37 protein-coding genes (1 of these 37 running past the window's edge) are annotated in these 57,671 nt (G+C 42.7%); 18 read left to right on the top strand and 19 right to left on the bottom strand.

Features of this window, described 5'->3' with window-relative positions; all coding sequences use genetic code 11:
• Window positions 1–867: 867 nt before the first annotated feature.
• The 4 genes from J2W55_RS00005 (at window position 868) to J2W55_RS00020 (ending at window position 5,070) form a co-directional block, all read left to right on the top strand.
• Window positions 868–1,146: a hypothetical protein gene (locus J2W55_RS00005; protein WP_310090514.1), complete on the top strand. Its 279-nt coding sequence runs from the start codon at window positions 868–870 to the stop codon at window positions 1,144–1,146.
• 302 nt (window positions 1,147–1,448) lie between these two features.
• On the top strand, window positions 1,449–3,176 hold the full coding sequence (locus J2W55_RS00010; RefSeq protein ID WP_310090517.1) for a glycoside hydrolase family 13 protein: 1,728 nt from the start codon (window positions 1,449–1,451) through the stop codon (window positions 3,174–3,176).
• A 145-nt stretch (window positions 3,177–3,321) separates the two neighbouring features.
• On the top strand, window positions 3,322–4,173 hold the full coding sequence (locus J2W55_RS00015) for a helix-turn-helix domain-containing protein (RefSeq protein ID WP_310090519.1): 852 nt from the start codon (window positions 3,322–3,324) through the stop codon (window positions 4,171–4,173).
• Between the two features lie 63 nt (window positions 4,174–4,236).
• Window positions 4,237–5,070 (top strand): NAD-dependent epimerase/dehydratase family protein, encoded by an 834-nt coding sequence (locus tag J2W55_RS00020; RefSeq protein ID WP_310090521.1) that lies wholly within the window; start codon window positions 4,237–4,239, stop codon window positions 5,068–5,070.
• 148 nt (window positions 5,071–5,218) lie between these two features.
• Here the strand turns inward: J2W55_RS00020 and J2W55_RS00025 are convergent, their stop codons facing one another.
• Window positions 5,219–6,019, bottom strand: a complete 801-nt coding sequence (locus tag J2W55_RS00025; protein WP_310090523.1) for a helix-turn-helix domain-containing protein — start codon at window positions 6,017–6,019, stop codon at window positions 5,219–5,221.
• Window positions 6,020–6,027: 8 nt separating this feature from the next.
• Window positions 6,028–7,065 carry an SDR family oxidoreductase gene (locus J2W55_RS00030; RefSeq protein ID WP_310090525.1) on the bottom strand — a complete coding sequence of 346 codons (1,038 nt, stop codon included), beginning with the start codon at window positions 7,063–7,065 and terminating at the stop codon, window positions 6,028–6,030.
• Between the two features lie 273 nt (window positions 7,066–7,338).
• Between J2W55_RS00030 and J2W55_RS00035 the strand changes: the two genes are divergently transcribed.
• From J2W55_RS00035 to J2W55_RS00050, 4 genes are all read left to right on the top strand, one after another.
• On the top strand, window positions 7,339–8,583 hold the full coding sequence (locus tag J2W55_RS00035; RefSeq protein ID WP_310090527.1) for an amidohydrolase family protein: 1,245 nt from the start codon (window positions 7,339–7,341) through the stop codon (window positions 8,581–8,583).
• A 332-nt stretch (window positions 8,584–8,915) separates the two neighbouring features.
• A complete protein-coding gene (locus J2W55_RS00040) occupies window positions 8,916–9,791 on the top strand; it encodes an SDR family oxidoreductase (protein ID WP_310090529.1) in 876 nt (291 codons plus the stop codon).
• A gap of 1 nt (window position 9,792) precedes the next feature.
• Window positions 9,793–10,719, top strand: coding sequence for an NAD(P)H-binding protein (locus tag J2W55_RS00045; protein WP_310090531.1), 927 nt, complete (start codon window positions 9,793–9,795; stop codon window positions 10,717–10,719).
• 12 nt (window positions 10,720–10,731) lie between these two features.
• On the top strand, window positions 10,732–11,655 hold the full coding sequence (locus tag J2W55_RS00050; protein ID WP_310090533.1) for a helix-turn-helix domain-containing protein: 924 nt from the start codon (window positions 10,732–10,734) through the stop codon (window positions 11,653–11,655).
• A 7-nt stretch (window positions 11,656–11,662) separates the two neighbouring features.
• Here the strand turns inward: J2W55_RS00050 and J2W55_RS00055 are convergent, their stop codons facing one another.
• On the bottom strand, window positions 11,663–12,028 hold the full coding sequence (locus tag J2W55_RS00055) for a SnoaL-like domain-containing protein (protein WP_310090535.1): 366 nt from the start codon (window positions 12,026–12,028) through the stop codon (window positions 11,663–11,665).
• Between the two features lie 98 nt (window positions 12,029–12,126).
• Here J2W55_RS00055 and J2W55_RS00060 point away from each other — a divergent pair, with 98 nt between their 5' ends.
• Window positions 12,127–13,041, top strand: coding sequence for an AraC family transcriptional regulator (locus J2W55_RS00060; RefSeq protein WP_310090537.1), 915 nt, complete (start codon window positions 12,127–12,129; stop codon window positions 13,039–13,041).
• Between the two features lie 47 nt (window positions 13,042–13,088).
• Here J2W55_RS00060 and J2W55_RS00065 read toward each other — a convergent pair whose 3' ends face one another.
• From J2W55_RS00065 to J2W55_RS00105, 9 genes are all read right to left on the bottom strand, one after another.
• Window positions 13,089–13,883 (bottom strand): SDR family NAD(P)-dependent oxidoreductase, encoded by a 795-nt coding sequence (locus tag J2W55_RS00065; RefSeq protein ID WP_310090540.1) that lies wholly within the window; start codon window positions 13,881–13,883, stop codon window positions 13,089–13,091.
• 331 nt (window positions 13,884–14,214) lie between these two features.
• The gene (locus J2W55_RS00070) at window positions 14,215–15,858 is read right to left on the bottom strand and encodes a trypsin-like peptidase domain-containing protein (RefSeq protein ID WP_310090542.1); all 1,644 of its coding nucleotides are present in this window, start codon (window positions 15,856–15,858) and stop codon (window positions 14,215–14,217) included.
• Window positions 15,785–16,912 carry a redoxin domain-containing protein gene (locus tag J2W55_RS00075; protein ID WP_310090544.1) on the bottom strand — a complete coding sequence of 376 codons (1,128 nt, stop codon included), beginning with the start codon at window positions 16,910–16,912 and terminating at the stop codon, window positions 15,785–15,787. The genes J2W55_RS00070 and J2W55_RS00075 overlap by 74 nt, the downstream gene beginning before the upstream one ends.
• 326 nt (window positions 16,913–17,238) lie before the next feature.
• Window positions 17,239–18,675 carry a PKD-like family lipoprotein gene (locus J2W55_RS00080; protein WP_310090546.1) on the bottom strand — a complete coding sequence of 479 codons (1,437 nt, stop codon included), beginning with the start codon at window positions 18,673–18,675 and terminating at the stop codon, window positions 17,239–17,241.
• Window positions 18,676–18,686: 11 nt separating this feature from the next.
• A complete protein-coding gene (locus J2W55_RS00085; protein ID WP_310090548.1) occupies window positions 18,687–19,541 on the bottom strand; it encodes a DUF4843 domain-containing protein in 855 nt (284 codons plus the stop codon).
• 19 nt (window positions 19,542–19,560) lie between these two features.
• The gene (locus J2W55_RS00090; RefSeq protein ID WP_310090549.1) at window positions 19,561–21,054 is read right to left on the bottom strand and encodes a RagB/SusD family nutrient uptake outer membrane protein; all 1,494 of its coding nucleotides are present in this window, start codon (window positions 21,052–21,054) and stop codon (window positions 19,561–19,563) included.
• Between the two features lie 9 nt (window positions 21,055–21,063).
• Entirely contained in the window at window positions 21,064–24,429 is a 3,366-nt protein-coding gene (locus J2W55_RS00095; RefSeq protein WP_310090551.1) for a SusC/RagA family TonB-linked outer membrane protein, read from the bottom strand.
• A 290-nt stretch (window positions 24,430–24,719) separates the two neighbouring features.
• Window positions 24,720–25,886, bottom strand: a complete 1,167-nt coding sequence (locus tag J2W55_RS00100; RefSeq protein WP_310090553.1) for a FecR family protein — start codon at window positions 25,884–25,886, stop codon at window positions 24,720–24,722.
• A 175-nt stretch (window positions 25,887–26,061) separates the two neighbouring features.
• Window positions 26,062–26,643, bottom strand: a complete 582-nt coding sequence (locus J2W55_RS00105; RefSeq protein ID WP_310090555.1) for an RNA polymerase sigma factor — start codon at window positions 26,641–26,643, stop codon at window positions 26,062–26,064.
• A 332-nt stretch (window positions 26,644–26,975) separates the two neighbouring features.
• Between J2W55_RS00105 and J2W55_RS00110 the strand changes: the two genes are divergently transcribed.
• Window positions 26,976–29,375 carry an ABC transporter permease gene (locus J2W55_RS00110; protein WP_310090556.1) on the top strand — a complete coding sequence of 800 codons (2,400 nt, stop codon included), beginning with the start codon at window positions 26,976–26,978 and terminating at the stop codon, window positions 29,373–29,375.
• An 83-nt stretch (window positions 29,376–29,458) separates the two neighbouring features.
• Here J2W55_RS00110 and J2W55_RS00115 read toward each other — a convergent pair whose 3' ends face one another.
• The 7 genes from J2W55_RS00115 to J2W55_RS00145 all read right to left on the bottom strand — a co-directional run bounded on the left by J2W55_RS00115 (window position 29,459) and on the right by J2W55_RS00145 (window position 45,924).
• Window positions 29,459–31,378 carry a RagB/SusD family nutrient uptake outer membrane protein gene (locus tag J2W55_RS00115; protein WP_310090558.1) on the bottom strand — a complete coding sequence of 640 codons (1,920 nt, stop codon included), beginning with the start codon at window positions 31,376–31,378 and terminating at the stop codon, window positions 29,459–29,461.
• A 10-nt stretch (window positions 31,379–31,388) separates the two neighbouring features.
• Entirely contained in the window at window positions 31,389–34,388 is a 3,000-nt protein-coding gene (locus J2W55_RS00120; RefSeq protein ID WP_310090561.1) for a SusC/RagA family TonB-linked outer membrane protein, read from the bottom strand.
• Window positions 34,389–35,158: 770 nt separating this feature from the next.
• Complete coding sequence (locus J2W55_RS00125; RefSeq protein WP_310090563.1) at window positions 35,159–39,340, bottom strand: hybrid sensor histidine kinase/response regulator transcription factor; 4,182 nt, start codon at window positions 39,338–39,340, stop codon at window positions 35,159–35,161.
• Window positions 39,341–39,761: 421 nt separating this feature from the next.
• A complete protein-coding gene (locus tag J2W55_RS00130; protein WP_310090565.1) occupies window positions 39,762–43,427 on the bottom strand; it encodes an ABC transporter permease in 3,666 nt (1,221 codons plus the stop codon).
• Window positions 43,428–43,747: 320 nt separating this feature from the next.
• A complete protein-coding gene (locus J2W55_RS00135) occupies window positions 43,748–44,317 on the bottom strand; it encodes a dihydrofolate reductase family protein (RefSeq protein ID WP_310090567.1) in 570 nt (189 codons plus the stop codon).
• A gap of 138 nt (window positions 44,318–44,455) precedes the next feature.
• Window positions 44,456–45,328, bottom strand: a complete 873-nt coding sequence (locus J2W55_RS00140; RefSeq protein WP_310090569.1) for an alpha/beta fold hydrolase — start codon at window positions 45,326–45,328, stop codon at window positions 44,456–44,458.
• Window positions 45,329–45,636: 308 nt separating this feature from the next.
• On the bottom strand, window positions 45,637–45,924 hold the full coding sequence (locus J2W55_RS00145) for a hypothetical protein (protein ID WP_310090571.1): 288 nt from the start codon (window positions 45,922–45,924) through the stop codon (window positions 45,637–45,639).
• Between the two features lie 568 nt (window positions 45,925–46,492).
• Here J2W55_RS00145 and J2W55_RS00150 point away from each other — a divergent pair.
• From J2W55_RS00150 to J2W55_RS00185, 8 genes are all read left to right on the top strand, one after another.
• On the top strand, window positions 46,493–48,007 hold the full coding sequence (locus J2W55_RS00150) for a PAS domain S-box protein (protein ID WP_310090572.1): 1,515 nt from the start codon (window positions 46,493–46,495) through the stop codon (window positions 48,005–48,007).
• A 475-nt stretch (window positions 48,008–48,482) separates the two neighbouring features.
• Window positions 48,483–49,535, top strand: coding sequence for a response regulator (locus J2W55_RS00155; RefSeq protein WP_310090574.1), 1,053 nt, complete (start codon window positions 48,483–48,485; stop codon window positions 49,533–49,535).
• A 312-nt stretch (window positions 49,536–49,847) separates the two neighbouring features.
• Window positions 49,848–51,686: a glutamine--fructose-6-phosphate transaminase (isomerizing) gene (gene glmS / locus J2W55_RS00160; RefSeq protein WP_310090576.1), complete on the top strand. Its 1,839-nt coding sequence runs from the start codon at window positions 49,848–49,850 to the stop codon at window positions 51,684–51,686.
• A 670-nt stretch (window positions 51,687–52,356) separates the two neighbouring features.
• Complete coding sequence (locus tag J2W55_RS00165) at window positions 52,357–53,019, top strand: polysaccharide biosynthesis/export family protein (RefSeq protein WP_310090578.1); 663 nt, start codon at window positions 52,357–52,359, stop codon at window positions 53,017–53,019.
• Between the two features lie 36 nt (window positions 53,020–53,055).
• Window positions 53,056–55,368 carry a GumC family protein gene (locus J2W55_RS00170; protein WP_310090580.1) on the top strand — a complete coding sequence of 771 codons (2,313 nt, stop codon included), beginning with the start codon at window positions 53,056–53,058 and terminating at the stop codon, window positions 55,366–55,368.
• A gap of 343 nt (window positions 55,369–55,711) precedes the next feature.
• Window positions 55,712–56,248: a UpxY family transcription antiterminator gene (locus J2W55_RS00175; protein ID WP_310090582.1), complete on the top strand. Its 537-nt coding sequence runs from the start codon at window positions 55,712–55,714 to the stop codon at window positions 56,246–56,248.
• The gene (locus tag J2W55_RS00180; protein ID WP_310090584.1) at window positions 56,235–57,524 is read left to right on the top strand and encodes a nucleotide sugar dehydrogenase; all 1,290 of its coding nucleotides are present in this window, start codon (window positions 56,235–56,237) and stop codon (window positions 57,522–57,524) included. Before J2W55_RS00175 ends, J2W55_RS00180 begins: the two co-directional genes overlap by 14 nt.
• 10 nt (window positions 57,525–57,534) lie before the next feature.
• On the top strand, window positions 57,535–57,671 hold the 5' portion of the coding sequence (locus J2W55_RS00185; protein WP_310090587.1) for a lipopolysaccharide biosynthesis protein. Its footprint extends 1,303 nt past the window's final position; the window shows 137 of its 1,440 coding nt (coding positions 1–137); it begins with the start codon at window positions 57,535–57,537; its stop codon lies off the right edge, out of view.

Genomic DNA, 57,671 nt, shown 5'->3' on the forward strand with positions numbered 1-57,671 from the left:
GTGCCCAATATGAGTTTGATGGCCATGCTTACCAGTTGCAAACTATACAAGGTGTGATGGGAAAAACCGGTAATGGCAGCTTATACCGTATCAGGCCAAAAGGGCAACGTATTGTATTAGCACTAACAGATTATTAAAAATAAACCAACCCACTGCCGCAACTGTAAGTGACCTGAAATTTAGATATGCGGTTGCAAACGATTCAGTGGATGTCGCTCCATACGGCTTGAGGAAGCTATTATCGCAAATGAATAAAGAATCTGATTAATCAATAGTTACTGTACCAATCAAAATATAATCAAATTCATCTAAATCTTCTTTAACACAAATTTTTCTCCTTTTATCTCTTTTGATAATTTAACTATGATCTTTGTCCCAGCACGATCATAAATAATCGTTCCAAATAAATGCAGTGCGACCATTCGAACGGTTTGTGGACAATTATTCTGACGATTCTTCCTTTTAAAAAACTCATTTTAGGACTTCGAAATATATATTGGGATTAACTGTAAAATAAAAAAGCCGAAGATTATCTCTCCGGCTTGGGATTCCAAAATCCTTACATAGCGGAGAGGGAGGGATTCGAACCGAAGTGCTTTTTCTGCCTCACTATTCTTAATACTTGGTTTTTGTAAAACAGGTCTCGTGCGACAACCTCTTAAATCGATCTAAATTTCACAAATTGATACGCAAATATATTTGTTTTTTACTTACCTCATAGATTGGTTACTGCAAAGCACTCATAATCTTTGGCCCTTGGTTCGAGCCCAGGTAGGAGCAAAGCCCCGCAGGTCCGCGGGGCTTTTTTATGCTCAAAGTTTCATAGATTCGTTTTTCAAGTAGAAAATCAAAGTCTAAATAAAACATATGGAATGGAGCTTTGAAATTGTAAGAGTCCATCGTTATCACAATCGTGGCGACTTTATTTTTGCTCGCTTAATGGAAGGAGATCCGGATTTTCAAGTAATGGAAGGTGCAGTTCTTGCTGGAATACCCATTTATCCCTATGTCGAAATGCCAAGGAAACTTGACGAGAATGGCAATCCTCGTTTGGATATATTTGTATTTAGGCCGCTAAGTTTAGAGTGGCTTCCGGCTGATTATTTTGTGGAGGGTCAGCAAGTAAAGTTAGTTTCACAAGATTAGCTCAATCAAATTCGCTTAAAAACTTTTAAATTTTCAAAAAGTTGGTTCGAAATCTTTCCAGTCTGGGATCAAAGCCCCCATATGTACATGCCCGTTTTTATTTTAAAAAATGCCGGTTTTTATGCTGTAGAATGACATTTTTAGTTATGATAACGATTTCCTTGTTATTATAATCTCTCTTTATAGAGGAAGACTTAGACACATTATTGGCTGTTGGATAAATAATTCTAAATTAGAATAGTATTTATAAAAAAGATCAAATTTCCAAATTGAGCTAAAAAATTAACTAACGGTCTTCTCTAATGAAAGGAACGATTTTCGTTTTCAGGACATTTATAAGTTTGCTTATTTTCATAAGCATAGAAGCTTACGCTCAAAACGACAAAAACAATAATACTCAGGCGTGGTGGAAGGAGGCCGTAGTTTACCAGATCTATCCTCGTAGTTTTAAAGATAGCGACGGAGACGGTATAGGTGATCTGAAAGGAATAATTTCGAAGCTTGGCTATATAAAAAGCCTGGGTATCGATGCGGTGTGGCTTAACCCCATTTATAGCTCACCAAATGACGATAACGGCTATGACGTGAGCGACTACCGTACTATTATGAAAGATTTTGGTAGCATGGCGGATTTTGACGCCCTGCTCAAAGGCATGCATGAGCACGGGATTAAGCTGGTGATGGACCTGGTTGTGAATCACAGTAGTGATGAGCACGAGTGGTTTAAGCAAAGCAGGAGCTCGCGTACCAGTCCTTATCGTGAATATTACCATTGGTGGAATGCAGAAAATGGCAAGCCGCCATACCGCTACAGCCTATTTGATGTAAACCACGATGCATGGCGATATGACTCATTAACCAATGCTTATTACCTGCATTATTTTTCGCGTAAGCAACCCGATCTAAATTGGGAGAACCCAAAACTCAGGCATGAAGTTTATGATATTATGAAATTTTGGGCTGATAAAGGAATTGATGGCTTTAGGCTCGATGCCTTTCAGTTCGCGGCAAAGGATACTACTTTTCCGGCATTTCGGCAGGGATTCGAAAAAAACTTTACGCAATATTACGGGATGCAGGGAAATTTGCATGGGTACCTTCAGGAAATGAACAAGGAAGTATTAAGCAAATATAATGTGATGAGCGTAGCAGAAGGAGCCGGAAATAACTTTGAGGATGCCCACAACCTGGTTGACGCAGATAGGAATGAGCTAAATATGGCCTACGCATTTGACGGGGTAGATATTGCCAAACGTGAAGGATATAGCCTGCTGCATTTTAAAAATGTGTTCAGCAAATGGGATAGCTCCTTTGCCGCAAAAGGGTGGTTATCCATTTTCCTGGCAAATCACGACCAGGCGAGATTAGTGAGCAGGTTTGGCAATGATAGCCCCGAATTTAGAGAAGTCTCTTCTAAAATGCTCACTACTTTTATCATGACTATGCGGGGAACTCCGTATTATTATAATGGCGACGAGCTGGGAATGACTAATGCCGGTTTTACTAAAATTGAAGATTACCGCGATGTACAAACACTCAACGAGTATCGGCGTCAAAAAAAACTGGGTGCTAACATGCAAGAATATTTAAAGCAAATAAGCTTTGAAAGCCGGGATAATGGCCGAACTCCTTTTCAATGGAATGGTACTTTGAACGCTGGTTTTACAACAGGTACGCCATGGATTGGTGTTAATGCGAACTATAAATCCATTAACGCTGTCGCCCAGGTTAAAGACCCGAGCAGCCCGTTAAATTATTTTCGAAAAATTGTAAAGCTGCGTAAAGAAAACAAAGTTTTAGTTTACGGAAAATATACCCTGCTTGATAACAAAAACCCCGATACTTATTCATATACAAGGGAATTGAATGGCAAAAGGCTGTTGATATTATTAAATTTCAAAAGTGTAGCCGCATCAGCAAACACGGAGATAGATCTTAATAAAGCCAGAATATTAATAGGTAATTATGATCACCCTTCAAAAAACGGGAAGCTACGACCATATGAAGCGATAGTATACGAATTACAATAATAGAATGCACCAAATGTCAGGATGTATTCATTCTGAAAAGTAGCCAAAGCAACTGTTGTTGTAACCGCTGTTGAGGATCGTCCGGTCTCGCTTTGGGTATCCTGTTAGCAATTGATGAAAGGTTTGATTTTGTTAACTTTGTTAGATGGAAACAGGGATCCCCGGATTGAGTTGGGATGAATCAAAACTCAAAGGCTTTAAGGTGCATGAACTATCCCCCTCGGTTGATGTTCCGGCCAGAACAGGCCGTCGCGATTTTTATAAAATGGGCCTGGTGAACGGCGATATGACGATTGACTATGGCGGCCAAATCGTAGAGATCAAAGGCACCGTGCTCTTCTTTATCAATCCAAAAGTAGCCCATTCCATTGTTCGGCGCGTCAACCGCACCAGCGGCTACGGCTGCATATTTACCGAGGGCTTTATTAATAAGCGGGAGTTGCAGGACTCCCCGCTATTCAGTGTGGGGGATAACCCCGTTATTCCCCTGAAGGAAGATGAAGCATTTTTCATAGGTAGTATCTTCAAAAAAATGCTAAAAGCCTACGATGGCGAGTACCCTCATAAAGCCGACCTGATCAAAAGCTGCATCGCATTAATAATTCACGAAGCACTGGAGATACAACCCTCGCAGCAGACTAAACCATTCATCAATGGCACGAGCCGCATCGCTCACCAGTTTATCGACTTGTTGGAAAGGCAATTTCCGATTGAACGCAGCAGTGATCCGCTCAAACTGCGCAATCCGCAGGACTTTGCTGCAAGTTTGGCTGTCCATGTGAATTATCTGAATCGCGCGGTTAAGGAGGTAACGGGCAAACCAACGTCGGCACATATAGCCGCCCGTATCACTGCCGAAGCCAAAGCGCTCCTGAAGCATACGGATTGGAGCGTTGCCGATATCGCCTACGCACTGGGGTTCAACTATCCGGCTTATTTTAATAACTACTTTAAGCGGATCACCGGAACTACACCCAATTCCTTTCGAAAAGTTTGAAAATCATAATTATTGGTTTGATTGTAAAGTCTCCGGATCCATAAATACGCCGAACTTTGGTTTATGAAAGTTTTAGTTACAGGAGCAACAGGAAAGGTAGGGAGCAGGTTTGTTCCCCGCCTCATAGCCAAAGGATACGACGTTACCCTACTGGTAAGGGATGCGTCTAAAGCATTACCGGGCGCCAAAGTAGTGGTGGGCGACCTTTATGACCCAAGTACGTTAACGTCTGCCGTGACAGGTATGGATGCGGTTATCCATTTAGCCGCCCTATTCCGAACCTTTACCGACAATGAAGGCATTGTCAAAACCAATCATGCCGGCACGGTGGCTTTGGCCCAGGCCGCCATGGCAGCAGGCGTTAAACGATTTGTATTTGTTAGTACGAGCAACGTCTACAGTTCAGGTTACGGACATCCGGCAAAAGAGGATGATATCGTCGATATTAATGACCCCAGGGCTTATTCGTCGAGCAAGGTCGCAGCTGAGCAAGCCTTGCTGAAAATGGACCTTGACGTGCGCATACTTCGTTTGGGTTTTGTGTATGGTGATCATGACCCGCATATTGAGGAGATCATGCCTATATTGAAAAACTGGGGACGTCACTCAGGTTCGAGAATGCACATGGTACATCACCTGGATGTTGCGCAAGGGCTGTTTTTACTATTACAGCAAGATGGTATTAACGGACAAATATTTAATATCGTGGACGATGCACCCATTACCCTTTATGAATTGGCAGAGTCGGTGGGAAAAGCAAAGGCGATATTTGATCATGCAGAGGGGCCGCTCAACGATCCGTTCGAAGGAATCATAAATTCGCAGAAGATCAGAAAAATCGGTTTCAGGCCATTGGTGCCCAGCTTTTTTGTAGCAAGAGATTTAGATATTTTGTGAGTTGACGCCGCTCGCGGTAAAGGGGTAAGGGAGCAGAAAACTCAGTTTTTCTGCTCCCTTAATGTTAACTTGAAGTTGTGATCAGAGGGATTTGTAAATAAAGCCGCGATTTTTAATACTTCACTTGCGAACTAATAAAATTAAGCCATCAAATAGATGAAGGATCAAGTCCGCGGACTTCGGTTGGCGAATAGCCGTACTGTTTTTTAAAAGCAAACGAAAAATGCGACAGATCCTCAAAGCCTGTATCCAGGTAAACTTCTGAGGGTTTTCGTTTGTGTTCCGTTAATTGGTAGCGGGCCAGTTCCAGGCGCTTCCTGGTTAGCCATCGGCCGGGCGAACTCCCGAAAGCCTGTTTAAAATCTTTCTTGAATGTGGTTAAACTCCGCCCGGTCAGGTAACCGAATTTCTCCAGCGGCAGGTTAAACTGAAAGTTCTGCTCCATAAAAGCCACAAGATCGAGCTTGCCCGGCGCTTCAAAATGTCCGAGCAGGCTGTCGGTTGCTGGATCTATGGCGCGCAAAATGCGGATAGCTTCTTCCACTTTGAAAGCCGCGATATCGGCAGGTAGTGCATCGGCGAGTTTGAAATAGGGCTCCAGGGAGTTGAACAGGCTTTCAAGCAGCGGGTGATCTTCAAAGATCAGCGGCTCATGCTTCAACTGTGATGATGGCTTGATGTCCTGGTAGTGTTGTTTAAGGCGATCTTGCCGAAAGATGACCGAGATAGCTACACAAGGTATCCCGTTGAGCGGCAGTTTGCTCATCCGTGCCAGCTGGTCACGTGGGAATAAAATGGTATCGCCGGCAAAGAAACGAAAGCTGCGGTCGGCGGCAGCTATTCGCACCTCGCCGGAGATCACCCGCACCAGCGCCGGCTGCGGCAGCATCAGCTCCCGGCTGTAATGAGCTTCCTTTTTACAGGATACGAAAACCTCAGCAACCTCCATGACGCAATTTACAACAAATTCAAACGGATTAAACTCTCTGCCGCCGCCAGGATGGCCTCTTGTGGCGAACGCGGTGACCAGCCCAACCGGTTAATTGCTTTAGCACTGGTGAGGTTCATCGGAATTCCCAGTAAAGGGATCATGCTTTTGACCATGGGGTCTTTCAAAGCCGCTATTCGCAGCGCAATGTTGGGCAACTGCTTAACCTTCACTTTATCAGCTGCCTCACCCAGGTTTTCTTTCAATATACGGGCCACCTCTACCAGCCAAATGCTTTCGCCGCCGGAGGCGATAAAACGCTCACCCCGGGCTTTAGGATCAACCATGGCCCGCAGGTGCAGATCGGCCACATCGCGCACATCAACAAAACAAGCATTTATTTTCGGACAACCAGGCATTTTGCCGCTCAGCAGGTTTCTGACCAGGTAGATGGAATGCGAATAGTCTGGCCCCAATACCGGGCCCATCACCGCTGCCGGATTAACGACGGAAAGTTCCAGGCTACCGCCTTCCCTGGTCATAAATTCCCAGGCGGCTTTCTCTGCCAGTGTTTTGGATTTCTGGTAAGCCGGTGCATGGGTAGTATCCGTCCAGAAGGTTTCGTCATAAGGCGCGGTTTGTTTAGGGTGTCCATAAACGACGGCGCCGATGGCAGACGTGAGTACTACACGCGACACGCCGGCATCCCGTGCTGCCCGCAATACCCGTAGCACACCTTCACGGGCGGGGATGATCATTTCATCTTCGTGCTTGAAATCTAACTTGGGTGTTGGCGATGCAACATGCAACACATAGGTACAGCCTTTTACCGCTTCTTCCCAATGCGCATCGCCTGACAGATCAGCCTGAATAAAGGTCAATCGGTCGCCTGCTTCCAAACTGGCTTCGCGGAGCATGGCTCTGACAACCGCCCCCCGGTTTAAATCACGAAGAGTCGCTCTTACCCGGTATCCGGCTTTTAATAGTTGTAATATGCAGTGCACGGCAATGAAACCCGCGCCGCCAGTTACCAGCACTAATTTTTCTGTATTTGAATTGGTGTTCATATTTGTTCTTATTGATGAGCCAAAATTCCGGATAAATCCGGCGGGGCGTTTTGTTCAAAAGGCGTAATTTGCTTTGTTTAAAAGGCGGAAGTTTCGTTAATGGTTCGCTATTTGGCTAAACATTTCATCTGCTGTTATTAAATGGATATTGAGAAAGAGCAGCATATATGACCGAAAAGATTACTTAAACTAAATCTGTTAAATAGTTAACTTGTATTATGTCTGACATCTAAGCACAAATGCATGAAAACTAATTATAGTTATATTTTACTTTTGGTCTTATTTCCATGTTTCTCTTACGCACAATTTAAGCCACGCCTTTTAGTACTTAATGACGCTACCCTAATTGATGCCGGGCATCCGGTGCCGGCGATGCACCAAACTGTTGTGATTCAGGACGGGCGCATTACTAAAGTTTTTCCTAAAGGAACTATCGCCTTCCCTGATTCAGCTGTTGTTATCAATTTAAAGGGGAAGTACTTACTACCAGGTTTGATAGATAGCCATGTGCATATGGCTACAGACCCAAGCGGTGTTGATAACCGTTCGCATACGTTACAAATATTGCAGCAAATGCTTTACAGCGGTGTAACAACAGTTCGTGATATGGCAGGCGATGCAAGAGTGCTCGCTGAACTCGCCCGCGATGCGAACGAAGACCAAATTACAGCACCCGCAATCTATTATTCCGCACTGATGGCAGGTACCGAATTCTTTAGCGATCCGAGGACACAGGCATCTACCAAAGGCGGCACGGCCGGTAACATGCCATATATGAAAGCAATAACGGATACAACCAATATCCAGCTGGCGATTGCTCAGGCCAAAGGAAGTGGCGCGTCTGGTATCAAGCTTTATGCGAATCTTTCCGTCGTTTTAACCAATAAAATTTTAGATGAAGCAAAAAAGCAAAATATGCCGGTTTGGTCACATGCCTGGCTGCAGGGAGCCAGGCCTTCGGACCTTGTTAAAGCCGGCTGCATTTCCATTTCACACGCCCCGCTACTGATCTATGAAAAAGTTGATAAAGTGCCTGCGTTTTGGAAGAAGGGTCGTCATGATGCCGCCTTTTGGGATAAAGCAATGCCTGAACTTGATGAATTGTTCAGCCAGATGAAACAACATCACACCGTATTCGATGCAACGCTGCTGACTTATAAAAAATGGGCGATCAGTGATACCTCCATGCAATGGGACTATGAGATCGCCAAAAGAATTACCATCCGCGCATATAAGGCAGGTGTTACGATTTGTGCCGGTACCGACGACGACCAGGAACAATTTGTACAGGACGAAATGCGTTTGCTGATTACCGATGCAGGACTTTCGCCTTTCGATGCAATCGTAGCAGCAACAAAAAACAGCGCGGCTTCCTTACATCTGGAGGCTACTAAAGGAAGTATAAGCCCGGGTATGGATGCCGATCTATTGATTCTTTGGCGTGACCCCATTCAGGATATAGGCAACCTCAAAACTATAAACATGGTCATTAAAAATGGTAGGATATATCAGCCATAATACCAGTTATTACATCACGTCATTTAATCTTTGATATTCTTTAAATTTCATAATGTTTGGTATAACCCCACACGGAGATCGTCGGGATGTTATTTCAAAAATATCCTTCTTAGCAAGCGCCATATCGTTGTAACTTCCGGTGGAGAGCCGTTCGTCTGAGTAAGGTAGCTGAAACCATTATCGTAAACATCCTGTAACCGACCAGGTGCTACTTTCATCCGATGATTCAGAATGTTAACACGCTTTTGCGGTTTTGGCTAAATCAAACGCAGATTTGGATAAATCCTGACAGCCAAAGCCCCTCATCTTTGTAGAAACAAAGAACATCAACTATGCGCGTATTTGTCACCGGAGCCACAGGCTTCATTGGTACTGCCATTGTGCAGGAATTAATAAATGCCGGCCACCAGGTACTGGGGTTGGCCCGTTCGGAGGCATCTGCCCAAAAACTGATCGCAGCCGGTGCAGAAGTTCACCGCGGTGATTTGGAAGATTTCGAAAGCCTGCGCAGCGGCGCTGCTCAAGCCGACGGTGTTATCCACGCTGGTTTTATCCATGACTTTACCCGCTTTGCGGAAGTTTGCAAGGTGGATAAAATTGCCATTGAAACCATCGGCAAAGTACTGGCCGGTTCTGATCGGCCTTTTATTGTTACCTCGGGCACAGCATTGGTTAGCCCGGGAGAGCTGGCCACCGAAGATATTAAGCCACCAGTTAACTCGGCATGGCCGCGGGCATCGGAGCAAACAGGAGATTCGGTAAGTGCCGCGTCTGTACGTTTGTCGCCTTCCGTGCATGGGGATGACGACAAGCATGGCTTTGTGCCGATACTGGTCAATATTGCAAAAGAAAAAGGTTTTTCGGCTTATATTGGTGAAGGGCTGAATCGCTGGAACGCGGTGCATCGTTTGGATGCAGCCCATTTATTCCGACTGGCTTTGGAAAATGCTATACCGGGTGCTCGCTATCACGCTTCTGCCGAAGAAGCAATTACAGTCAAATCCATTGCCGAAACTATTGGCAAACAACTTGATCTCCCGGTAAAATCAGTTACATCTGAAGCAGCGGCGGAGCATTTTGGCTGGTTTGCTCATATGGCTGCTATTGACTGTCCGTCTTCGAGCAAGTGGACACAGGAAACGTTGAACTGGCACCCAACGCATCCGGGCCTACTTACAGATATTGAAAACGGTGTTTACACCCAATAAAATGAAGATCATTGTAACGGGTTCTTTAGGGAACATCAGCCAGCCGCTCACAGTAACATTGGTAGCTCAAGGGCATCAGGTAACGGTGATCAGCAGTGATGCTAAAAAACAGACGGCTATTGAAGCTTTGGGAGCGGCGGCAGCTATTGGGTCGATAGCCGATGTTGGTTTTCTAACAAACACTTTCAGAGGCGCTGACGCGGTTTACGCGATGATCCCGCTGAGTTTTACAGAGCAGGACCTGGGAGCCTATATGCACCGGATGGCTCAAAACTATGCAGAGGCATTAAAGGAAGCCGGTACTAACCGGATTGTTGTGATGAGCGGCTGGGTAGCGGACCTGGTTAAAGACGAAAACGTAGAGCATGTTTTCGATAACTTGGATGCCTCGATTACCATTATGCGGCCCGGTTCGTTTTATACCAACTTTTACCAGTCTATTGACCTGATCAAGGGCAGGGGCTTCATCGGTAAATTTCTGACCTTGCGTTACTCCGGCCTGTGGGCCTTGTTGACCGGCAAGACCGGATTGCTAATGGGGAACTATGGCGGAGAGGACCGGATAGTTTTCGTATCTCCAAAGGATATCGCGGATGCGGTTGCTGAAGAATTACTTTTACAACCCCAAGAGAAAACTATCCGTTACGTAGGCAGCGAGGAAATGACCTGTAACGAAGCGGCAAAGATTATCGGTACTGCCATAGGCAAGCCCTGGTTAAAATGGGTGCTGCTTTCTGACAAGGAAATGCTGCAGGGGTTGAAGATGGCCAAAGTACCGGAAAAATTGGCGGAGACATTAGTAGAAATGCAGGCGGCGATGCACAGCGGCAAAGCGCTGGAGAACTTTCATCAAAGTAAACCCAAAATGGGCAAGGTTAAATTGTCTGATTTCGCTAAGGAGTTCGCAGCAACCTATCATCAAAAATAAGCACCTTGTAATATGAATAACCACCAGCTATTCCGTTTCCATACGATCACCGAATATCACCGCGCAGCGGGCCTGCCGAAACCGGCGCATCCGCTGATCAGTGTGGTGCATATGGAAGACCTGAACAGGCCCCTTGCAGAAAGCTCATTCAGTTTGACCTATGATTTTTATTCGATCTCACTGAAGCGGATGAAAAACGCCAAATTTAAATACGGGCAGCAGCCATGCGATTTTGATGAAGGTGTGCTTTTCTTTATGTCGCCTGGCCAGGTCTTTGGTATGGATATAGAAAAGAGTACTCAAATGCACCGGCCGGAAGGTTGGGTTATTCTGATCCACCCCGACTTTTTGTGGAACACCGCGCTGGCTAAAACCATCAAACAATATGAGTTTTTCAGCTACTCGGTTTATGAGGCGTTGTACCTGTCTGATAGGGAAGAAACCATGCTGACGACTATCGCGCAAAATATTGAGCAGGAATATCACGCGAATATAGACCGGTTTACCCAAAACGTGATCATTGCCCAACTGGAACTCTTGCTGACTTATTCTGAAAGGTTTTACCAGCGCCAATTCATCACCCGCAAGATCGCCAGCCATGAATTGCTGACACGCCTGGAAGATTATCTTTCCGACTACTTCGGCAGTGGATCTTTAGCTAAACACGGCCTGCCCAGCGTGGCCCATATTGCCGAAACCTTAAATATCTCACCTGGTTACCTCAGCGGCCTGCTCAAATCCCTTACCGGACAAAACACCCAGCAGCATTTGCACAATAAGCTGATCGAACTGGCCAAGGAAAAACTATCGACTACGAACCTTACCGTTAGCGAGATTGCTTATGAACTTGGATTTGAGCACCTGCAATCGTTCAGTAAGCTTTTCAAGACCAAGACCAGCCTCTCGCCAATGGAATTCAGGCATTCTTTCAATTAAGCAGCGATCAATAAAAAAAGGTTTCGGATATGATCTTATCGTCCTTTACGCCAAAAACCGCAATTTCTGCTAACTGTACCCGTTGTCCATTTTTTAAGGTCATGTCCCGGCCCATGGCCACGCTAAAATAATCGCCGCCAACTATTGGTTCGCTGCTAAAAAAGCTGTGTACTTCTGCTATTAGTTCCTGCCTGGCTTTTGACTTTGCTAAAACCGCTTCAATACCTTTGGTTATGGTGGGTACGCCCATTGCCAAAGCATGTTCGGGTTCGGTGCAAACAATGTCGGCGCTATAAAGCTGCGCGTAAATTTCGGGCACTTGTCTTTTTTGGAAAAGTTCGTTGTAGCGATTGGCTAATTCCTGAGTTGTCATATCTTTTTGATTTTATTTATAGAACAAAGATATTCTGCCTGTTAATACTAAAAGCATCTAAAGGTGCCATATATTTGCTCAATCGTATCAATTAAAACATGGATGCATTAAGTACTATATTGGAGGCAGTTGGATTGAGGAGCGTTGTTTACAGTAAATTTCCGCTTGCAACTCCATGGGGATTGGATATTGTTAGAGACGAAAATTCGCAATTCTGGCGGTTGGTAAGCGGCAGTTGTACGGTTGGTTCGCCCGATGGCCGTATTATAGAAATGGCGGAAGGCGACCTTGTATTTGTACCTCATGGCAGTGCCCACTGGATAGCAGACAGCGCTACGAGCTTACGCATGCCTTCGCCCGAATTTGTTAAGGCCCGGAGAGAAGGTACCCCCGTTTTTAATAATGGCGATAACAAAACTATTCTTATAGCGGGCCATTTTGAATTTGATTACCAGTCGTTGCACCCTTTTTTAAAGGATTTGCCGCCGGTTATCCATATCAGGCAATATGTAACAGAAAACCAGTTATTGCTAAAGCAGGTTACGCAATTAATGCTGGAAGAATTGAATAACGAAAGACCGGGAAGCAGCGTAATGCTGAAATGCTTGTCGGAAATTATGTTTGTCAATATCATCAGGGCCTATTTAGAACAGGCTACGCCTGACAGTGGTTTTCTTTCCGCATTAAATGATCCGAGGATCAGCAAGGCGTTAAAACTGATGCAGGACTCGCCCCAAAACGACTGGACGCTGGAATCCCTTGCATCAGAGGCGGGCATGTCACGCTCTGTATTCTTTAATCAATTTAAAAAATTAGTGCACGAAACACCGATAAGCTATCTTACTAACTGGCGCATCAGGCATGCCCAGAAGTTATTAATGACGGCTAACAGCAATATATCCGAAATTGCAGCAAGCGTTGGTTATCAGTCGGAGGCGGCTTTTAACCGAATCTTTAAATCAAAAACAGGGCAAACTCCCGCGGTATACAGAAGAAACAAGTTTTTGAAATAATTCTAAGCTATTGCTTTTTCATCAATAGTTAATCATATGTCTGTCGCTTATACCGCAGTTTTAACCACACCTCCATCTGCCCTTAATGCCGCTCCATTGGTTGCCGATGATAATGGGCTGGCAATATACGCCACGAGGTTGGCCACTTCTTCAGGCTCGGTAAAGCGTTGGATGAGGGATGTAGGGCGTATTTCGGCGAAAAATTGCTTTTTCACCTGTTCTTCAGTGGTATTGCCATTTTTGGCCATTGCTTCAATAAAACCGCCTACGCCTTCAGATAGCGTTGGGCCGGGTAATACGGTGTTCACAGTAACGTTTGTGCCTTTGGTTAGCTCGGCTAATCCACGTGATACGGCCAGTTGGGCGGTTTTAGTAGTGCCATACTGGATCATCTCGGCAGGTATCTGTAAGGCAGATTCACTCGAGATAAAAATAATACGACCCCAGTTTTGATCCAGCATTTTTGGAAAGTATGCCCGCGATAAACGCACACCGCTCAATACATTCACTTCAAAAAAGCGCATCCAGTCTTCATCAGTTATCGCCGCGAATTCCTTCGGCTCAAATATGGCTACATTATTTACAAGTATGTCTATTTGCGGCAACTGTTTAATGAGCGCGTCTATCTCATCGGCCTTGCTGAAGTCGGCGGTTATACCGGTTACTTTTTGGCTGTTTGTTTCAGCTTTTATCTCGGCAATAGCTTTGTCTACGCGTTGTTGGGTACGTCCATTTACAATCACTTCCGCACCTTCAGCCGCCAGTTTTTTGGCGATGGCGAGGCCTATACCCGCGGTCGAACCGCTTATTAATGCTTTCTTGCTAGTCAGTTGTAAGTCCATAGGATTAAGATGTATTGACAACAAAGCTAACGGGCTTTAGTTTAAGAATAGTCAGGCGGCGGTAAAAAGGGGAGATGGTAACTTACATCATCAAATTAATTCAATATGGAAAAGCCCCTGAATTATGTAACAGATACTCCCGTGTATTGATTATCAGCTGGTATAGGTTGGTCAACGTCAACACGCCAAAATAAAGGCGCCAAAGGAATTGGCGCCTTTATTTATTCCTGCTCATTTAATAACGCTCGCTTCACTTCTTTCGAAGATACCGGCAAGGACTTAAACTGTTGCTGGCGCTCAGCCACCTGCGAAGTTCACATCAAGCTGCGAGTCAATACGCACCGCCCATGCGAACGGGCCTGCCGGATCTTTTTGGGATGGGCTCGTGCAAACTATCTGTTATAAATTGCCGGATCGTTTCTGCACCGATCAATACTGAATTAGCCCGGCTGAAGCGGGCAATATTAATGCCGGCAAAATGGTTCTGTGCGTCAAAAACGGGCCCTCCACATTCCTCTGGACGCAAGATGATATCAGTGCTGTAGACCGCCTGGAATCCATCGCGACGCTGACTTCTGCCGCCGATAAAGTGGTCGGCCGGATGATCATGAAGCATTTGGGGAGGATAAATGAGTACTATATTTTTAAGTAACGTTTGAGAACCTCTTTGCAGTTTGAGTAGGAGTGTATCTCCCGGCCAATGACTGGACAATGAGTCATTCAAGCCAGGAATTATGTCTCCAATCCGGATATCCTGCTGCGCCGCCGGAGAGCCGGGACGAACAAAATAAATTCTTTCCGGAATGCTGCCATGAACTGGCGTAGCACCCAGAAAAGCTGCACTGGTAGTTTTGTGCAGTTCAAGCGGGCCGCCACTAAGTATTCCTGTCACTATTGAATCTATTACGGGGGCAAACAACACATCACCGGGATGAGGATAATTAACTCGTTTAATTTTTAAGCCCTTAAGTCTTTGTGACGGGCGAATTAATACGAGGTCATGTGCCTTATCACGCGCTATGATGACACCCTGCTTACCGTAAATAAAAACCGAATCGCCAACCATAGAGCTTTTCGAAACCACCACCGATTGGATTACAGTAGCAAGCACTGTTTGTGTTTGACCGTTTATCCGGCTTGTTAGCCTGACACAGGTCCCGGTGTAGTTTCCGGCTTTTGGCCAGGTAAAACTGGTAGTTTCCTGCTGCCTCTGCACGGTATCCGCCATTTCTGGCCAGCTTCGATAAACAACGGGCTTTTGAAGTGCAGACCAATATTTTTGATACAAATTAACCGGCACATCATAATTCGCTGATTCAGATTTTTCGATCGCGCTATGCAACCCTATGAGCTCACCGTTTAAATTAAAGAGAGGACCACCGGAGTCACCTGGTTCCATCAAGGCTGTTGAGTGGATAAATCCGCGGTTGTTTAACGGCTCTATAATCTTGCCCAAACGAATAGTTGGCTGTACCTGGTCGAGACTTTCAGGATAAGCAATACTTATACATGGGTCTCCCAAATGAATGTCAGCCAAACTTATCACAACTCCGGACCGGGCTTTACCTTTCAGAATCTTCATGAGCGCCACATCGGGCCGTGTCCTGTCTTCTAACAGTTCAATTTTTCCAAGTGCCTGTGCAATAGCTTCCTCGCCATCAGGAAAAAAAATCTTATAAGTACTGCCTGGCGTAACAACATGAGCTGCTGTGAGAATAAAGTTATCTTCTACCACTACGCCACTAAACTGCGCACTGGTGCGTTGCTGCTGTAAAGTATCGAAACCCCACATACGAACACAAGCAGGCATGGCCTTAGCTATGATTGGTTTAAGATCCTGCGCTGTTGCAAAATGCGTAGGTATGAAACAGCACAGGATCAGTAGAGTACATCTGTACATTTTAATTTTTAAAAAGTTCCGCCAGTTTCTTATTGAGGTCTTCCCCACGCAGATTTGTGTTAATAAGTTTGCCATCGCGGTCTACCAGGAATGTTGCGGGTATAGCCGAAACACCATAAAGACGGGCAACGCTATTGTTGTTACCATTCAAGTCGCTAACCTGCGGCCATGTCATACCTTCCTGTTGCAATGCCTTCAGCCATTTGTCGCGGCTGCTGTCAAGCGATATTGACAGTATCTCGAACCCTTTATCTTTGTACATTTTATACTGACTTAGCAGATTTGGGATTTCCTGGCGGCAAGGCGAACACCAGCTGGCCCAGAAATCGACCAGAACGATTTTACCTTTATAATCGGCTAATGATAACTGTTTGCCAGCGGGGTTAACTTGTGTAAAAACAGGGGCCGGACCACCGATTTTTAAACGGTAATGTGCATCAATAAATTCTTTGATGGTTTTACCGTTATCAGTTGCCTGGATCGCCGGGCTGAAAGTTTTGAACACCTGCTCGGCTACTGTGACCGTTTTATCATTAGATGCAGTGCCGAACAGAGCTACCGGTGCGAAGAAAGAATCGGGATGCGTTTTGGCAAACTCAAGATTTTTGTGTTGGAAATCGGCAACCATTTTATAATGGTGACGGGCCACCTGGTTAGTGAATGCTGTATCATTCGCCAACTCGGGCGCTGCCGCAATTTCAGCATTAGAAATACGATCGATATCCCAGGGCATCGGTCCCACCGCTTTTACGTAAGCCGAATATTCATCATATGTTTTAGAACCGCTCATCTGCGCGTTTGCCAAAGAGTCTTTAGAAGCTATATTAAGCGTTTCATTTGAAAAATTAAAGTAAAGGACATCGCCACCATGGGTGGCAATTTCCCGGCCGGCACCTTTGTGATCAAGTGCAAGCCGTACTGAACTGTATGGATTCATCCGGCCTGTGAAATGAAAAACGCCGTTAGCCAACGTGGTCGAATCTTCATGTCCCTTGCCGTCCGTCATAAAGCTCAAATAAACTTTCTGACCGTTGAGATTACCAATATGCCCATTAATAGTAAATTGGTTAGTTTGGCCGACGGCGTTCAACGCAGCCATGCTTAAAATTAAGTTTAATAGTTTTTTCATTTCTTTTATATTAGTAGTGCATCAGGTCAACAGGTACGTTATACTTTTTTAAGATCGAAAGTGCAATCCTGTTAATTTTATTTATTTATTGAATTTCTTTTTGGGTATCCGTTTAAGTCGCCGGCAGCCGGATTGTTGGGTGCCATTTTACCGTCAGCATAAGTATGATAGCAAACGAGATACATTGAATTCTTAAGGCCCTCATTATCACTATCAGCGGGTTCGGTTTTATAGCAGGCGATGGTTAATGTCATGGCGGAGCCAACAACACAAGAGCTTTTATGCTGTTGGTTAATCTTTTCATATGGTTTTGATAGGTTAGTTTTTTATCTGATCACTATATCTATTGGTTCGCCAGGTATGCCGCTTATTGTTTTGGTGATGTTACCGGTTTTAGAAACACTTATATCAAGTGTATAAACTGCCCCGCTTGCACCAACAGTAAGGGTGTTATCATCCAAACTAATCTTGATCATTGATATCTTTTTACCGCCAAAGTCCGCGTCAAGCTGCCTTATATCCTCATTGATAGGGTTATAGCGGTAAATTCTCCCTTTTGATGAAAAGTAGAACACATTTAAGCTGTTCACCACCCATTTGGTATCGTCATCAATTAACGCGCTGCCTTTAAACGTGCGTTTGCCCAGGCTTTTAAACATCCTGTCATCGCCAATAGGGTAACTAAAGCTTAGTTCGGTTATGGTGCTTGTTGCGGTTTTAAAGAAAGCGTAAGAAAGGCCTCCTTCTGTAGGTTTCATGAACAATAAATTATCGTACCCCACATTTTTAGGATCAAAACCGGTGCTCGCCGGATCAGTTTGGTAATTGGTGCCTGAATAAGTACCATCGGCGCCAAAGGTGATAAACGCTTTTCCCTTAAGGTTGTAACCAATAAAAAACGAACTGCCATGAGTAAAGTATTTCGACATGGTATAATCACCGCTTTGTTCGTTGGCAAATTTGCCGTAGTCGTCAGCAAACGGAGCTGTTGATGATACACCTACATACAACTTACCATTGATAACTCCTGTTGGCACTGTTCCCATTTGTAAAGGCCCTAAAAATGGTTCCAGGTAACCTGTATTGATGACAGCCGGAGGCGAGAAGAACTGCGATGCAAAATCCTTGCGCTTTAATAATGTGCTGGCGTCAAGCACCACCCCACTTTTATTAGGGTCGTTGCTTAATACCCAATATTCCTCCTTGGTGTTGGGTTGGTATTGCAGTGGTTTTGAATAGTACAGCTCAACCGGATTTATTGGCAAATCATCATTATTAAGCGATTTGTAGATATTGACCAACACCGTTTTATCGGGCTTCACAAATGATAATTTAGTAACCCCATTATCGTTACTCAGCACCAAAGTACCCGCAGAAAACTGGGTTGTGCCTGTAATTTTGAAAGGGAATGTATAAAATAAGCCGTTCCGCTTATCGGTAATGGTAAGTTTGCAGTCACGGCTGCCGGGGCCTAAATTATAGACCATTTTCAAAGGGTAGCCTTTATAAACTGCCTCACGCAGTTCTTCCTGCACGGTAATATGCCATTCAAAATCAAGGTCCTTAAACGGATCAGCGCCAGCCAAAGTAACCTTTGGGTTTATAGTGAGGGTATCGCCCAGCAGGGCTGCAAACGTGGCGTTATTAATACCGGAAACTACCGGCTCTGAAGGTGGCGAGTATACATAATTGCCCAGGTCTTTTTTACACGAAGTATAAAATACCGTTATGAGCGCCAATATAGCTATCGATTTAAATTTCATGACCTAAGTGTTTAATTGATAATAACCTGTTGTCCATTTTCATCAACAAAAAAGTACTTGCCTGCCTGTACGTAATACTTGAGGTAAAACTTCTTACCGGGCGAAGAAGAATTATAGAAATCAAAATCCTTACTGCCGTCAGCCCGCCTGGTAAGTACATAACCTTTTTCGGGGTATCTTGCTACCCAGGCAAATGGGTCATTAATAAAGGTCCTTACGTTATCAATGTAATACAGTGCACGCGGGATCTGGAGAAAAGCATTCGGTTTTGACATGTCAACCAGATCGGTAGTGCCAGAAGAGATCAGGAACAACTGGTGTTTTATCCTGCTATAGGTACCCAGGTTACCCATCCAGTAGATCCACCAGGCCGGTTGTTCCAGGCGCGACGAGTAACGGATAGACCTTTCCCGTAATGCCTCCGGGAGCGATGAGTTAAAATCCTGCCCGCCCGAAACAAGAATGGTAAGCATTACCGATTTATTTGCAAGTTCCGGGTCGCTGTTTTTGATGATTACCGGCACCTTTACCGTGCCCGAATCAGCAGGCATAGTGTATGATGGCTTAAGGGCTTCATAATGCAACCCTGCTTTGGCGCTGGTAGCCATATCAACTACAGTTACCGCAAACTTCCTCTCAGTTTTTGATCTTTGCCCCGAAATAATTACCGGCACCCAAATGGTATCCTGAGCCAGGGTTGGGTTATAAGCAAAAGAATAAGTTAATACAGATGTATCCTGGTTGCCGTCTTTATCCTTATAGTTCAGGTAAATATTATCTCTGGAGCCATACGTAAGTAATTGGTCTTTTTTGCAGCCAAAAAGAACTGCAATGACCACTAAAACATAAAATGTATTTCTTTTCATTGTTATAAATGGTATGAGATCAATTATTATAAGCTGTTTCGTCGTTGGGGACCGGGAACACATAAATACTGTTTGATGCCGGATAGATCTGGCCACTGGCTGCCACTATATCAAGGTTTAACCGTTTATACATATAAAATATCTGGCTCTCACCGTAAAACTCTTTACGGGCTTCTTTAACCAGCTCATTCATAAAGGCAGATTTACCTAATGTGCCCGGCAATAAGTCGATAATACCTCTGTGGGTACGTACAGTATTTAAATACTCGGTGGCTTTTGTGGGATTGCTATCATAACTTGCTTCTGCAGCTATATAATATGCTTCTGTTAAACGGAAAGCCGGCGCCATAAGCGGATGCAGGTTTACCTGTGGCGAGCTGTTAACCAAATATTTAACCAGGTAGCTGCGGTTTGGGGTTACATCGGTAGCGGTAAAAAACCATTGCCTGTAGCGCCAATCCTCTGCACCAACGGTGCTTTTTTCATAGATGTTATCTAACTGCAACGGTGTTGGCTGATACTGTGCAGTGTTGGCCGCGCTGAACAGTTTCACGAGTGCATCGTCGTCGTTAGCCTGGGGCGCGTACCAGCCAAATACCAACTCGTTGTAAAATATCCTGTCTTTTTGCTCAACCTTATTATTAAAAGCGTCATCCTTTTGTGTCCAGGGAAATTTATTGGCGCTTATTATATCATTAGCGTTTGACAGCGCGTTCTGATAATCATTTTTGTATAGGTAAACCCTTGCGAGTTCGCCGCATACCGCGTAATAATTCAGCCTGTGCCTGCGATTTTGCAAAAACAAAGTATTGCTTGTAGTTTCTGTTTGCTTCAATCCTGTGTAGCCATTGGGATAGATTTTATTAGGATATCCAACAATATAACCTGCCGAAGTAATGGGGTCTGTGTTGCTTAGCAACGTGCGGGCATTACGCAAATCAATGAGAGCATAGTTAATTACATCCTCTACTGATGAAAAAGGTGTGCTTTTAATACTTACAGTAGTTACATAAGGTATGCCTTTAGCCTTTGGGTTATTTTTATACGAAGCGCCAAACATGCGCAAAAGATCAAAATGCAAGTATGCGCGCAGGGCAAGTGCCTCGCCTTTAATAATAGCGTAGTTATTACCCGAAAACACGGCCTTTTGCTTATCTATTACCTGCAGTATCTCATTGCAGTTTCCGATAGCATTGTACACCGACGACCAGATCTGGCTGTTTTTATCTTTCAAGATATCTTGCTTGTATTGAAATGACGCGATCTTCTGAAAATCGGTATTAGAGAACGAATAGTTTTGCGCCATGATATCAAGGTTGCTGAACGTAAGGTTTCCTGCATACAGGTCTACCTTTGTGCACCTGGAATAAACGCCATTTAAAGCCTCTTCAAAACCATCTTCGCTGCTAAACAGCTGCTCTTTATCCACATCAGATTCTGGCTTTACATCCAAAAACTTTTTACATGATGTAAACATCAGCAACGGAATTATAAAAATTAAATATCTCTTCATGGTTATGTGTTAAAATGAACCCAATAATGAAAATGTTAAGCTGCGGGCAAAGGGATAGTTGATACCCCGTTCTGCCTGAATAGTTGAAGCCCTGAAAATATCGTTTGCAGTGGCTGCCAGCCTCAGATTTTGAAGTCCCAAACGGCGAATGGCATTTGGCTTAAAATCATATGACAGGTAAAGCGACTGCAGTTCGATCAGGTTATCTTTTTGTATAAACCGGGATGATACGTAGGTATCGGTGAGGTCGGTAATGTTTTTGAAAAACGTGTGGTCGCCCGGTTGTTTCCACCTTTGCTCCAATACCCGGCTATCAACATTAAAGCGCGGATCGGCATTTTCAACCCTGTCAATAAGAGTTTGATTATAGGCCTGGCCTCCAAAACGGTAGTGGAAGCTAAAGCTCAGCATAAACCTTTTATATGATACCGTACTGCCAAAAAAGCCTTCGGCTTTTGGGGTAGTATTACCTACAGCCTGTACGTCTTTAACATCCCACTCATAGGTTAGGGTTCCATCTTTTTTCACCAGGATCTCTTTACCGTTCTCAGGATCAATACCCAATGATTTTACTGCATAAATGGTATTCAATGATTTTCCTTCAACGTACCGGGTTAACGGGGTTGAAAAAGCATCTTTGGTTTTATCAGTTTGGAAGTTATCTATTTTGCTGTTAAATGCCTTCAACGCGTCAGATATGCTGACTATTTTGTTAACGTTATGAGCAAGGTTACCGGTCAGGTTTATGTTCCAGTCGTCGGTATGGAAAACCTGTGCTACGAGGTAAAGCTCATAACCTTTGTTTGACATATCACCAAGGTTGTCTTTATAGGTATTGAAGCCAGTTGATGGCGCGAGGTTAATATCGGTGATTAATCCCTTGGTAAGTTTGTAGTAGTATCTTGGCGAGATAACAATCCTGTCTTTAAACAAACCGATGTCCATCCCCACATCAGATGTACGGGTTTTTTGCCACTCCAGGTTGCTGTTACCATAGCCTAATATAGTAGCGCCAATACCTGTGGAATACCAGTGTTGTGTATCATACAGGTAGATTGAACGTGATTGGTACGCCGGGAAGCTGATAGAACCAAGGGTAGCAATACTTCCCTTAAGACGCAACTGGCTTATTACATTTGAACCCCGAAAAAAGCTTTCCTTATGAATGTTCCAACCGATACCTAACGAGCCGAAAGGAGCATAACGCCTGTCGGCGCCAAAGGCCGACGAACCATCAACCCTTACCGATGCATCTAACAGATATTTGTTTTGGAACGCGTAGTTACCTGAAAAGAAAGCGCCGGCTGTTCTTGACCTTGTTACATCACCATAAGGGCCTGAGTTTTCTTTATAAATACGGGCAAAGCCTATGTTGGAGAACCTGTCGTTTGAAAAACCCTGTGCCGAAAACGATTTAATATCGGTCTTTGAAGCCAATATATTGGCACCTAAAACAAGGTTAAAGTAATGGTCACCAAGTTGCTTGTTGTAACTGATGGTTAAGTTTCCGTCAAGATTGAGGCTGCCGTTTGTGCCGTAATCATAAGTACCTTTGTTGTTTGCCTTATCCGGAGCAAAATTGTAAAAAACATTGCTTAATGGTGATACGTATTTATCAGATGTTGCATTGGTTTTGTTTACACTCATTAATGCCCTCAAACGCAAACTTTTTGATAATTTATAATCGACCGAAAACGACTCAAGGATCTCGGTATATGCCAATTTATTAAAGCTGCTCAGGTTGGCCTCGTACAACGGGTTAAAAACATTTTCGGTAATGTATTGATCATTGCCGATACCACCGGTGTTTATGCGCCAGTTAGCCAGTTCCTGTACCAATCTGCCTGTGCTGTCCCTTAAAGGGAAATATGGGTTGGCATTTACATAGGTCGAAAAATCGCCATAAGGAGAGTTGGCCTGGTTAACCTGCGTAATTGTCAAATCATTCCTGATGATAAGCTTTGAGCTTGGATTATAGGTAAAATTTACGCCTCCGCTATAACGGGTATTATCCGGGCCTTTCATAACCCCAGGTTGAGTCTGGTAACGCAAATCGATACCGTATCTGAATGACTGATCGCCACCCTGGGCGTACACCGAATGCTTTTGCTGATAAGCGTTTCTTAAAGGTTGTGACAACCAATAGGTATTAACGCCGCTCGCTACATTTTTTAAACGAGTGAACAACTGTGCATCAAGGTCATCCTGTTTAGTATCACCGCTGGTAGATGTTTGGGTATCATATAAACCAACCAGTTGTTCATAAGCTATCTTTTGTTTTGCGTTAAGCACGTGATAGTCGGATAGATCGGGGCCGTTAAAAGTAAGCTCATAATTGTATGATAACTGCAACTTTCCGGCAACCGGAGCCTTGGTAGTAATAACCATTACGCCGTTGGCCGCCCTTGAACCATAAACGGCTGTAGCAGCACCATCTTTTAATAATGTAACCGATTCGATGCGGTTAATATCAAGGTCAACCACCTTTTGAAGTGTTACTTCAAAGCCATCAAGGATAAAGGCCGGCAGGTTATAATTGCTTGACAGGTTGTTACGGTCAAGTATATTATCACTGATGGAAGGGATAGCTGTGGCGCCCCTTACGTTTATCTTTGGCAGCTTGTTTGGATCCGAACCGATAAAGTTATTGTCAAGCACTTTAAATGACGGATCAAACGAGGCTATGCTTTTGAGCAAATTTTGCGGGTTATTACGCTTTAAATCGGCGCCGCTTACGGTAATGGCATTACCTGTATAATTATCCTTTTTGATAATCTGGTAACCGGTTACCACAATGTCTTTAATGTTATTAATATCAGGCAAAAGCTTCACTACAATCGATTGGCTTGTTACCACCTTAATTTCCGCCGATTTGTAGCCCATAAAAGAGAATATTAACGTTTGCCCTGCATCTGCCTGTACATTAAACTCGCCTTTATCATTGGTTTGGCCTATTACCCCCTTGCCTCCTTTAATTGCAATATTTACACCCGGTAAGGTGGTTTTACTCACCGAATCTAAAACACGGCCACTTACAGGAACCTTGTTCATGGTGGCAAACGTTGCCGGCCGCGGTTCGGGTATTTTATTTTGAATTACAATGGTTTTAGATACGATCGTAAAACTCAGATCAAAGTCTTTAAGACACGCGTTTAGCACATCAACAAGCTGCATGTCATGAAAATCGGCATCAACTGTTTTGTCTTTTATATTCACTTTTTCGCTGTAAAAAAACAAATAGCCGGTTTGTTGCTTTATTTCCTTAAAAACCGATTCGAGGCTTTTATTTTTTCCGGATATGGTTACCGTTTGAGAATAACTTGCAGCGGATAAGTGCAACGCGCCAACAAGCAACAGTATAGTGGTGAGTTTCAATACTAATAAGAATTTGCACTTTACCCTCCGTATTATGCATCCGGCGTTGTAAAGAAAAGTTAATTTCATATTTTTGAATAAGATTGGGTTAATAACCATGCAGCCCAGGGCTTCGACATCTTGTGCTGCTGACCTATTTTAAACCGGAAGCGGTGAGAGGCTTCCGGTTAATTTTTGGCCTGTTAATATGAGGTGTGTCTGAGATTTAGCGTAGTTGTTTATCCATTAAGTTTTGTTTTAGTGATTAGCATTTAGTTTGTTTAGTTGTAAGTATAAAGTTTAGGGTTAAATTATTTACCATAGGATACTTTCACTGTTTTGCCCTGCACCGCAAACCTCATGTTGTTAAGCTCCAGAATCCTGAAAACGTCGGTCAGATTACTACTCCTTGAAATTTCACCAAAAAATTTCTCCGTCGGCATATCACCTTCATAAACCACATCAATATTATACCAGCGGCTTACCTGGCGCATAACCCCGCGGATATCCTCATTTGCAAATGAGAATACGCCGTTTTTCCAGGCTACTTCTTTGTCAAGGTTTACCTGTTGTTTAGTAATATCACCATTACCTGCGCGGTTTATTACAGCCTGCTCACCCGGAACAATAAGTATTGAGTTTGTTGCCGATGTTACCTTTACCGAACCTTCCAGCAGTGTGGTTTTAACCAATGCTTCATCTGCATAGGCGTTTATATTAAAATGCGTACCCAGCACCTCAATAGTTTGCAACGCCGATTTTACCCTGAATGGCATTGCTTTATTTTTTGTTACTTCAAAATAGCCTTCGCCGCTGAGTGTTACTTGGCGTTCTATTCCTTTAAATACGGTTGGATAAGTTATTGATGAAGCCGCGTTGAGCCACACGTTGGTACCATCGGGCAGGATGATCTTATACTGACCTCCTTTCGGTGTAGTAACCGTGTTTTGAACGGCTTGCTCCCGCATTGTTGCATCGGCCTGGTAAACGATCTGCCCATCTGCTGTTTTGGTAATCTTTACCCCGGCCTGTTTAGCTATTTGTCCGTTGGTAGCATCATCAAGCGATATGGTTGTCCCATTGGCTAAAGTGAGCGTTGCCTTGTTAGTTCCGGGCACTATACCTTTATAAGTATTTGCCGCAGAATTGTTTGCCTTATGAGTGTCACGAACAAAAAAATAAGTACCAACCGAAAGAAACAACAGAATTGAGGCTGCTACGGCATACCTGATCCAGCCAGATCCTGAAGGTATTGTAACCGGCTTTTTTGTGTATTGTGCTATCCTCTCGTCAACGTTTGCTTTAATAGCATCTTTAAGGTGTAAATAGTCGGCCTCGTTCTCATCGGTAATGAGATCATCGTTTAAATCAAACAGATTATAATACGACTCCAGGAATTTAATTTCTTCCTGAGTAGCATTACCCAACCTGTATTTTGTTAGTATTTGTATGAAATATTGTTTGTTCGGCTCGTCCATTTACATCCTTATATATACATGAGTCGGCAAAATGAAAATAGCCCATGTTAATTAAAAATATTTTTAATGTTTTATTTAAAATAATGCACGTTTAAAGTCAAATTGATAAAATATCAATAATTAATCGTTAATATTGATAAAAATAACGCATTCTTATTAAAGAAAAAACGTTTTATCAACCTCTTTGATAAAAATAAAGCAATACATGGAGTAAGAAAAGTGATTTACGAAGTGTAGCAAGCGCCTTCCCCATCTGGTTACGAACTGTTTTTGGCGAAACCTGCAACTGATCGGCAATTTGCTGGCTTGAGAGGCCTTCATTAAAGCGTAAATTGAATATAAGGCGTTGTTGAGGCGGTAAAGTATCTACAAGCTCATTAAAAGCTTTCAAAAATTCATCATGAAGTACATTGGCATCTGCACGCCCCAAAGGGCTTTCAATTTCCTGGGCAGTTTCGGGCAGCGCTGCATAGCGCGATTCCTTTTCCATGTATTTGAAAACACCGTTACGAGCTGCAACCAGCAGGTATGCCGGTAAGTTTTCAATGGGCGATTTTGACCCACGTACCCATAACTGCACAAATACATCCTGGGCAATATCCTGCGCACGCTCAATATCATTTAGCCTTTTGTAAGCGGCGTTGTAAACCTGTTTCCAGTATTTATTATATAAAGTATCAAAAGCGGGCTTATCGCCCTGGCTCAAAAGCAATAACAGCTTAGCATCATCAGCTATATATAAATTTTCGGGGGCCATGTGTTTTTAAGTATTCCCTTTAATATATCACGTTAATTACGCAAACATCATGGTGGATTAATGTTCAGTTTAAATATGCTAACCCAAATATATAATTTTATCGGTTAAGCTGGCAGCATCGTTGCGCTTTGGCTTGATAAACATCAACCCCAATTGCAAAATCGAACATGGACTGTATCGAAAGCGAACATCTTTTCAAGCTGTTTTTTTATAAGGTGCTAATTTTCAGGCAATTTTAAAAAAGGCATAAGCATTGCAAATTAATCAGTGTGCATAACGTTTCGTGATATACCCTGTTTTAATCAACGCTAACGCGTTACTAATTAAATTTGATGATTCGGAATTACTTAAAAATCGCCTGGCGCAATGTTGTTGCCAATAAACTTTTTACTTCACTAAATATTCTGGGCCTTGCAACGGGGATCTGTGTTTGTATTACACTGTTTGCCGGCGTTACCTATGAACTGAGTTTTGACCGTAGTTATCAGAACGCCGGAAACATTTACCGGGTAAATATGAAAACTACAGGCCAATTTAACTATCAGGTTTGGGCTCAGCTACCCAATTCCGTTGGCCCCGCCATTGTTCAAAGTATCCCTCAGGTTAAAAGCATGACCCGGCTTGTTAAGCATGATTTTGGAGCTAAGGTTTCGCTTAAAACCGATGATAAAAATTTTATTGAGAAAGGTTTGTACCTCGCAGATTCAACGGTATTTAACATTTTCAATATGAAGTTTGTTGAGGGCAATGCGCGTACTGCTTTTTCGCAGCCCAAGTCCATTGTGCTTTCACAATCTGCTAAAAAAAGGCTTTATGGTAGCGAGCCCGCTTTTGGCAAACTTATTTATGTTAATAACCGGGACACCTTGCATGTAGCAGGTGTTTATGCTGATTTGCCGGCTAACAGTACAATAGATTGCGACATGATATATAATATCATGGATTCGTGGATGGGCCAGACTGTTTATTGGAGTAACGCAAGCTATGAAACTTATTGCCTGGTGCAACCCGGAGCAAACGTTGAACGGGTGCAAGCAGCAGCTACTGCACTTATTGATAAAAATGTGACTAAAGGGAACAAATATTTTACTCAATTTATATTTCAGCCATTAACTGACATTCATCTTTACTCGGCTGGTATACGGGAAGGATATTCGGGAAAGATTGGCAATATCAGCACGGTGAAAACATTGGTATTTTTATCGCTGCTGGTATTAATAATCGCCTGTATCAACTACATGAACCTCGCGACGGCGCGTTCTCAGAAACGTGCGAAAAGTGTGGGAGTTAATAAGGTTTTAGGGGCAAACAGTAACCATTTGCTGGCACTTTTTTATACCGAAACCGCCTTGATTTCATGGATATCAATATTGATTGGTTATTGCCTTGTTTTTGTTGTAAGGCCAATATTTCAAAATGTTACCGGTATTGAGCTGACCACTTCAGCATTGTTTGCACCCCCCATTTTATTCGGGCTGATTTCAATCTGGATTTTAGTAACGTTGATAGCCGGTAGTTACCCCGCGTTTTCCTTGTCCCGAATATCGCCGTTAGTATTAATGAACAAGCTAAAATTAAAATATTCTTTGGCTGATTTTATTCGTAAAACGCTGGTGGTATTTCAATTTGCATCTTCAGTTGTCTTAATCATCTCGGTAATAATCATAATTCAGCAAATGCAATACGTCAGAAATCGCGATCTGGGGTTCAATCCAAATGGCGTGGTGACGGTGAATATCAAAGCGGCTCAAAATGAGCAACAGGTAGCTGCGTTAATGGACGACATCCGGAGCGTGCCGGGTGTTGAAAGTTTTTCCGCCGTTCAGTCCATTCCCGGCGACGTGGAAAGTGGTAGAAGCGTTAAGAAGTTTGCTAATGACAAAGATGGCATGCCGGTAAAAACCTGTCATACCGATGGTTCAATTATAAAGACAATGCAGTTAAAATTGCTTGCAGGCACTTCGCTTCCTCCAAGAATAGCAAAAGGAGATAGCACTTGTTATGTATTGATCAATGAGGCTGTTTTGAAATATCTTGGCTTCAAATCACCTCAGGACGCGGTAGGTAAATACATTGCCACCGAGATGGTCAACAAATCGATAATAAGTGGTGTGGTTAAGGATTTTAATTATCAATCGTTAAAAAGTGAGATCGGTGGATATGTATATTATGAAATGAATGGAGCACCGGAATCTTTAAGAACATTGTTGATCCGATATAACACCAAAGATCTGTCGCATTTTATGCAGCAGTTACAGGCCCGGTTTAATGAGAACATGCCCAGCTCGAGCTTTGATTACGAATTCCTGGATAGCCATATTCAAAGCCTATATACATCCGAACAGCATGCTGTTAAAACCGCTACCGTATTTTCACTGCTGGCCATATTCGTAGCCTGCCTCGGATTATTTGGGCTGGCCGCATTCATTGCAGAGCAGCGGACAAAAGAAATTGGTATTCGTAAGGTGCTTGGCGCAAGCGTTTCGGGAATTACAAGTTTATTATCGCAGGACTTTTTAAAATTAGTATTGGTAGCCATACTCATCGCTTCACCGGTAGCCGGGTACCTTATGAATAAATGGTTGATGGCATTTAGTTATCGCATTGATATCAACGCATGGGCATTTGTGCTTGCAGGTACGATAGCGGTGGCTTTGGCATTGCTGACCATAGGTTCACACGCCATCAATGCTGCTACCGCCAATCCGGTTAAAAGTTTGAGAAGTGAATAATAAAAGATGTTGCTTGAGTTTTTAAGCCAAAAAAAGCCGTCTCAAGTATAGTGAGGCGGCTTTTTTTAGGAATAGGTTAAATTTTAATAGCCCGGATTCTGGTAAGCGGCTTTATCTGCCGGGCTCATGACCATCGCATCAATCTGGCCCTGGGGAATGGGGCGCAAATACAAATGGGCATCTATTGTTCTTGTTACTTTCGTTGGTGTGTGATCGCCGAAATTGGTTCCCGATATGGTATACGAACCGGCAAGTTCCGCCCATTTTTGGGTTCGTACCAGATCAAACCATCGTCCGCCTTCGGCGTACAATTCGCGCGAGCGCTCTGCCAGTACATAATTGATATCGATAACGGCAGGGGTGGCGTCGGTCATAGCCTGGCTGTCGTCTTCAACCTTGGCAACGTTGCCATTATTACTAAATCTCCATTTTCCGGCCCTGGCGCGAAGAACGTTTATTAATTCACGTGCCGATTTACCTCCTTTAGTAGTAGCGCCTTTTACTGCTGCTTCGGCCGCGATGAGGTAAAGCTCCGAAAATTTGGCAACCGGATATGGCCTCGTGCTTCCCGCGTTCGGCTGGCCGAGGCCGCCGGCATTATCGGTGCGGTAAGGTCCGAGTTTCCAAAGGCCGGGATAAATGATCCTGCTGATATCGCCTGGGTTTACTACAAAATCCGCTCTTCCCGGTAATACGCCGGCTCCTACGTTGCCATTTGCTTTTGCATATACTACGTTAGGGTCATCGTTATTAAGAAAGCTCAGGACAGCGTCGCCCGGAGCAATGGGCAATCCGTTCGCATTAACCAGTGTTTTCGTTGTTATACCTGCTTTCGGCCAGTTTCCGCGATACACAGTTGTAAATGTACCATCGTACCTGGAATCGTTCACTTTATCGGCAAACGTGTTTTTAAGCACCTCGATCGTCGGCGCCATACGCACCCACGGACGGCCAAGGTGCTGTTCGGCCTCACGCTGAACAGAGTTGGTACCGGAGCTCTGGATATTTGGATAGTTCCAGGTCATCATCCAGCCGGCGAAGTTGTCAGGCGCGCCACCGCTGCCGTAGGTTAGGCTGCTGCCGTTATATTTTTCACTGGTTTGCGTGTGGTCAGCATATAATATGATCTCGTTGTTGCGGTCATTTGATCCGAGATTGACATCATAAAAAGTTGGCTGTAAACCAAATGCTCCGGGGTTTTCAATAGCGGTTGTTGATATATCATAAGCGCTTTGAAAATACCATTGGGCGTTGTGCCCGTCCGGATCGGTCCTGTTAGCGGCAGGGTAGGTAGGGATGTTGCCCGGATTCTGAAGCCACCATGCATAAGTAAGGTATGCTTTTGATAAATAGAACCGTGCTGTTGTTTTTGTGAGTCCACCGGTTACACGACCAACATCCGGCAGTTCGTTGATGGCCTGGAGTAAATCGGGGAATATCGCTTTGGTATAAACTTCAGGTACCGTGTTACGTTTCGATGTCCTGATGGGTGAGGTGTTGAACTTTAAAACACCGGCTCCAAGATCAAGCGGTACCCCGCCATAGGTTTGCACCAGCAGGAAATAATCAAATGCGCGAAAGAAACGAGCCTCGGCAATCAAAGCATTTGACAGGCCGGCGGCAGTGGCATTTTCAATCACACCACTTGCGGTGTTGATATTGGGGAATGCCTCGCTCCAGATAACGCTCGTAGGATAGCTGGTGGACTGGATGATACCGACGCCGGAACAGTCCATATCCTTAAAATTACCGTCAGCACTTTGTCCCCAGGTAGCTTCATCGGTACCTGTAACACCCGAGTTGTAATAATAAGCTTGTCCGTATATGTTACGGAGGTGCGCGTACATCGCTGTCAGGCCGCCGTTAACACCGTCCGTGGTTTTAAAATAATCGGGGGTGAAGCTGCTGCGGGGCTGTTCATCCAGAACTTTTTTGCATCCTGCCAGGGAGATCACTAAACATAGTGAGCAGCTGATGATGCTTTTTATTGTTAAAGTTTTCATATTTTTCTTCTTAAAAGGTCATACTCATTCCAAAAACATAGTTGCGGGTCGAAGGCGAGTTGGTGCCGATGGTCAGGAACCTTCTTTGTGCCTGGGAAAGCGGCACGGCTGCATTTTCGTTACCATAAGAGTTTGTCTCCGGATCCATGCCGGACAGCTTGTGATATGGAGAGAAGAATACAAACGGGTTCTGAACAGTGAAATAGGTCCGCAATTTCATGTTGGCATGCTTTGACAACAGCTTGCTGAAGTCGTACCCGAGGCTCATGCTACGGATTTTCAGGTATGAGGCGTCAAAATATCCGAGTGTGCTACCGTATTTAGGATTGTCACCGCTGGTAATACCTCCTGGTTTTGGAAACTGAGCGCCCGTATTTTCCGGTGTCCAATAGTCAACTTTCACGTTATTGCTACGGCCTGTCAGTAAATCCAGGTAACCACCTGAGCCATATAAGCTACTGATCAGCACGCCGCCGTTTTTATAGGCACCGACGATATTCAGATCGAATCCTTTGTAGGCAATCCGGGTATTGAAACCTCCCTGGAACTTAGGGTCCACGTCGATAATTTGCCTGTCATCCGGTCCGATAGCCCTTGTGGGCTGACCGTTCGCGTTGTAAGGCCCAGTATAAAGTACCTTGATCATGCCAACATTACCGCCCGGTTCCAGGATATTCAGGTTAGGGTCGCCTGTCTGCCAGATACCAATCTTTTTGTAATCAAAAATAGAGTTGATGTTGTGGCCTACAAACCATGAGTTGCCCTCATCCCTGGTTTGGCCTGAGGCTAATGCCACCAGCTTGTTACGGTTGCCATAGATGTTGATGCCAAAATCCCATGTCAAACCATCCTTGTTAATGATATTGGCAGTCAAGCTTAACTCAAGGCCTTTGTTCTGGGTTCTTCCAATATTGGCTACGTAACTGCCTACACCAGACGTTGGAGGTAATCCTACGCTCAGTAAAATATCTTTGGTCTGCGTTGTATAATATTCGAGTGTACCGGATAAACGGTGTTTGAACAATGAGAAATCCAAACCGTAATTCCAGGTTTCAGAATATTCCCAACCCAGGGCAGCATTTGGCAACTGGCTTACATAATAGCCGTTTTGATAGTTGGAGTCTCCAAAGTTATAGTAACGTGTAGTTAAAGCGCCCAGGGTTTGGTACGCGTTTACCGCCTGATTAGAGGTTTGGCCATAACCTAAACGTAATTTCAGGTTGTCTACAAAAGTCACGCCTTTCATAAACGATTCATTCATCATATTCCATCCAACTGATACCGCCGGGTAGGTATGCCATTTATGCCCTGGCGCTAAAACGGAAGAGGCGTCTGAACGAACGGTAGCTGAAATCAGATATCGGTCATCGTAAGAATACATAACACGGCCCATGTACGACATTAAACCGGTCAGGTAATAATTACCATCGTTTATTTTGATCTCGCCGGTAGACTGACCTAAGTTATAGAATTGAAAAGCACTGGCGGGGATGCCCCTTGCTGACATAGACGAGCTGTTGAACCGGGTTTGCTCAGAAGAATACAATGCAACTACATTTATATTGTGCTTTTGAGCGAAGGTGCGATCGTAGGTTAACAGGTTTTCAAGCGCCCAGTGATATTGCGCAGAATTACTTACACCAGCGGTTGAAGGGGTGTTAGCGGTCGAGCTATTTACGCCTGTACCGGTGTAATTACCATTGTTGCTTTGTATATAATCTAAGCCGAGGTTGACCCGGTATTTCAGGCCTTCAACCCATGGGATTTTTACTTCGCCATACATAGAGTTATAGGTCGCATAGCCACGGGTTTCGTTCAGCCACTGATCATGCAGGCTGTTCACAATCCCTTTGGTCAATACAAAGCTTTCGGTCAAAGGCATTTTTATTGTTCTTTTCAATGAACCGTCAGCATTGTATGGATTAGCGATCGGCGTAAAGCTGAGAACGCCGCCAACGCCGACCTGACTGCCTTCTGTCAGGTTGTAATTGTTATTGGAGGTGAAGCCTACTTTAAAATACTTGCCAACATTTTGGTCAACCGAACCACGTATAGAATAACGGGTATATTGCTGGGTTGGAATAAGTCCTTCGTTTTTGTAGTAGCCGCCGCCAAAATTATAACTGCCGGTCTGGCTTCCGCCAGAAACGCCCACATCATTGCTCCAAACTCTGCCTGTGCGGTAGAATAATTTTTGCCAGTCGATATTGACATCGTCTTTTTCATCAGCACCGTTAGTATAAAGGCCCGCGGCTTTACGCATCGCCACGAACTCGGGGCCATTCATCATTGGGTAGCGGGCAAAGAGGGTCTGGGTGCCATAATAACCATTGTAGGTTATTTTGGCCGAGCCACCAACCTGCCCTCTGTTAGTGGTTATCAAAATAACGCCGTTTGCGCCACGAGAACCGTAAATTGCGGTAGCCGATGCATCTTTTAAGATGTCAACGCTTTTAACGTCGTTTGGATTAATATCCGCGATAGACCCGGTGAAAGGAATTCCATCCAGTACGATCAGGGGATTGTTACTCGCTGTTAACGAGCGCTGGCCGCGGATGAGGATCTGCATTGTTGCGCCGGGTTGGGTAGAAGTTTGAGAAACTTCAACGCCTGGCAATCGTCCCTGTATCGCCTGGCTCACGTTTGCTGTGGGGATGTCACGCAGTTTATCGCCATTGATGGACGAAACGGACCCGGTAACTGCTTCCCGTCTTTGCGTACCATAACCGATAACAACTACATCAGCAAGGCTTTTGCTGCTTGTATTCATGTGTACTGTGATGGGGGCCAGGCCTTTGATCAGTATTTCCTGATCGTCATATCCAACGAAGCTTACTTTGAGTATATTCTCTCCCGTTGGTATGTTAATGGTAAATTCTCCATTTACGGCGGTAACTGCGGTAGCGTTACCGGTTTTTGCCCGTACACTGGCTCCTGGTAAAGGCTGGTTTTTTTCATCGAGTACTTTACCGGTAATTCGCTTGGTCTGTGCCAGCACTGTAAAACTCATGCTCAGACAAAAAAAGAACAAGACGGCGAATTTCAAATGTCTAATTGGTATTGATCTTTTCATAATATATGATTGAAGGTTTATTATTGTTTCTCTTTAGAGATTGCCGGACCTTGTACGGTTCTCATCGGTGGTATTTAACTGGGGTCTCTGATGGTTATCTTCATAATAGGGGGTTAATTGGTTTTATATTTTTCAATAATTGGGTTGCCGGTTAGTGATCTATCATTCTTCTTATCCATCTTATTAAGCATCCTTAGCGCCCTGCAAATTTTTGCAGATAGTATTAGACATGATCATTTCCGCAACCGCACTTGCACTGCCAGCTTACGTTACCCTTTTTTATGCAATCGATTGCAAGATTGGATCAACGGAAACACTCAAATGATCGCAGCTTAATTAAAATGACTTTAGGTTTTATTTATGCCTGGCTCAAACAACGAATTTTGCTTTAAAATCCGTGACTAAGATCAGTCGTTTGGCATCTTTATTATATAATGAATTGCTAAAATGCTACTACAAATGTTTAGCGGCCAACAGGAAAATTCAACTTCCTATTGATTCAGAAGTTGATTAACTTTTTAATTATCAGAATTTTATATCATAATGTCGGTAGTATAAATGTAAATTCAGTATTGTTTCCGTTTTGACAACGGTTATGTCACATTTTATTCGGCATCAATAGTGGCTAAGAGCACAGTCAGCGCCCGACCGGGGTAGCGTGCGGCCAGCTCAACATGCCGCGTGTCGATTAAACGGGGAACCGATTTTTAAGCAGTTAATTCGGCGGCAGTAACTTTAAGCCGTTCACTCTTTTTGGAATTCAAATATTCTGATGGTAGAATACCGAATTTTGCTTTAAACATTCTTGTAAAGTAACTCGGCGTGCCAAAGCCCGTCATATATGCAATCTGCGCTACATTATGGCCCGAGGACTCAAGCAAAACAGCCGCTTTCTCAAGTTTGACCGAACGCAAATACTCATTAGGTGACAAGCCCGTCAACTCCCTTACTTTATAATACAAGGAGGCCCTGCTCATGCCTACGTGCTTGCTCAGGTCTTCGACAGATAATTCAGGTTCACTTAAATTGGCTTCAATATACTTAAGGATATTGTTAAGCAATTTAACGTCAGTTGATTCTATAGCAACATTCTCTCCAACCAGCTGGATTTGTTTGGAATAGGTATCCTTTAAGGTTTTGTTCAGATTGAGCAGGTTATTGATTTTTGTGTGCAGGATCTGGAAGTTAAAAGGCTTGGTTAAATAATCACTTGCACCTGATTGCAGCCCCATTAGCTGCTCTTCTTCACCTGTCATCGCGGTGAGAATAATGATTGGGATGTGAGTTGTACGCTTATCCGCTTTTATCTTATGGCTAAGTTCAATACCTGACATTAGCGGCATGTTAATATCGCTTACAACCAGTTGCGGGTGCGCACTTAAGGTTTTCTGCCAGCCCTCTTTTCCGTTAGCAGCCTCCAGAACCCGGAAATACTTTCCGAGATGTTCCGCTAAATACTGCCGGAATTCGTCATTGTCCTCAACAAGTAATATGGTGGTCAATTGTTCGGCTGTTGGCTCCATAACTGTGCCGGTATCAAAGTCGGCTTCAGTTTTGTTATTTTCAATCACCGCCCCTAAACCCGAAGTTTCCTGAACAAGGCCTGGCGCTTTTTGTAAATCCTGAAGTTGGGGCAGCGGCAGGGAAATTGTAAATTTAGTGCCCTTGCCTATTTCACTTGCGACGGAGATCTGGCCGTCCATTAAATGAACAAACTCTTTTGTTATGGATAATCCGATGCCCGTTCCCTGGTTCAAAACGGCACCGACTTTGTCTGATTGATAAAACCTGTCGAAAATACGCCCGATATCAGCCCGTGCGATACCCACGCCGGTATCAGCGATCTCCAACCGGAGCAGCGATTTACCCTTCGCCTCCTCAATGTTAATTTCAATAGTCACTGATCCGCCGTCGGCAGTAAATTTAAAGGCATTTGAAAGAAGGTTAAAGATGATCCGTTCCAGTTTTTCGTGATCAAACAGCGTTAACCAACACGGGCATGCCGATTTGATGAGCAACCGGATATGTTTCTTTGCAGCAATGTCCTTAAAAGATTCTGCCGCTTCGGTTATAAAACTGATCACATCACCTTTTGCCGGGCAAAGTTTAAGCCCGTTTTCTTCCATCTTACGGAAATCCAGTAGCTGATTGACCAGGTTCAAAAGCCTGCGAACATTTCTGTGGATCATTTTAAGGTCGCCTCTATCGCTTTCACCGAAATCTTTATCGAGTAATTTTTCAACCGGAGCCATAACCAACGAAATCGGCGTTCTGAATTCATGGCTCAAATCCGTGAGGAAACGGATTTTAAGCATATCCAGTTCATGTAAACGTTCAGCTTGTTTTCTTTCCTCCTCAACCAACTGCTGAACCCGCAGTTTTTCCTGACGGGCCTCAAATTCCCTGCGTAATTTGTTGATGCCCCTGCGCCGGATAAGATAAAGACTTGCCAAAATAACCAGGAAATAAATGGAATAGGCAAAGGTTGTACGCCAAACAGGGGGCAGGATAACTATTTTGATCTGGGTTACCGGTGTATTCCACTGCCGGCTGTTGTTGCTTGATTTTACCTGGAAAAGGTAGGTGCCAGGATCCATGTTGGTATAACTTGCGGTTGTGGACTGACGTACAAAGTTCCAATCCCTGTCATATCCAACCAGCCGGTAGGCATACAGGTTTTGCTTTGGGGCGGTATAATCTACAGCCACATAATTAAGCGAAAAATTTTGGCCGTAATGCAAAACGATTTCCTTTGCAATGCTGATTTGCTCTTTTAGCGAGCCGTTTGCGTTTGGGGTAACCGTGTTATTGTTCACCTTCAGCTGGCTGAGCAGCACTTTAGCTTGCGTTGGCGGCGAGGGCAGTTTGTTGGGGTTGAAATAATTGAATCCGTCCTGCCCGCCAAAAAACAAGTCGCCGTTATTTAATTTTAATGCCGAACAAGTGATAAAAGAACCCTGCTGAACGCCATTTTCTTCGTTCAGGTTTTTAAAAAGTTTCTTTTCCCGGTCAAACGAACTTATGCCACGGTCTGTACTCATCCAAAGCAGGTGGTTGTCGTCTTCCAAAATTGCTTTTACATAGGCATTGGCCAGGCCGTCTTTTTCACTATATACCGTAAACCTACCGGTTTTTGCGTCAAGAAAGCAGAGCCCGCCGTTTGTACCGGCCCACAGTGAATGATCATTTGCGCTTAATACGTTAGAAACCACATCATTGGCCAGCCCGCTGTTCGCCTTATTATAAAGCGTAAATTTTCGCGCCTGCTGATGATAAATAGCTAAACCGGTGCCCATAGAGCCGATGCAAATATCCCCGTTGGGCATCAACGTGAGCGAAGTGATATAATCGTTTAACGGGAGCCTGGGATAGTTGTCACCGGCTGTATTTTTGCTGCTTACCCTGTTAAACAAGCCAGTCTGCGGATCGTAAACATCCACACCATGCCCAAGTGTGCCGATCCATATGCGGCCCGCTTTATCTTCAACGAGAGCCGTAATTTCATTTTGGCTTAAGCCCCGGGCCGTACCGTCATAGGTAAGCTGCCTGCATTTTCCGGTAGTCGGATTAATATTGAAAAGGCCATTACGATAAGTTCCAACCCATAATTGTTCGTTTCTGCTCATAAACATTGTCATTATCGCCAGACCATGTTTCAATGGATCCAGTTTGCTGTGGATTGGAACCGGAGTCATTAACCCGGTATTCCTGTTAAACAGTTCGAGGCCGCCGCCGTCGGTTCCTATGAAAACCTGATCATTTTTGTATTCTGCAAAAGCTGTAACAAAAGGAGACTTTAGCCCTGATGGGTCGAAAGGATTGCTCTGTTTGAGGTTTAATAAAGCTAAATGCTTGTCATATTTACTGATGCCGCCGCTATACGTGCCAATCCAGTAAATTCCGTTTTTATCAAAGTAAAAACTGCGTATAGAATTACTCCGGAGGCTGAAGGGATTCCGCGGATCAGGCCGTAAGACTTGAAATGACTCGGAGCGCGGATCAAAAATGTTAACTCCGTCTTCGGTACCCAGCCATATCCTGCCGTCATTGTCTACGCTTGCCGCGAAAATTGCATTATTAGTCAGGCTATTGGATTGTTTGTTATTAAACGCTTTAAAGATTCCCGGTCTTAGCATTTTGTTCAATCCAGAATAGGTGGCGATCCATATATCGCCATTTTTATCTTCTATGATAGCTTTAACGATATCATTGGTTATCGTACCGGAAACCCTGGCGTCATGCTTAAATCTTTGAAAGGTTTTGGTTTGACGGTCATATAATAACAAGCCCATATTGGTACCCACCCACATTCGGTTACGGCTATCCTCAAATAATGACAGTACCACGATATGTTCCATCTGTTCGCCGTTGATGTTGGTTATTGGTAGTCTGGTCACATGTCCGGTATGCAGATCAAACATCCTAAGGTCTCCGTATGTACCAACCCACATCATGCCATGATGATCTTCATATATTGCCCTAACCGATATTTTTTGCATGTCAGGCCAGGAGCCGTCCCCGTTGTAAGCCTGGAACCGGTCAAATTTTCTATCGTAACACCGTATACCGCTTCCGCTCAGGCCAACCCAAAGTCGTCCGTTATGGTCTTCACAAATACTCAGGATCTCATTTGTCGGAAAATTAACTTTATTGCCCGCTTCGTGACGGTAGGTTGTAAAATTATTTCCGTCAAATTTGGTAAGGCCATTAGCGGTGCCGAACCACATTAATCCATAGCTGTCTTTAACAATACTATTTACGGTATTTGACGAAAGCCCTTCTTTTACGGTGTACGAAGTCAGGTTAAAAGTTTCCTGAGCTGTGGCAATGCCGATCATCCCACAACATAACACTAACACCACTAAATATGGTTTGATACTCCTGCACATGGTTAGTTTTAATAATTGGTATATAAGTGCAATCGATTGCAATTTTATAAAAAAAATTCTGATGCTAATATTAGCTATTCTATTTAGATATCGGAAATGGAATGCACTATTTTGTAAAATACAAAAGTAGATGAATAATGAAGTAAAAACGAGGCAAAAGCGGTATCAGGTTTATTATAAATAATCCATTGAAAAATGATACTTATAAATATATTGCAAAGCCAATAATTTTTTAACTGCGAGACCTGTAGGCACAGCTGCTTGCCTGTTTTTTTACCGCTTCTGTTTTTTGGAAGAAGTAAGTTGCTTGAGAAACTGCCAAAACGGCGAGAATATGCGTGCTGGTTTTTTAGGAAAAAAGGGAGGTAGGGAAGTGTTTATCCCTAACTCCCTTATTCCGGGTTATTAATGCTCCTGGGTTTTATTCGCTTCTCAAACTTTTCACGGGGTTAGCCAGTGCCGCTCTTATAGCTTTGTAGCCTACGCTTGTCCAGGCAATGGCTACCGACGCTAATATGGCCAAGATAAATATATCAGGGCCGATATTGATCCTATACGTGTAACCCTGTAGCCACTGATGCATGAAATAGTAGCCAATGGGAGCTGATATGGCAAAGGCGATGATAATAAGCACCGTAAATTCTTTGGAAAACAAATACACAATATGCCCCACAGAGGCCCCCAACGTTTTACGTATGCCTACTTCTTTAGTGCGTTGTAAAGCCATGAATGATACCAAACCATACAAGCCAAGGCAGGAAATGAATATGGCTATCCCCGCAAATATTTTATAAAGCGTAGATAATTCGTCCTCGTTTTTATAAAAATCAGCGATTGTTTTGTCGAGGAATTGATATTCATACATTCCTTCCGGGAAAGTTTTATTCCATAGGTTCTCAATACCAGCAAGGGTCTGCTTCACGTTTTGGGGATGAATTTTGATATTCAATTTTGAATACTGCCTCTTCCACGAGCCCATTAATACAGGCGGAATAGCGTTACGAAGTGAGGCCACATTGTAATCTTTCACCACACCAGTGATCTGCGCGTTTAATTTCTTATCATCCCATAGCATAATGTATTTGCCTATGGCCTGTTTTGGGTCGGTAATACCAAGCTTATGTATCAGCGTTTCATTAACAACATAACCTGATACGGTATCTGTTTTCTTATATGGGCCGCCGGCCAAAAATTGGATATCGTATAAGCCGAAATAGTCGGCATCAGCCCATTTCAGGGAAGCGGCGAAATCAACCTGTTTGGGCGCATTGTTGAATTTAAAATCACTGAACCAACCACCGTTGTCAGACGGGCCGTACAGGCTAACGCTTACCTCCTTTATTCCCGATTGCTGTAAAAGCTGATCTTTCAATGCGTTCACCCTTGCTCTGCCGGTGCTATCACCAGGGAAAGGAACCGTGACGACAGCGTCTTTATTAAACCCGAGCGATTTGTTCCTAAAATAATTCATCTGGTAGATCAATACCAGCGTGCCGATCACCAGGAATTGCGCTATACAGAACTGCGCTACCACCAATACCCTGCGCAGTGAAATGCCGCTCACGCGCGCCATATTGATCTTATTTCTCAATGCCTCTATCGGGTTAAAGCCGGATAACACCAATGCCGGATAAAACCCGGCCAACAAAGTAACTCCAATAACCACTCCTCCCAAAAACAAGATCACTATTGGATCAGCCAGAAAGCCCCCGCTCAACTGGATCTCCAGCAGGTTATTCAACATTGGCAAGGCCACAACCGAGATTATTGAAGCCAGTAAAACTGAAAATAAAGTAATGATCAAGGTTTCGCTGATAAATTGAAGAACCAATTGATACCGGTTGCTGCCCAGAACTTTGCGTACGCCAACCTCTTTTGAACGGTTTACGGCCTGGGCGGTAGCCAGGTTGATAAAGTTAACGCAGGCTATGATCAGCAGGAATAAACCAATCAGGCTGATCACACTGATCAATTGCTTACTAAAGGAGTGCCCGCTGTACAAACCTGTTTCCGTGTTATAATGCATATCTTTCAATGCCTGTAATTGAAAGATTTCATTTTTATTGTAGGGCGGCGGTATATGCCTTTTGGCGAACGCTGCAAGCCCGGTATTGAACCGTTTTTCGTTTGCGCCCGGTGGTAAAATGATATAGCAATTCCTGTCACTGAAAGTACTAACCCAATCCTGTGCATTGCCGCTAAAATCCCCTCCTTTTCCGATGAGCGTGACCCAGGAGACAACCAGCTTCATCGGGAAATCCGTATTGGCAGGGGTATTTTCAAGGATGCCGGCTACTTTAAAATCACGTTTGTTTTCGTATCGCACTGTTTTCCCCATTGCGGTACGCCAATCGCCAAAAAACTTATCAGCTTCGTCACGGGATAATACAATGGTGTTAGGCTCTGCCAAAGCGGTATTTTTATCTCCGGCCAGCCACTTGAAATCAAAAATCCGGAAGAATCCGGGATCAGCATAGTAGGCCAGATCTTCTTTAAACTTTTTCAATGAACCACTATTGCGCCCGTCATCTACCGCATAGTGCGATCCGTCATTCTTCATAATATTACCTAATTGCTTTACTTGCGGGAAATCAAGCTTCAATCCTTCAATAAGTGGTAATGGCGTCCCCGCGCCGGCATGTGTACCATCAGGGCCGCTGTTTACCGTCACGATACGATAGATCCGGTCTTTATTAACATGGAAGTTATCAAAGCTTGTTTCATATTGAACAACCAGGAATATGAGCAGGCAGGCGGCTATACCTATGGCCAGGCCGGTAATATTGATGGTGGCATAGCTTTTATTGCGTAGCAGGTTACGCCAGGCGATTTTGAAGTAATTTTTAAACATAACGTTGCGATTGAATTTCTTAACGGTCCACTTCGGAGCCGCTTCCTGGTTTAAAATTACTGTCTTAAAACGTGGCTGGCGTTCCAAATTATAATATGGTCGCTCTTTTTTGAGTTCAAGTTTATACACTGCCGGGCTTTTACCGGTCAACTGCTTAAAAGTACGGTTAAAGGTGGTTTTCGAATTAAATCCTGATTCCAATGCAATCCCAAGCAAGGTTAGGTGGTTATAAGCCGGGTCCTGCATTTTACGGACTACATCTGCAACTCTGTACTCATTAATAAGATCATTAAAGTTTTTTTTCAGTACTGTGTTAATTATGCGGGATAATTCATTGGGATGCAGGTCGATTTTTTCAGCCAGTGAATGTAAATTAAGCTCCGGGTCCTGGTAATACAGATTGGCTTTCAGGACTGTCTTCAGCCACGTACCCTTCTGCCGGTATTCCGCCGGCAGCGCTGGTTTGAAAACCGGCAATGCAACTGACGATTGGCCTGCTTCAGGTTTTAAAAAGGTGATAACTGCTGTACGGATAGTAAATATCACTAAAAGGAGATACAATGGATAATAGGCATGTGAAGTTAACTGATAGTGGTAATAAAAATAATCTGTGCCGGCGACGAGCATCCAGCATACCCACAAAATGCCGAAACCGGTTAGCAAACGATGCAGCCATTTCATTTCGTACCGGTATCGGTCACTGTTATTAAATTTCAGACGTCCGTAGAAGCTCTCAATCAACTTATGTGAAGCGTACAAATAGACAATGACCGACGTAAACGTAAGCGATTGTAATACAGGGTTCAACCGGTGAAACACGAGTGTATCATAAGTGGCTGCTCCCGTGGTAGTACTTTCTATAATCTCCAATAGCTGAGCGCCCAGTTCGAGCGATAATGGAATGAAATGCAGCAGGTCTTTTGAGTTGAATTTATATTCCGGCCGGGTAACTTTAAGCACATAAAGGAATATCAGGGGGCCAAATCCCAACGAAAATCGCATTGGCAACCGGCTCCAATAAGGAATATAGGTTGTTAGCTCAATATCAATGGCTAACAGGCGGGTTATATACAAAATGATAACGAGCAGTGCCAGGGTAAAAAATTGGTTTGCAATTTGGTTCGGCCTTTTTTTGAACCATAAAAGCGCGGCGGAGCCCAAGCCGAGAAAAATGGCTCCCAAAAAGACCAGGTCGCAGATGTTGATATGGAATGTATAGGTTTTCAATTTACTCAAAGGGCTCAATACCCGTTCCAAATTTACAACATATTTACATTCAGTATATTACGTTATTTTTCATACATGCACTGTAACACAACCGAACATACATCTGTTCGCTTTCGGATGAATGGAATGACCATCATCAGATCGATCTTGAACTTGACGCGAACAAGTCTGAAATTATCACGATATAGAATCGGAGATCTAAGCACAAAGCCCCGATACATGTTTATATCAGGGCGTTATTTAAGAGTTTGGTAATATGCCGACCGGGCTTAACAAATAAATAATAATAAGAATCTCGCTTGCTCAGCCGTCCAAGTCAGCGAAAAATATTATGATTTCAGCGGTCCAACGTGTCGATAAGTGTTGATGAGCAAACCCGTTGGTGTGGTCTTGGATTCAACAAAAGCAAGTTCGCGAGCGTCAATACTATCAGACAATATGCGTTTACCACGACCAAGCAAAACGGGGTAGGTAATGAGCACAACCTCGTCGGCCAATCCCTGGTCAAGCAACAGGGATGTTAGTGTGGAACTTCCCACAACGATCAGGTCGGAGCCGTCCGTTGCCTTTAGATCGCGGATCGCTTCTACAACATCCTCGCCCAAATTCTTTACCGGACCCCATTCCAGGCTTTCGGGCCTGTGGGTTGCAATGTATTTTGTTGCAGCGTTTATAGCATTTGCCATTGGGAAATCTCCGGCATTAGGCCAAAAGCCACTAAATATATCATAGGTGCGGCGGGCAAGCAGCAGGTCAAAGTTAGGGCCGTATGCCTCAAAGAGCGTTGCTGCCCCGGCAGGGCTTCGATAAGGTGTAGTCCATGCGCCATAAGTGTAGTCCCCGTCATGTTCTATCACGCCATCCAGCGAGACATGTTCAAAAATTCTGATCTTTCTCATTTGCTTATAATTAGTTTAGATAAATCTGCCATTAATATTTTTTTAAAAATGAACTCCTGATAAGTTCTTGATTTCTTATTTCTATAACTTATCAATAGTTTAGCAGTCATTGTATATTAAATACCAGGTACGATTTTGTTATTGTAAAAACCCGTTCAGAAGATCTGATATCGTTTTCGTCTGCTGCATTAAGCTGACATGACTCTGCCCCGGAACAATGGCTAAATGTGATTTTGGCATCGGTGCCAAATCAGCAGATATGCCACCTCCCAGTAATTGGTACGTTTTCATCAACTCCACTTTGTCCAGGCCGTCATTGTCGCCTGATATAAGCAATACCGGTGAAGTAATTTTCGCAATATTGGCATCACCCACGTTAAAGGGCTCGCCAGCAAAAGCAATCATCTGTTCTAAAAACTTCGTCCATTTTGTTTTGTCAGGCGCTACTGCATCATACGCCGTTTTCATTGGAGTATTTGTTAAAAATTCAGGCTTAAAACCTTTAAACGCATTATTTACAACGGGCAACCAGCCACTTGTTTTGTAGGTAGAAGAAATGATCACTAATTTTCTTACCCGTTTAGGGCTTTTTACTGCCAGCTGGTAAGCTATGGATCCACCCATGCTATATCCGGCAACGTCGGCACTATCAACTTTTAAAAAATTCATTACTCCTTCCACATCACTGGCCAGGGTAGCAATGTCTAATTTTCTGTCAGAATACGGAGTGTGCCCGTGTCCCTGCAATTCAACTGCAATTACCTTTCTTGTTTTTGATAATTCAGGTATTAATTGTGCCCAATTCATCTCAATGGTATAAAAAGCACCATGCAGCAAAACCAGGGGCTTACCCTCGCCATATACTTCATAATAAACTTTGATACCGTTAAGAGGGGCGTAGCCGCTGTGGGTTGGTTTGATTTGTCCGTTTGACAGAGATGCTGTAAACAGCATGACTGCGATTAGTAGTATTGATTTAAGAGGACTGTGTGTTTTAAATAAATTTTTCATATAAGGTGGTTTAAGTTATTTACGACTTATTGACAATACGAAGATCAAGATCATTTAAGGATTTTAAGCTGTGTAAAAACGACAACTTAAGGGGTGAATAGCGACAATATTATTATTGTTATATAGGAAATGGGGGATATCGAACTGCTTCTGCATGATTAAAGTGCTTAATTTAGGTAGATGTTATGTTTTAAAATATGAATAGCTCATACCGTTGAGGAGTAAGTAAGTTAGCAGTAAGGCAGCCATAATTTGTTATGTGGTTGCGTTACTGCACCTGTCAAATAGAAATTATTGAGTTCGGCTGATCAAAGAAATTGTAATACTAATTGCTCCCATTCCTCTTCCAAAGATAGGTTCGGGCGAATTTGCCGTGCCTTGCTATACCAGTAATCGGCATTTCCGATATCACCTTCTTTCCGGTGCAGGTAGGCATGTACCCATGCTGATGCCTGATCGTTCAGGTGATCAACCTGTGCATGTGCCTGGTGCCAATCGCCCTTGCCATCATACCAAAGGCTTTTTAACTGTGCAGAGAGCCCGCTGACAGGCTGTTCTGAACTTAATGAGGCTTTAAATTCGGCTAAAGTTTTCATTGGGCTTTAATTTTTTCGAAAATAAGCGTTAAAACGTGAGTGTACAGGAAGCTTTTACCGATATCATGAACTTGCCATGTGCATAGTTCGATTCATTACTGGTAGCAAACCTGCTATCATCGTAAATATCCTAATTAATTGCGAAAAATTTACCAGAACTAACATACCGCAATTTAATGACTTTTGGTTCTTTATGTTAGTCGCACTGCTCCTAAGCTGGCTGTTTCTATGGGCTGAAGGAAAAACGTTGAAAGCGTTACACCCAATCCCGGTAAAACGCAGGCACTGGCGTCAATTGCTATAACCAGATCATCGTCGTTTTTTTGTTTTTAAAGTTTACTCATAAGTTATTCTGGTAGGCTGAAAATCCCAATGACATTAAATTTTATGATAATTTGATATAAACAGGTAGTTTTATATAGCTTTTACGCTTAGGCGAGAATAAACCAACCAAAGATTATTAAATATTAAAGTATAAACAAGTCGCCTTTTTAATAAAAGTGACGGCTATCACTATTTTATCAATATATAAAATTGACTTTTATGTTGCCATAATTTACCTAAACTTATGCCTGAGAACATTAATAATAAACTTGTTGCCTGGGGTTTTGAAGCGGATAGTCATGCCATAGCTATGCTTGCATATTGGGACCGTGAGTTGGTTTGCCGATATGCAAACCAACTGTACATTGAGTGGTTTGGCAAGCGTAGGGATGAAATGATTGATAAAATTAAGATGCAGGACCTGTTTGGCGAGCTTTTTTATAACAATTTACCCTATATAACGGGAGTTCTGGAAGGCAGGATACAGCGCTTTGAACTTGATATAAAAGTTCCGTCGGGAGAAACAAGAACAGCTGTAGCAACCTATAGTCCTGACTATGAAAATGGCGAAGTAAGGGGATTTTTTGTCCACATAGAAGATGTAACCAAACATTTTGACAGAAAGCCGTACAATCAATTAAATATTCAGCATGATTATGACAGTGAGACAGATTTTGGCGGAAAGATACTTGAAGAAGTGACGGGAACATTAAAAGCCAGTTTATTAACCGGTTTTCCCGGGATTACCAAACTTTCCAAACAGCATTACATTTCTGAATCAAAACTTAAAAGAGATTTTAAAGCCAAATTTAACTCCAGTATTTTTTCTTATTACAGGAACCTGCAAATGGCATTGGCAGAAAAATATTTAGAGGAGAAAAAATGCAGCAAAAAACAGCTCGCTATAATATTTAATTTTTCTAACCCATCCAATTTTTCAGCCTGTTATAAAAGGTATCTGAGCACAAAAAGCGCCAATAATTTGATTGAAAATATACAGAAGGCAACAGATGAGCAGTATAAAACCTTTGTTTCACAAGCGCCGTTTGCAATAGCTATGCTTGATACTGAAATGAAATATCTTGCATTTTCAAACAAATGGATAACAGATTATAATTATGATGAGGCTAAACTCGCGGGCACTATTCATGAAGGTATTTTTCCGGAGTTGAAATCAAAGTTTGATGATATTTATAAAACAGCACTAAATGGCAAAATCAATAAATGCGATGAAGAGCTTATAGAAAGGGCAGATGGTTCTAAGGTTTGGATAAAATGGGACATCAGGCCCTGGTATAATTACAAAAATGTAATAGGGGGGCTATTGATTTGCACTGAAGATATTTCGGCCTTAAAACTGAAAGACCTGGAAAATATCAGGATATTGGAAATTCTCAACAAAACAAATGAAATTGCCCGGATTGGAACATGGAATAAGAATTTCAAAAAAAATGCAGCTACCTGGAGCAAAATAACAAAAGAAATACTGGAAGCGCCAGAGAATGCAGATCCCGCATCGAGCATCAATCTTAACTTATATAAAGAAGGAAAGAGCCGTGATTTAGTAAAAGAAACATTTAACAAGGCATTTGAAAATGGTTTGCCATTTGATATAGAGGTTGACTTAATTACCTTTAAGGGTAATTTAAAAAGGGTGCGTGTAATTGGATATCCCGAAGTTTTAAACGGAACCTGCGAGGCCATAGCAGGTATATTTCATGACATTACTAATTTCCACAATTTTAAAAACAAAAAGTAATACCATTTTGAGCAACTAAAATGGTATATTTATTTTTTTATAGCTGAATTTCAAAGTTTTAGCTTGTTATTTTTTATTGGTAAAACCCTTTACCATCTCCTTATTACGTGTATATTGATAAATTAATATACTAAACGTTAAAAATTGGTCTTCTACAGGTATAAATTGGTCTTTTACAAGTAGATATTGTGTAATGGTAAATGTAAGTTTGTTTATCCCTACCAATTAGTCAAGAACCGTCAAAATAGAGATATAGACGATTATTTATTGCCGACACGAATATATTTCCTGTTGGAAACGCAGGTTCGTATAAAAAATTATTGATGTGAATAATTTTTATATGAACTGGTAACTCCCGCAGAAGATCAGAAACATTACAATTTCAAGATTTATAAAAGTGAAGTTTTAAATAAAATTATCTGTGCAAGTTCAAAACTGAAAATGAATCACCCCCAATAACGTTAACCTTATTGACATGAATGAATGTATACTTATTATCGATGACGAGGATTTGATGAGAACCGTCGCCGCTAAAATATTAAAGGATGCAGGCTATAAAGTAATCCAGGCAAACGATGGCAGAGTTGGAGTAAACATGGCATCACAATTAAAGCCCGATTTAATATTATGTGATATTATGATGCCAGAATTAGATGGGTTTGAGGTTTTGCAATTACTAAGTAAAAATCAGGAAACCGCCGTTATCCCTTTCATTTTTCTAACTGCTAAAACAGACCGGCTCGATTTTAGAAAAGGGATGGAGATGGGTGCCGACGATTATATAATTAAGCCTTTTAACCACATTGAGTTGGTAAACGCAATTGAAAGCCGGCTGAAGAAAAATGAAATACGGAAAATTTCTTTTACTAAAGCACTGCAGAGCCTTGACAACTTAGCCAACAATTCAAAAGACGAGAAAGCGGAATTAAAAGCATTAATAGCGAGCAGAAAAATACGCCAGATCAAAAAGAAGCAGATCCTGTATTATGATGGTGACCAGCCAACGGGTATCTACCTTATTCTTGACGGATGTATTAAAACCATGAAGCTATCTGATGATGGCAGAGAGTTTATGACAGGTTTGTATAAAACCGATAATTATTTAGGTGTAAGTGCGCTGCTGTTAAATGAAGCTTTTAAAGAAACAGCTGTGGCAGTTGAGGACGCTACGGTATGCCTGCTCCCTAAAGATATTATTTTATCGCTGCTTACCAGGTACCCGGCTATTAGCCAACAGTTTTTAAGGATATTATCAAACAACATTTGCGAAAAAGAAGACCAAATGATAGAACTTGCTTATAATTCGGTAAGAAAACGTTTGGCGCAGGTACTGTTAAGATTAAATAAGAAATCAGATGATCCCATGCTGTTGAAAATATCCAGGGAAGAACTGGCCGGTATGGCCGGCATGGCACTGGAAACGGTTAGCCGCACTTTAACAAACTTTAAAGATGAGGGATTGATCGAAAAAAAATCCGGTCATATCATGATACTTGAGCTTAACCGCCTTGAAAGAATAAAAAACTGATGAGCAGAACTATTTGCTGCTCATCAGCAATATATAAACTTTTTCTTCCCCGGAATTAGTTTTTTAAGCTTTTCATAAAGCAATGGCTTTATACTCAAATAAGCCGTTAAAACGCATTTAATTTAATATTCATACCCATCCTGTCCCGTATTATTTCCCTATGCCTCGGGTGATTATTGTTATCAAATGCTTATTATAATAATCGTGATAAATGTCATTATTAAAAGTGATAATGGTCATGGTAAAACCCAAAACAGGTAACGATATTTAATTTTTAACAAACAAGAATTGTTAAAAATTAAAATAACGCTTATGTGTGGAATTGTAGGTTACATTGGGTTCCGTGAAGCATGGCCCATAGTACTCAAAGGTTTAAAAAGATTGGAATACCGTGGTTACGATAGTGCAGGTATAGCAATTATTAATGATAACGGCTTTAATATTTATAAAAAGGCCGGCAAAGTATCATTCCTGGAAGATTTCACTGAAGGTAAAGACCGAAGCGGAAAAATAGCGATGGGCCATACGCGCTGGGCAACCCACGGTGCTCCATCAGACGTTAATTCGCATCCACACAGCTCAAACGACAAGCGTTTGCATATTATCCACAACGGTATAATTGAAAATTATTCGATACTTAAAGCAGAGTTGATCAATCGCGGGCATGAGTTTAAAAGCGATACCGATACCGAAGTTCTGGTCCACCTGGTACAGGAGATACAGGAAATTGAACAGATCGACCTGTTTGAGGCTGTTCGCCTGGCCTTAAATTCGGTTATTGGTGCTTATGCAATTGTAATTATGGATAGGGAAAACCCCGGGCAGCTAATTGCCGCCAGAAAAGGTAGTCCGTTAGTTATCGGCGTGGGTAATGGCGAGTATTTTATTGCATCTGATGCCACCCCTATTGTAGAATATGTAAAAAATGTAATTTATTTAAAGGATAACGAAATAGCTTTGATAAAACGCGAAGAGCTATTGGTTAAACGCCTGGACAATGTAATTCAAACCCCTTTGATACAAGAGCTGGAGTTAAAGTTAGAAGAGCTTGAAAAAGGCGGCTTTGACCATTATATGCTGAAGGAAATATACGAACAGCCACGGTCAATACGAGATTGTATGCGCGGGCGTATCAATGCTGCAGAAGGTAAAATAGCATTGGGCGGCATTAAAGAGTATGCGAATAAATTAAAGAATGTTGAACGTGTGGTCATAGTTGCCTGTGGTACATCATGGCATGCAGGTTTAGCCGGCGAGTATTTAATTGAAGAATATGCCCGTGTCCCTGTAGAGGTTGAGTATGCCTCTGAGTTCAGGTACCGTAATCCCATCATTAATGAAAGAGATGTGGTAATTGCCATATCACAATCAGGCGAAACCGCGGATACCATGGCGGCTATTGAGATTGCAAAGGATAAAGGAGCCACAATTTTTGGCATTTGCAACGTTGTAGGCGCATCTATACCTCGTGTTACCCACGCGGGTGTTTATACACATGCCGGTCCCGAAATAGGAGTAGCTTCAACAAAGGCGTTTACCGCCCAGGTGACGGTATTAACATTGATGGCATTTTATATTGCACAGCAAAGAGGTACACTTACCACATCAAAACTTACAAGCCTTTTAACGGAATTGAACAGCATACCCGAAAAGGTACAAACAGTTTTGGCCAACAATGAATTGATCAAAGATATTGCTGCGAAGGTTAAAGATTCCCGCAATTGCCTGTTCCTGGGCCGCGGCAGCGGTTTCCCGGTTGCGCTGGAAGGAGCGCTAAAGTTAAAGGAGATCTCCTATATCCATGCAGAAGGCTATCCGGCTGCCGAAATGAAACATGGGCCCATCGCGTTGATTGACAAGGAAATGCCGGTTGTATTTATTGCTACAAAAAATTCCTCGTACGAAAAGGTAATAAGTAACATACAGGAAGTAAAAGCCCGCAAGGGAATAGTTATTGCAATTGTAACCAAAGGCGATACCGAGGTTGAAAAAATGGTTGACTATTGTATTGAAATACCAGATGCTGATGAGGCGTTCCTTCCGCTTCTGGCGACTATACCGCTGCAATTGCTCTCTTACCACATAGCTGTAATGCGGGGCTGCAATGTTGATCAGCCACGCAACCTCGCCAAATCGGTTACCGTGGAATAGTTTCAATATTATAGATAAAATATATAATAAATACATTTAAATAGATAATATCTATTTTGCAAAGAGCTAAGAATTAAAGCAATTCTTAGCTCTTTTTTTGTTGGATATAACCGGGTAAAAGCGCCGGATTCTACCCGATATTTCTGCTGTTTTGCTTCGTCAGATCTGTATAAATATGAATGTAAACAGACCTCTTTAAAAGCTGCCCACGCACATGATAAATTGCCGGCATTTAAGCCATATTAACGGCATAGCCGGGTGCGGATTTTTTATGTTTTTTGAAATATTTTTATCAAGGTTCACACATAGGAAATTTTCTGCCTTTAAAGTTCAATTTTACCGCTCTAAGGCTTGCAAAATGCCTTCGGTAATTACTCATTTCGGGCTGTTTTTTTTACATATTTTTCACATGATGTGTAAAATGGAGCGGATTTTTCTTTACATAATCTGTAAAAAATCACTGCTTATTTACAATTTAATTTCAATTGTGAAAATATGTATATCATTGAACTTCAAATAGATATATTTGATTTATAGAAACAAAAGAAGTATCCAAAACCATTTATACTTATCACTCATGATTATAAAAATACTAACTCGAAGTTCTGTCTTGTTACTGCTGGCGCTAAGCGCCTGCGCTCCAAGAAGAGACCTGGTATATTTCAGTAATATGGCAAATGTTACAACAGCGAATGATGTGCAAAATCCAGAGGTTCGTATCAAACAAAATGATGTTGTTAGCATCACCATGAATAGCCTGAGCCCCGAATCTAATTTATTGTTTGCAAGTAATAAAGGTGCTTCACCAGATGGTACTTTAAAAGGTTATAAAGTGAACAAAAGCGGCAACGTACACCTGCCACTTGTTGGTGATTTTAAAATTGAAGGAATGAGCATTGAAGAAGCTGAAACAGGGGTTGCCGCAGCACTAAGCAAGTATGTTAAAAATCCTGAAGTAGAGGTACAGATTGTAAATTTCAAAATTACAGTTATAGGCGAAGTCAATAGGCCTTCGACATTCACTATAACTGACGAAAAAGTTAACCTGCTTGAAGCCTTAGGAATGGCCGGAGATATGACGGTTTATGGTAAAAGAGAAAATGTATTGATTATACGTACAGAAGATGGCCATAAAACAATGAAAAGGTTGAATCTGAATAATCAGGAAACAATGAACTCGCCATACTTCAATCTTAAACAAAATGACATTGTGTATGTAGAACCTGACCGCGCCAAGGCAATTGAGTACAGTTCAAATACACGGATAATACCTATTGTAACAGCTTCTATATCGGCGGTGGCGGTTTTAGTAGCCGTGTTGTTAAGACGATAAATAAGAACTGATTGTACAATGTTAAAAACTGATGCTATGTCTGTAAATATTATTTCAAAACCTATTGCACGTCCTGATAACTTTAAGGATAAGCTTATGCCATATATAAAAAACTGGTATTGGTTTTTAATAACATTTGTTGTTTGCGTGGGTGCTGTTTGGCTTTACCTTGATTATGCTACACCTCAATATAAAATAAGCAGCACACTGCTTATACCTGATGATAAAAAGGGCGACGGTATTTTGAAAGCTACCGCGTTTAGCGACCTTAATATGTTCCAGGAAACTAAGACGGTAGATAATGAGATGGAGATTTTGCGTTCAAAAGATTTGATCTACAAAGCATTAAAAACCCTTAAACAAGAAATTTCATATTATGACCTGCAGGGTTTTAAAACCCGTGAACTTTATGCAGATGATCTACCTTTTAAAGTTTCAATAAAAAAGATCAGCAGGGCGGCTTACCTGAAAAACCTGCAGATCCAAAACTTATCAGGTAATACTTTTATACTGCATGATGATTTAAAAAGCTGGATATATCGCTACGGACAGGAAATAAAGCATGCCGACTATGTTTTTACCGTAACCAAAGGCCCCGCTTTTTCTGAAGGGCCCCAGTTAACCGGTATAAAATTTAACGATCTGTATGGGATGGCGGCTTCTTATAGCGCAGGCAGGCTGAATGTAAACCCGGTAGTTAAAGAGTCCAATACCCTAATTTTAAGTTTGATAGACCCTGTGCCCGCCAGAGGGGTTGATATCCTTACCAATATTATCAATACCTATAATATTGAAAATGTTCAGAAGAAAAATATAATGGCTGTTAACACCATTTTATTTATTGATAAAAGGTTAAAAGCCATGGAGCAGGATCTTACATCGGCCGAATTAGGGATAGAAGCTTATAAACAACAAAACGGAGCGGTTGACGCGGGCAACGGCGCCCAGATCAATTTAACAAAATCGGCAGAGTATAATCAACTGCTTGAAACCTCAGATGTTCAGTTGGGTATTGTTAGGTCTATTGAAAAATATTTAAGTAATTCAGACAACCAATTTAGCGTGGTGCCCAGTACCATGGGCTTAAAAGATCCGGTGCTGAATACATTAATAAATCGCTTTAATGATCTGCAACTGGAAAGGAACCGGATGCTCAATAGTACAAACCTGAGTAACCCGCTTGTTCAAAACCTGAGCGACCAGATATCAGCTCTGCGTATTAACATTAAGGAAAACCTCAATAACATTAAACAAGGCTTTATTATAGAGCATAAGCATCTGAAACAAAACTCTGCTCAATATGATTCCAGGGTACGTTCTGTGCCCGCGCTTGAGCGTGGCCTTTTGCAGCGCAGCCGGGAACAAAGTGTTAAAACAACCTTGTACCAATATTTATTACAAAAGCGCGAAGAAACAGCCTTATCACTGTCTGCAACTATCCCAACTTCTCAAATTGTTGATAAGCCCGCATACAATCCTATACCTGAGTATCCTAAAAGGCCTTTAATGTTCTTATTAGGTGGCATCATGGGATTATTGGCACCCGGGCTGTTTATTTATATAAAGCAGTTGCTTAACGTTAAAGTAAAAGATGCTGCAAGTTTAAGCTATATACCAGGCGTAAAAATACTGGGAGAATTAAGTCATAATGATGTTAAAAGCCCGATAGCTATACAACGCGGGGGAAATTCTGTTATTTCTGAGTTGTTTAGGTATATACGCACCAACATTAACGTGTTAAGTCCCGATCAGCCTAATAAAGTTATGCTGGTTACCTCGTGTATGAAAGGCGAAGGAAAAACATTTTTTAGCATCAATTTGGGTTTAACGCTGGCAATGCTTAACAAAAAGGTGCTGATACTGGAATTTGATCTGCGTAAACCCGACCTACTTCAAAAGTTAGGTATCGCGCAGAAAAAGGGCATAACCGATTTTTTACAGGGCGATGCCTCGGTATTATATGATTGTATCCAGCCTTATGACAATGCAGATAACCTGTTTGTACTTGGCTGCGGTTCATTGCCGCAGGATCCGGCCGAGCTGCTGATGGATGAGCGTATGGATGTCCTTTTTGAATACTTAAAGCGCAGGTTTGATTATATAATTATTGATACCTCTCCGGTTGGTTCGGTTGCAGATGCTTTTAGTTTGTCGCATTATGCCGATATGAGCATTTACCTGGTTAGGTATAACTATACCAATACACAGCAATTAGACATCCTGCGGGATATTTATGATAATGAGAGGTTTAAAAACCTGATGGTGGTTTTTAACGATGCAAAAAAAGAAAACCGTCCGGCTTATGCCTACGGCGGTTACGGTTATGCTGCTGAAAAAAGCAGCAGGTAATATACAATTATAACTTAAACCGGCCTTTTGCCGGGTGTATTTCAAATTTAATATTTTTTAAAAAGAAGAACTATGTAAGTGGTATGGCGAAGCTATATCCCGGACCATAAAAAGTTTTAAATAGCATCTGATCAGCATCAAGCGAGTACAACATTACTTAATGATCATCAGCTGCAAAAAGTAACAAAGAATAAGCACTAATTATAAGCCGGCCCTAACCGGCGAACCTAAATAAATAGTTTGTTTTTTTTAAGTAATACTGTCATGTAAGTGATATGGCGAAGCTATAACCCTTTACGAACTGAAGTCATTTCAAAAAAATCTCTAACCCAAAGCAATTGCAATGAATTTACACGAAAAAAAGTGGCTGGTGGTATATACCAGGCCCCGCTGGGAAAAAAAGGTGGACACATTGTTAAAACAACAGGGCATCGAATCATACTGCCCGGTTAGGCAGGTACAAAGCCAATGGGCTGATCGCAAAAAAGAGGTGGACCTGCCATTATTTAACTCTTATGTTTTTGTTCATGTTAATCTACGTGAAGAGTCGCTGGTATTATACTGTATGGGGGTGATGGGGTACGTTTATTACATGCAAAAGCCAGCCGTTGTACGTGATAACGTTATTGAGGAGATCAAAAAGAACCTGACAATTTATAAAGACATAGAAGTTATAAATCTGCAAAACATATCAGTGGGCGACCGTGTGCTGGTAAAACAGGGGGCTTTTGCCAACCAGCCCGGCCAGGTTGTTCAAATACAAGGCAAAAATGTACTCATGATTTTTGATAACATCCATTGCGCATTGGTAACCCGCGTACCATTTCAACACATCTCCATAAACAACTTAAATCAGAACAATAAAAATGCTACAAAATAATAAAATCGGAATCATTGGCCTCGGATACGTCGGTCTTCCCTTAGCAGTAGAATTTGCCAAGCAATACAAAGTGTTTGGTTATGACATTAATCACAAACGGATTGATCAGCTTAAAGCCGGAATTGATCATACCAAAGAAATTACCGAGGAGGAGCTTAATGCTGTAATTACGCCGGTTTGTACCACTCCTAAGGGGTTGTTTTTAACAAATGAAATTGAATTATTAAAGGCTTGCACCATTTACATTGTAACTGTGCCTACGCCGGTTGATAAAAATAACCGGCCCGATCTGAGCCCTCTGGTTAATGCCAGTTTACTGATTGGTAAAGTGCTTAAGAAAGATGACATTGTTATTTACGAATCAACAGTATATCCGGGGGTTACCGAAGATGAGTGTATGCCCGTACTTGAAAAGGCTTCGGGTTTACGTTATAATGTCGACTTTTTTGCCGGCTACTCGCCAGAAAGGATAAACCCCGGCGATAAACTTCATACCGTAGCCAATATACGCAAGATCACTTCGGGCTCAAATGAAAAAACCGCGCAGATAGTAGATGACCTTTACAGTTCTGTTATCAAGGCAGGCACATTTAAAGCCGACTCGATAAAAGTTGCGGAAGCAGCAAAGGTTATTGAAAACGCCCAGCGCGATATCAACATTGCTTTTGTAAATGAACTGGCAATGATATTTAATAAGCTGGGGATTGATACGCACAAGGTTTTAGAAGCTGCAGGAACCAAGTGGAACTTCCTGAACTTCCGTCCGGGGCTTGTAGGCGGGCATTGTATCGGCGTTGATCCTTATTACCTGGCGCAAAAAGCCCAGGAAGCCGGTTATCACCCTGAAATTATATTGGCCGGTAGGCGCATAAACGATTCAATGGGTGCATATGTGGCCGATCAGTTTATAAAAAAGATGATCTGCAAGGGCACCTCGCTCATAACTGCCGAAGTGCTTGTACTTGGATTTACTTTCAAGGAAAATTGCCCGGATGTGCGCAATACCCGTGTAATTGATATTATACGCCGGTTAGAAGAATATAAGGTTAAGGTGCACATACATGATCCATGGGCCAATGCCGAGCAGGCTCAACGCGCTTACGGCGTAATCTGCGAAAATGGCGAATCAAAAAGCCGTACCTATGACGGCGTTATGCTGGCCGTAGCGCATGAAGAATTCAAAAACATGGACCTCAAAGCGCTTTGCAAGCCCAACGCGGTTCTGTATGATTTAAAAGCTTTTTTGCCCGATAACTTAGTTAACGCCCGCCTTTAAGCCTAAAAGCATGAGTTTAAAAGAAAAGGCCGTTTCTGGTATATTGTGGTCGTTATGGCAGCAATTAAGCGGTAAGCTGGTCAGCTTTTGCATTTCCATTGTCTTGGCAAGAATGCTTGAACCGGCTCAGTTTGGGCTTATTGCAAT

Source organism: Mucilaginibacter pocheonensis (genome assembly GCF_031456535.1).
GTDB lineage: Bacteria > Bacteroidota > Bacteroidia > Sphingobacteriales > Sphingobacteriaceae > Mucilaginibacter > Mucilaginibacter pocheonensis.

Coding starts and splice junctions, on each gene's coding strand:
- J2W55_RS00005 (WP_310090514.1), top strand. CDS start 868: ATGGAATGGAGCTTTGAAATTGTAAGAGTCCATCGTTATCACAATCGT.
- J2W55_RS00010 (WP_310090517.1), top strand. CDS start 1,449: ATGAAAGGAACGATTTTCGTTTTCAGGACATTTATAAGTTTGCTTATT.
- J2W55_RS00015 (WP_310090519.1), top strand. CDS start 3,322: ATGGAAACAGGGATCCCCGGATTGAGTTGGGATGAATCAAAACTCAAA.
- J2W55_RS00020 (WP_310090521.1), top strand. CDS start 4,237: ATGAAAGTTTTAGTTACAGGAGCAACAGGAAAGGTAGGGAGCAGGTTT.
- J2W55_RS00025 (WP_310090523.1), bottom strand. CDS start 6,019: ATGGAGGTTGCTGAGGTTTTCGTATCCTGTAAAAAGGAAGCTCATTAC.
- J2W55_RS00030 (WP_310090525.1), bottom strand. CDS start 7,065: ATGAACACCAATTCAAATACAGAAAAATTAGTGCTGGTAACTGGCGGC.
- J2W55_RS00040 (WP_310090529.1), top strand. CDS start 8,916: ATGCGCGTATTTGTCACCGGAGCCACAGGCTTCATTGGTACTGCCATT.
- J2W55_RS00045 (WP_310090531.1), top strand. CDS start 9,793: ATGAAGATCATTGTAACGGGTTCTTTAGGGAACATCAGCCAGCCGCTC.
- J2W55_RS00050 (WP_310090533.1), top strand. CDS start 10,732: ATGAATAACCACCAGCTATTCCGTTTCCATACGATCACCGAATATCAC.
- J2W55_RS00055 (WP_310090535.1), bottom strand. CDS start 12,028: ATGACAACTCAGGAATTAGCCAATCGCTACAACGAACTTTTCCAAAAA.
- J2W55_RS00060 (WP_310090537.1), top strand. CDS start 12,127: ATGGATGCATTAAGTACTATATTGGAGGCAGTTGGATTGAGGAGCGTT.
- J2W55_RS00065 (WP_310090540.1), bottom strand. CDS start 13,883: ATGGACTTACAACTGACTAGCAAGAAAGCATTAATAAGCGGTTCGACC.
- J2W55_RS00070 (WP_310090542.1), bottom strand. CDS start 15,858: ATGGCAAACTTATTAACACAAATCTGCGTGGGGAAGACCTCAATAAGA.
- J2W55_RS00075 (WP_310090544.1), bottom strand. CDS start 16,912: ATGAAAAAACTATTAAACTTAATTTTAAGCATGGCTGCGTTGAACGCC.
- J2W55_RS00080 (WP_310090546.1), bottom strand. CDS start 18,675: ATGAAATTTAAATCGATAGCTATATTGGCGCTCATAACGGTATTTTAT.
- J2W55_RS00085 (WP_310090548.1), bottom strand. CDS start 19,541: ATGAAAAGAAATACATTTTATGTTTTAGTGGTCATTGCAGTTCTTTTT.
- J2W55_RS00090 (WP_310090549.1), bottom strand. CDS start 21,054: ATGAAGAGATATTTAATTTTTATAATTCCGTTGCTGATGTTTACATCA.
- J2W55_RS00100 (WP_310090553.1), bottom strand. CDS start 25,886: ATGGACGAGCCGAACAAACAATATTTCATACAAATACTAACAAAATAC.
- J2W55_RS00105 (WP_310090555.1), bottom strand. CDS start 26,643: ATGGCCCCCGAAAATTTATATATAGCTGATGATGCTAAGCTGTTATTG.
- J2W55_RS00110 (WP_310090556.1), top strand. CDS start 26,976: ATGATTCGGAATTACTTAAAAATCGCCTGGCGCAATGTTGTTGCCAAT.
- J2W55_RS00115 (WP_310090558.1), bottom strand. CDS start 31,378: ATGAAAACTTTAACAATAAAAAGCATCATCAGCTGCTCACTATGTTTA.
- J2W55_RS00120 (WP_310090561.1), bottom strand. CDS start 34,388: ATGAGTTTTACAGTGCTGGCACAGACCAAGCGAATTACCGGTAAAGTA.
- J2W55_RS00125 (WP_310090563.1), bottom strand. CDS start 39,340: ATGTGCAGGAGTATCAAACCATATTTAGTGGTGTTAGTGTTATGTTGT.
- J2W55_RS00135 (WP_310090567.1), bottom strand. CDS start 44,317: ATGAGAAAGATCAGAATTTTTGAACATGTCTCGCTGGATGGCGTGATA.
- J2W55_RS00140 (WP_310090569.1), bottom strand. CDS start 45,328: ATGAAAAATTTATTTAAAACACACAGTCCTCTTAAATCAATACTACTA.
- J2W55_RS00145 (WP_310090571.1), bottom strand. CDS start 45,924: ATGAAAACTTTAGCCGAATTTAAAGCCTCATTAAGTTCAGAACAGCCT.
- J2W55_RS00150 (WP_310090572.1), top strand. CDS start 46,493: ATGCCTGAGAACATTAATAATAAACTTGTTGCCTGGGGTTTTGAAGCG.
- J2W55_RS00155 (WP_310090574.1), top strand. CDS start 48,483: ATGAATGAATGTATACTTATTATCGATGACGAGGATTTGATGAGAACC.
- glmS (WP_310090576.1), top strand. CDS start 49,848: ATGTGTGGAATTGTAGGTTACATTGGGTTCCGTGAAGCATGGCCCATA.
- J2W55_RS00165 (WP_310090578.1), top strand. CDS start 52,357: ATGGCAAATGTTACAACAGCGAATGATGTGCAAAATCCAGAGGTTCGT.
- J2W55_RS00170 (WP_310090580.1), top strand. CDS start 53,056: ATGTCTGTAAATATTATTTCAAAACCTATTGCACGTCCTGATAACTTT.
- J2W55_RS00175 (WP_310090582.1), top strand. CDS start 55,712: ATGAATTTACACGAAAAAAAGTGGCTGGTGGTATATACCAGGCCCCGC.
- J2W55_RS00180 (WP_310090584.1), top strand. CDS start 56,235: ATGCTACAAAATAATAAAATCGGAATCATTGGCCTCGGATACGTCGGT.